General features: G+C 40.0%; 44 protein-coding genes and 2 tRNA genes. 7 read left to right on the top strand and 39 right to left on the bottom strand.

Annotated elements, in window-relative coordinates; translation table 11 throughout:
• Positions 1-181: 181 nt before the first annotated feature.
• From LQE94_RS15335 to LQE94_RS15315, 5 genes are all read right to left on the bottom strand, one after another.
• Positions 182-673, bottom strand: a complete 492-nt coding sequence (locus LQE94_RS15335) for a 4Fe-4S binding protein (protein WP_240578098.1) — start codon at positions 671-673, stop codon at positions 182-184.
• Positions 674-675: 2 nt separating this feature from the next.
• Positions 676-3,258: a selenium-dependent xanthine dehydrogenase gene (gene xdh / locus LQE94_RS15330; RefSeq protein ID WP_240578097.1), complete on the bottom strand. Its 2,583-nt coding sequence runs from the start codon at positions 3,256-3,258 to the stop codon at positions 676-678.
• Between the two features lie 334 nt (positions 3,259-3,592).
• Positions 3,593-6,079 carry a X2-like carbohydrate binding domain-containing protein gene (locus LQE94_RS15325; protein ID WP_240578096.1) on the bottom strand — a complete coding sequence of 829 codons (2,487 nt, stop codon included), beginning with the start codon at positions 6,077-6,079 and terminating at the stop codon, positions 3,593-3,595.
• 371 nt (positions 6,080-6,450) lie between these two features.
• The gene (locus LQE94_RS15320; RefSeq protein ID WP_240578095.1) at positions 6,451-7,869 is read right to left on the bottom strand and encodes a helix-turn-helix transcriptional regulator; all 1,419 of its coding nucleotides are present in this window, start codon (positions 7,867-7,869) and stop codon (positions 6,451-6,453) included.
• 22 nt (positions 7,870-7,891) lie between these two features.
• Entirely contained in the window at positions 7,892-9,265 is a 1,374-nt protein-coding gene (locus tag LQE94_RS15315; RefSeq protein WP_240578094.1) for a sodium-dependent transporter, read from the bottom strand.
• Positions 9,266-9,480: 215 nt separating this feature from the next.
• Here LQE94_RS15315 and LQE94_RS15310 point away from each other — a divergent pair, with 215 nt between their 5' ends.
• Both LQE94_RS15310 and LQE94_RS15305 read left to right on the top strand, forming a co-directional pair.
• Positions 9,481-10,551, top strand: coding sequence for an ABC transporter substrate-binding protein (locus LQE94_RS15310; RefSeq protein WP_240578093.1), 1,071 nt, complete (start codon positions 9,481-9,483; stop codon positions 10,549-10,551).
• A gap of 336 nt (positions 10,552-10,887) precedes the next feature.
• Positions 10,888-11,193 (top strand): hypothetical protein, encoded by a 306-nt coding sequence (locus LQE94_RS15305; RefSeq protein ID WP_118737759.1) that lies wholly within the window; start codon positions 10,888-10,890, stop codon positions 11,191-11,193.
• 216 nt (positions 11,194-11,409) lie between these two features.
• Here the strand turns inward: LQE94_RS15305 and LQE94_RS15300 are convergent, their stop codons facing one another.
• The 6 genes from LQE94_RS15300 to ssnA all read right to left on the bottom strand — a co-directional run bounded on the left by LQE94_RS15300 (position 11,410) and on the right by ssnA (position 20,152).
• Positions 11,410-12,111, bottom strand: coding sequence for a DUF975 family protein (locus LQE94_RS15300; RefSeq protein ID WP_118737760.1), 702 nt, complete (start codon positions 12,109-12,111; stop codon positions 11,410-11,412).
• Positions 12,112-12,197: 86 nt separating this feature from the next.
• The gene (gene yqeB, locus LQE94_RS15295; protein ID WP_240578092.1) at positions 12,198-13,553 is read right to left on the bottom strand and encodes a selenium-dependent molybdenum cofactor biosynthesis protein YqeB; all 1,356 of its coding nucleotides are present in this window, start codon (positions 13,551-13,553) and stop codon (positions 12,198-12,200) included.
• A gap of 11 nt (positions 13,554-13,564) precedes the next feature.
• Positions 13,565-14,353: a selenium cofactor biosynthesis protein YqeC gene (yqeC, locus tag LQE94_RS15290; RefSeq protein WP_240578091.1), complete on the bottom strand. Its 789-nt coding sequence runs from the start codon at positions 14,351-14,353 to the stop codon at positions 13,565-13,567.
• The gene (gene ygfK, locus LQE94_RS15285) at positions 14,350-17,334 is read right to left on the bottom strand and encodes a putative selenate reductase subunit YgfK (protein ID WP_240578090.1); all 2,985 of its coding nucleotides are present in this window, start codon (positions 17,332-17,334) and stop codon (positions 14,350-14,352) included. Before ygfK ends, yqeC begins: the two co-directional genes overlap by 4 nt.
• Positions 17,335-17,361: 27 nt before the next feature.
• Positions 17,362-18,792: a uracil-xanthine permease family protein gene (locus LQE94_RS15280; protein ID WP_118737764.1), complete on the bottom strand. Its 1,431-nt coding sequence runs from the start codon at positions 18,790-18,792 to the stop codon at positions 17,362-17,364.
• Positions 18,793-18,817: 25 nt separating this feature from the next.
• Positions 18,818-20,152 carry a putative aminohydrolase SsnA gene (gene ssnA / locus LQE94_RS15275; protein WP_240578089.1) on the bottom strand — a complete coding sequence of 445 codons (1,335 nt, stop codon included), beginning with the start codon at positions 20,150-20,152 and terminating at the stop codon, positions 18,818-18,820.
• Between the two features lie 273 nt (positions 20,153-20,425).
• On the opposite strand from ssnA, the gene LQE94_RS15270 reads away from it, so the two are divergent.
• The 5 genes from LQE94_RS15270 (at position 20,426) to arcC (ending at position 26,173) form a co-directional block, all read left to right on the top strand.
• On the top strand, positions 20,426-21,097 hold the full coding sequence (locus tag LQE94_RS15270) for a helix-turn-helix transcriptional regulator (protein WP_022074752.1): 672 nt from the start codon (positions 20,426-20,428) through the stop codon (positions 21,095-21,097).
• 50 nt (positions 21,098-21,147) lie between these two features.
• Positions 21,148-22,353 (top strand): diaminopropionate ammonia-lyase, encoded by a 1,206-nt coding sequence (dpaL, locus tag LQE94_RS15265; protein WP_022074753.1) that lies wholly within the window; start codon positions 21,148-21,150, stop codon positions 22,351-22,353.
• A 64-nt stretch (positions 22,354-22,417) separates the two neighbouring features.
• Entirely contained in the window at positions 22,418-23,728 is a 1,311-nt protein-coding gene (locus tag LQE94_RS15260) for a YgeY family selenium metabolism-linked hydrolase (RefSeq protein ID WP_117991639.1), read from the top strand.
• A 203-nt stretch (positions 23,729-23,931) separates the two neighbouring features.
• A complete protein-coding gene (gene ygeW / locus LQE94_RS15255) occupies positions 23,932-25,128 on the top strand; it encodes a knotted carbamoyltransferase YgeW (protein ID WP_118737766.1) in 1,197 nt (398 codons plus the stop codon).
• Positions 25,129-25,228: 100 nt separating this feature from the next.
• A complete protein-coding gene (gene arcC, locus LQE94_RS15250) occupies positions 25,229-26,173 on the top strand; it encodes a carbamate kinase (RefSeq protein WP_022074454.1) in 945 nt (314 codons plus the stop codon).
• A 128-nt stretch (positions 26,174-26,301) separates the two neighbouring features.
• Here the strand turns inward: arcC and LQE94_RS15245 are convergent, their stop codons facing one another.
• The 28 genes from LQE94_RS15245 to spoVT form a co-directional block, all read right to left on the bottom strand.
• A complete protein-coding gene (locus LQE94_RS15245; protein WP_240578088.1) occupies positions 26,302-28,227 on the bottom strand; it encodes an NAD(+) synthase in 1,926 nt (641 codons plus the stop codon).
• A 69-nt stretch (positions 28,228-28,296) separates the two neighbouring features.
• Entirely contained in the window at positions 28,297-29,175 is an 879-nt protein-coding gene (hslO, locus tag LQE94_RS15240) for an Hsp33 family molecular chaperone HslO (protein WP_240578087.1), read from the bottom strand.
• 15 nt (positions 29,176-29,190) lie between these two features.
• On the bottom strand, positions 29,191-29,964 hold the full coding sequence (locus LQE94_RS15235) for a class I SAM-dependent DNA methyltransferase (RefSeq protein WP_118724851.1): 774 nt from the start codon (positions 29,962-29,964) through the stop codon (positions 29,191-29,193).
• Between the two features lie 15 nt (positions 29,965-29,979).
• Positions 29,980-31,227, bottom strand: coding sequence for a hypothetical protein (locus tag LQE94_RS15230; RefSeq protein ID WP_240578086.1), 1,248 nt, complete (start codon positions 31,225-31,227; stop codon positions 29,980-29,982).
• A 186-nt stretch (positions 31,228-31,413) separates the two neighbouring features.
• Positions 31,414-32,454 (bottom strand): branched-chain amino acid aminotransferase, encoded by a 1,041-nt coding sequence (locus LQE94_RS15225; RefSeq protein ID WP_276312759.1) that lies wholly within the window; start codon positions 32,452-32,454, stop codon positions 31,414-31,416.
• Between the two features lie 85 nt (positions 32,455-32,539).
• Complete coding sequence (gene ilvN, locus LQE94_RS15220; protein ID WP_022074448.1) at positions 32,540-33,049, bottom strand: acetolactate synthase small subunit; 510 nt, start codon at positions 33,047-33,049, stop codon at positions 32,540-32,542.
• 13 nt (positions 33,050-33,062) lie between these two features.
• Entirely contained in the window at positions 33,063-34,781 is a 1,719-nt protein-coding gene (ilvB, locus tag LQE94_RS15215; protein WP_022074447.1) for a biosynthetic-type acetolactate synthase large subunit, read from the bottom strand.
• A 40-nt stretch (positions 34,782-34,821) separates the two neighbouring features.
• Positions 34,822-35,640, bottom strand: coding sequence for a metal ABC transporter permease (locus LQE94_RS15210; protein WP_117991614.1), 819 nt, complete (start codon positions 35,638-35,640; stop codon positions 34,822-34,824).
• Positions 35,637-36,404, bottom strand: coding sequence for a metal ABC transporter ATP-binding protein (locus LQE94_RS15205; protein ID WP_118724853.1), 768 nt, complete (start codon positions 36,402-36,404; stop codon positions 35,637-35,639). The genes LQE94_RS15210 and LQE94_RS15205 overlap by 4 nt, the downstream gene beginning before the upstream one ends.
• A complete protein-coding gene (locus LQE94_RS15200; RefSeq protein ID WP_442920074.1) occupies positions 36,404-37,495 on the bottom strand; it encodes a metal ABC transporter substrate-binding protein in 1,092 nt (363 codons plus the stop codon). Before LQE94_RS15200 ends, LQE94_RS15205 begins: the two co-directional genes overlap by 1 nt.
• Complete coding sequence (locus tag LQE94_RS15195; RefSeq protein WP_240578083.1) at positions 37,482-37,970, bottom strand: dihydrofolate reductase; 489 nt, start codon at positions 37,968-37,970, stop codon at positions 37,482-37,484. The genes LQE94_RS15200 and LQE94_RS15195 overlap by 14 nt, the downstream gene beginning before the upstream one ends.
• 13 nt (positions 37,971-37,983) lie before the next feature.
• A complete protein-coding gene (gene thyA, locus LQE94_RS15190) occupies positions 37,984-38,832 on the bottom strand; it encodes a thymidylate synthase (protein ID WP_022074442.1) in 849 nt (282 codons plus the stop codon).
• A gap of 234 nt (positions 38,833-39,066) precedes the next feature.
• Positions 39,067-40,350: a homoserine dehydrogenase gene (locus LQE94_RS15185; RefSeq protein ID WP_240578082.1), complete on the bottom strand. Its 1,284-nt coding sequence runs from the start codon at positions 40,348-40,350 to the stop codon at positions 39,067-39,069.
• Positions 40,351-40,601: 251 nt separating this feature from the next.
• Positions 40,602-40,674 (bottom strand) — tRNA-Gly (locus LQE94_RS15180).
• Positions 40,675-40,776: 102 nt separating this feature from the next.
• Entirely contained in the window at positions 40,777-41,439 is a 663-nt protein-coding gene (locus LQE94_RS15175; RefSeq protein WP_118724857.1) for an HAD family hydrolase, read from the bottom strand.
• Between the two features lies 1 nt (position 41,440).
• A complete protein-coding gene (locus LQE94_RS15170) occupies positions 41,441-42,385 on the bottom strand; it encodes a PD-(D/E)XK nuclease family transposase (protein ID WP_118724858.1) in 945 nt (314 codons plus the stop codon).
• Positions 42,386-42,619: 234 nt separating this feature from the next.
• Positions 42,620-42,692 (bottom strand) — tRNA-Gly (locus tag LQE94_RS15165).
• A 103-nt stretch (positions 42,693-42,795) separates the two neighbouring features.
• A complete protein-coding gene (gene aspS, locus LQE94_RS15160) occupies positions 42,796-44,595 on the bottom strand; it encodes an aspartate--tRNA ligase (RefSeq protein WP_240578081.1) in 1,800 nt (599 codons plus the stop codon).
• Positions 44,596-44,627: 32 nt separating this feature from the next.
• On the bottom strand, positions 44,628-45,878 hold the full coding sequence (gene hisS, locus LQE94_RS15155; RefSeq protein WP_118737774.1) for a histidine--tRNA ligase: 1,251 nt from the start codon (positions 45,876-45,878) through the stop codon (positions 44,628-44,630).
• Between the two features lie 149 nt (positions 45,879-46,027).
• Positions 46,028-47,464, bottom strand: coding sequence for a coproporphyrinogen dehydrogenase HemZ (hemZ, locus tag LQE94_RS15150; RefSeq protein ID WP_240578080.1), 1,437 nt, complete (start codon positions 47,462-47,464; stop codon positions 46,028-46,030).
• A 44-nt stretch (positions 47,465-47,508) separates the two neighbouring features.
• The gene (locus tag LQE94_RS15145; RefSeq protein ID WP_240578079.1) at positions 47,509-48,129 is read right to left on the bottom strand and encodes an MBL fold metallo-hydrolase; all 621 of its coding nucleotides are present in this window, start codon (positions 48,127-48,129) and stop codon (positions 47,509-47,511) included.
• A gap of 69 nt (positions 48,130-48,198) precedes the next feature.
• The gene (locus LQE94_RS15140; protein ID WP_240578078.1) at positions 48,199-50,502 is read right to left on the bottom strand and encodes a RelA/SpoT family protein; all 2,304 of its coding nucleotides are present in this window, start codon (positions 50,500-50,502) and stop codon (positions 48,199-48,201) included.
• A 119-nt stretch (positions 50,503-50,621) separates the two neighbouring features.
• The gene (gene recJ / locus LQE94_RS15135; protein ID WP_240578077.1) at positions 50,622-52,343 is read right to left on the bottom strand and encodes a single-stranded-DNA-specific exonuclease RecJ; all 1,722 of its coding nucleotides are present in this window, start codon (positions 52,341-52,343) and stop codon (positions 50,622-50,624) included.
• Between the two features lie 68 nt (positions 52,344-52,411).
• On the bottom strand, positions 52,412-54,676 hold the full coding sequence (secD, locus tag LQE94_RS15130; RefSeq protein WP_240578076.1) for a protein translocase subunit SecD: 2,265 nt from the start codon (positions 54,674-54,676) through the stop codon (positions 52,412-52,414).
• A complete protein-coding gene (scfB, locus tag LQE94_RS15125; protein ID WP_022075673.1) occupies positions 54,663-56,084 on the bottom strand; it encodes a thioether cross-link-forming SCIFF peptide maturase in 1,422 nt (473 codons plus the stop codon). Before scfB ends, secD begins: the two co-directional genes overlap by 14 nt.
• 131 nt (positions 56,085-56,215) lie before the next feature.
• Positions 56,216-56,359 carry a six-cysteine ranthipeptide SCIFF gene (scfA, locus tag LQE94_RS15120; RefSeq protein WP_008369659.1) on the bottom strand — a complete coding sequence of 48 codons (144 nt, stop codon included), beginning with the start codon at positions 56,357-56,359 and terminating at the stop codon, positions 56,216-56,218.
• 133 nt (positions 56,360-56,492) lie between these two features.
• Positions 56,493-56,879 (bottom strand): TIGR04086 family membrane protein, encoded by a 387-nt coding sequence (locus tag LQE94_RS15115; RefSeq protein WP_240578075.1) that lies wholly within the window; start codon positions 56,877-56,879, stop codon positions 56,493-56,495.
• 80 nt (positions 56,880-56,959) lie between these two features.
• Complete coding sequence (gene spoVT, locus LQE94_RS15110) at positions 56,960-57,505, bottom strand: stage V sporulation protein T (protein ID WP_022075675.1); 546 nt, start codon at positions 57,503-57,505, stop codon at positions 56,960-56,962.
• Positions 57,506-57,671: the final 166 nt, after the last annotated feature.

Below are 57,671 nucleotides of genomic sequence, written 5' to 3'. Positions count from 1 at the left end.
TTCCTCCTACAAGTCTGATTTCGTACTTATTTTCAGTATAGTCCGATTTCGTACTTGTGTCAAGTATGAACAAAAAATGCGCTGTTCTAATATATCAAAAAAAGACTTGTAAATCTGATATTTTTTGCCAGATTTACAAGTCTCTCATCTTCTCATAAACTTCAATATTTTCTTTTTAGCCTTATCTGACTTTTGTATAAATTCCCCTTAAGTCATAAATTGCATGTCTTGGACATTTCACTGCACACATGCCACAGCTCAAACATAATTCTTCGTTGATCACCGCACAATTATCTATTACTTTAATCGCTCCGGCTGTACAAGTTTTTTCACAGATACCACATCCAATACAGCTTACTTCACACTCTTTACGAGCATCGGCTCCCTTAGCATCATTTGAACATTTCACTACGATATAATTTGCACATTCATGAATATGGATAATTTCCTGTGGACAGGCTTTTACACATTTTCCACATGCAATACATTTTTCTTCGTCTACTTCTGCAACTCCATATTCATTGATTGAAATTGCACCAAATTTACAATTATTTACACATTCGCCACAACCGATACAACCTTTTGTACATGTTGGCTCTTCGCTGTTCGCTCTACATCCTCCATTACAGGCTACAACCGCTGAACGATATGGAAATTTCTTTTTTATTGCCATAATCAATCCTTCCTTTCATATGGTGTGTTACACAACGGAAGACTAAAACGTCTCTCTCCATCGTATCTACAATATGCATCTGCGATTGCCGGTGCTGTTGGAATCGATGTGATCTCTCCGATTCCAATTGCTCCGCATGCCACATTCAGTCCCGGTTTATCGATTACGATTGCCTCAATCTCTGGGATTTCATGTGAACGGAATAATCTCAGTGAACCATATTTATCAATTGGCTTGCAGTTTTCATCGATTGGATACTGCTCGCGAAGTGCGTATCCCATAGACATAACAACTCCGCCTTCAATCTGACCTTCACAAGATAATGGATTGACTGCTTTACCGACATCATGAGCTGCGATCAGTTTTTCAATCTTACCTGTCTTTTTATCAATGATACATACCTGTGTAGCATATCCATAAGCAACGTGGGAAACAGGATTCGGCACATCTGCTCCAAGCGGATCTGTCTTAGCAAGATATTCTCCATAATATACTTCCCCTATCATATCTTTCATGGATTTTCCTGCTTTTCTTTCTTCCATGAATTTCTCACAAGCTCTGCGGCATGCTTCACCTGTAACCAATGTCTGACGTGATCCGGATGTTGTTCCAGAATCAGGTGAAACCCATGTATTACTTCTCTCATATACGATATCATCACGTTTCAGATCTGTATTGGTTACGATCATCTGAACAAGTACTGTTCCCAATCCTTGTCCGATACAAGATGCACCTGTAAAAATGTGTAACTTTTCATCCTCTTCTACGATCAGTTTCACACGACCTGTATCCGGAATACCAACACCAACACCGGCATTCTTCATCGCACAGCCCAGTCCGACTGCTTTTCCTTCAGCCAATGCTGCATCATATTCCTCTTTCACTGCTTCCAGTGTTTCCACTAAACCTGTAGATTCATCTACAATCTGACCATTCGGTAATACTTCTCCCGGACGGATTGCATTACGATAACGAATTTCCCAAGGTGTAATGCCGACTTTATCTGCCATCATATTCAACAATGTCTCTGTTGCAAAACATGTCTGAGTAACACCAAATCCACGGAACGCTCCTGCCGGTGGATTGTTTGTATAATAAGCAGTTCCTTCAATCTCGAAGTTCTCATAATGATATGGACCTGCTGCATGTGTACATGCACGTTCCAATACCGGACCTCCAAGTGATGCAAATGCACCTGTGTCAGAAGTTACTTTCGCTTTTACTCCCTGGATCACTCCATTTTCATCACATCCCATTGTGAAATCCATATAAAATGGATGACGCTTCGGATGAACAAGAAGTGACTCTGCTCTTGTTAATCTCATCTTAACCGGTTTCTTTGTAACATATGTGAGTAAAGCACTAAGATGCTGTACTGTCATATCTTCTTTACCGCCAAATCCACCACCTACAAGAGCATTCTGTACTTTTACTTTATCTGTTCCAAGCAACATTCTACATTCTTTCAATGTCTGATGTGCGGACTGGTCTGTAGAATAAACGAAAATGTCTCCATCTTCATCATAGAAAGATACCGCACATTCCGGCTCAAGGAATGCATGCTCTGTCCATGGTGTCTCAAAATGATGTGAAAGCACATATTTTGAATTTTTAATTGCTTCATCTGCATTACCACGGCTGATATGCTTATAAGCACAAATGTTATTCTCTTCTTCATCATATACCTTTGGTGCATCTGGAGCTGCTGCCTCTTCAACTGTATGAACATGTGGAAGAACCTCATATTCTACTTTGATTAACTTTTTAGCCTTCTCGGCTGTCTCCAAATCTTCTGCTGCAATCAATGCAATTGCATCTCCAAGATAATGTGTCAGACCGCCTTCCGGAATCAGTGAATACTGGTCATGCTTTAAATGTCCAATCTTATTCTCACCAGGAATATCCTTCGCCGTCACTACTGAAACCACCTTTGGAAGTGCCTCTGCTTTCGATGTATCAATTGAAAGCACACGTGCACGAGGATATTTACTTCTCAGTGCAACACCGTATAACATACCTTCCAGACAATAGTCGTCCGGATATTTTCCTGTTCCAAGTACTTTTTCCTCTACATCTACTCTAGCTACGCTTGTTCCAAGTGTCCAGTCCTCTTCCCCATCATCCGGAACTACTCCCTCTCTCAGAATCTTAGCTGCCAGACGAACCGCATCCATGATTTTAACATATCCTGTACATCTGCAATAATTATTGCGAAGTGCATATTTAATCTCATCATCTGTCGGTTCTGGATTCACATCCAGCAATGCTTTTGTACACATTACCATACCTGGGATACAAAATCCACACTGTACTGCTCCCGCTTTTCCGTAAGCATATGTGTATACCTTTTTCTCCCACTCTGTCAGTCCTTCTACTGTGATTACACTTCTTCCCTCAAGTGAATCTGTATCCGGAACACATGATTTACAGGTCTGCCCATCAATAATAACTGTACAGGCTCCACAGGCGCCTTCACTACATCCATCTTTTGCTGATGTCAAATGTAATTCGTCGCGGAGGAATCTTAACAGCTTCTGATTTTTTGTTGGGGTAACCTCTCGTCCATTAACGATAAACGTTGCCATATCAGAATCTCCTTTCTCATTTCAACATATCATCCAAAACGAAGCCCTAAATTCATCTTGATTTTTTGTTAATTTTTCACTTATATGTTGTTCTATCTCTTTATATTTTATCACAATTCAACTAAAAAGCAATCTTTTTCTCAAAATATTTTTTACATTCTAAAATTTTTTTAGATTTTGGGTCACATGCACTTTTTTTTATTCATTATTTTCCACCCAAAAGAAAACATCCGGTTCCCTTTTAGGATAAAAAAGACATCCCTTGACAAATACTTTTTATAATTTGCCATGGGATGCCTTATTCAAGTCGAACGTCTGTTAATGATATAAAACATTATTTGTTTCTTTTTCTTCTGTAAATCATGTCTGCTGCCATGATAATAGCTGTTGCACCTAGCAGCATGATTAATCTGCCTTGCTCTGTTGTATCTCCTGTCTTTGGAACTAATGCACTATTATCGGTCTGTGTCGTATCTGCTTTACTGTCATCTTGTTTCTTGCCATCATCCTGTTTCTTTCCGTCATCTTGTTTCTTGCCATCATCTTGTTTCTGTGGCTTAGCTGCCTCTTTTACAGTAAAGTTTGTACTACACTCACCATCTGTATAGACAACTGTAAGTTTATGTATTCCATTTGATAATGTAGCAAGGTACTCTTTCATAAATGTAATGATTGTGGAGCCGGAAACTGCTGTGTAATTCTTTTGATCTACTAAAACACCATCTACTTTTACACTTGTAAATTTACTAAAATCTCCATTTGCACGGAAGGTAAGCGTTCCATCACTATTCTTTGTCCAAGAGCCGTTTGCTCCTTCGATAATCTCATAATCCGAAGCCTCTGCTGTAGTAGGCGTCATAGTAAGGTCGGTTTCGACCCAGAAACTCTGGGTGTCACTCTCATCGCCTATGCGAGTGTACTTCACTTCCCGGCCATTAATCTTTAACTTGGCATCAGGAGAGATGTCGGCAGTATAGGCAGTCACATACACACCGTAGTGATAGGTCTTTCCGGCTTCAAAAGCGGTGATCTTTTTACTATAAATGTCGCCGCCCCACTCCGGCTCTGTGGAAACAATACCGGTATTCTCATCTAAACTCCACCACTCGCAACGGAATGCATACTGATCGTTTTCAGGCACCATTCCGGTAAAGACAGGTTTATCGCCGTCCTTAAAGGTCAAGGTTGCGTTATTGATTTCAATAACGGAGATTTCCTTGGTTGCTTGCGGGCGAATTGTCGCAATATTCATAACAAACAAGCCGTCCACGGTTTTAACGACATTGGCACTTGCCGCTAACGGATTCCTGTTTATCTCAACAGAGCAATTATCCGCAAAGGTATATCCATTTTTCTCTCTCAGTTCGATGGAGTACATATAGGTTTTGCCTTCTTCAAACTGAGTAATCTTTTTCATGGAAGGCGTGTATTTGCTTTCATCGGAATACCAGAACGCAACCGGCTCTCCGTTCTCCATTTCCTCCCAGCATTCATAGGCAATCTCATATTGGTCTAATGGAGTGTCCGATACCTGTGCCGTTGCCTGCGGAGCGTCACCCGGACGATAATCGAATTTTACATTCTCGATGTAGGCGTTATTTATGGTTGTGTATTCCTGCGGGATTCCAGTAACAGCTGTCTCCTGAATCGTGTCAAATCTGATGGTAAGCTGTTTCTGATTGGCCGAGAGTGAGCCACTCCAATCTAAATTCGACGATCCAAAATCATGACCTTCGCATATAACGAGGCCTCCACCTTCACCATGATATGCAAACCCACCACTGAAAAAATAGCCGTCTTTTGCCGTTAAGGTAACGCCGTAGGTATATTGCTGCCCGGCAATCGGATAGCTGGGATTGGAGCTTGTAATCATGCCCGCATACGGATCATCGCTTTGTATCTTGTCCGTCTGCTGCCAAAATTCCTCTGTAAGCGTCATTTGATCTGCGCATTCCGAGTTTGGATTGACTTCGCCAGTAAAGGCAACGGGCTTTGTGGAATCAAGCACTTTCCAGATGTTTCCCACATCGACTTTGGTAATAACCTGCTTCTCTTCCAAATCGTTGTTTTCCTGCACAATCAGGTCATATGTTGTCTGATACACTTGATATTCGTGAACATCAAGATGCTTATTCACGCTTCCGGAAGCTGCGTTTTCGAGAGCATCCTGATCGCCGACGAGTATATCGCCATCTAGATTACTACTCTCAAAATGATCAAACACCATTGTGCTATTACGGTTTTCAGTGGTAATATTTCCTCGTGAAGAAAATTGTGCAATGATTTCGTCATCAATTCTTTTGATTTCTGCCTGCACCGCATCACTGCTAACATTGCCTTCAACGAAATCCCCTGATTTGCTTATTTCTGTTGTTTCTATCACATTGCCGTCTGCATCTTTAATGATGACCTGCGCAGTTGTCGTGACCTTTGTGTGATAGGTGAGGGTATAGGTGTTAGTGGTATTGCCTCCGGTCACATCTGTTACACCAGCCGGCACAACTGTAGCTTCATCTGCAGTTGTTTCTGGCTCTGCTGCCTCTGGTACAACCGCTTTAGGCTCTGTCACCTCCGGCTCTGCTGCCTCTGGTACAACCGCTTCAGGCTCTGTCACCTCCGGCTCTGTTACTTCCGGAACAACCATTTCCGGCTGTTCCTCTACTACCGGTGTTTCAACTCCCTCTTCTGATGTAGCCTGGGCTTCCACCACCGGTTCCGGCTCTCCCATATCTTCCGCTCTTACTGATACATTCGGCATCAATGTGAAAATCATACCAATTGCAAGCACAATCGCAAGAGCTCGTATTTTTCCTTTTCTCATCTTAATTCCTCCTTTAAAAGTATTTTTCACATCCAAAACAGATGCAATTTTTTTCCCCTTTCGCATATATTAAGACATAAGATAAGTAATCGTATATAAGGGAGTTCCGTCATTTTGCTTTTTCCGCATTATTTCGCTCTTGCCTTTTATTAATTTATTTCATAAGAAATTTATTAGTTTCTTTATTTCAAATCGAACGTCCGTGAGACTTGGCACGTGATTCTGGTCAGCGAAGCTGACATATTCCTATCAGAATCACTGCGCATCCTTAGCGGAGCGATTTTTATATATTCGGAAAGCACTTTCCTAATATATAAAAACAGCACCATCCCCACAAAATATAAGGATGGTGCTGTAAATTATAGACTATTCTATTGCTTATTATAAATATTAATCAATCCAACCCGGGATTTCATTCCTGTTTTTTCATATATAGATGAAATATGTCTTTCCAACGTTCTCTTGGAAATATATAATCTATCTGCTATTTTCTGGATGCTATCCTCTGTAAATACAAGCTGATAAAAAACTTCTTTCTCTCTCGGTGTCAGAGTATATTGTTCTGTAATAATCTTTATTTTTTCTTGAACACTTAATTCGGTTTTCTTTTCTTCTTTTATTTCATCTATAAGCTGCTGTCTTTGAAATGTATATAAAACAGCTACAATACTAACCGCAATAAACATTCCGATTAAAAATATAAATACAAACATGTTGGTACCCATGGATAATAATTTCAGAGAACCAATGGATATTACGGCCGCTGTTATATTATTGACCGCTCTTCCAAGTCCTGCCCACAAATCAGCTCTTTTCATATAAAGAGATAATTCCATAAAGCTTGTTGAAAAAAATACAACAAAGAATCCTGCCGTCAAATAAAAAACGATCAGACCAGCTAAAAATGGACCTGAAAATTTAAATATTGCGATGCATATCGTAGATACAAGCATCATACAATACATTGACAAGCTCATATATTTTCTGTCTTGCAAATCAAATAGAAATCCTGACACCAGCCCACTTACTGCCAGAAGAATTCTAGGTAATTGTCCTATATCAAATGCCCCTGCCGCATGTACCAGCGTCACTGCATTATCTAATGTACTAAAAATACAAGACATCAATATAATCAATAAAATCAGAATAATTCCCAACTTCTTTACTTTTACATAACTTGCCTCATTAACCTGCCTGCTTTTTATTCCTTCAAACGTGTGTTGAGGCTCCAGCTTTATAAGAAGCACGATTAAAATAAGTAAACTGATATCCAAAACAATCGCTTCCAGCATTTCTAGCAAAACCAGATTATTGTTTATGAATTGAAGTAAAATTCCAAGCACATATCCAAGTCCTGCGGTACGTGCTAAATACCTGTCATCTTTTATAAGATGGGCTGCTGTATAAAAAACACAACTGCCAAACATCCCCAACATCAATGATACAATGAAACCCGCTATTAATATCACCTTATATGTATCTGACTGACAGATTGCCAAAATTCCAAATAACGATACTACACTAATCGCTATAAGCCAAATCTTGCGATATCTTTTTTTACAATATCGATTTAAAACAGGATACAAAACAAATCCCAGTGCACTTACACCCAATGCATAATTTTGCACCAGGACGGTCTTATTCTCTGATATATTTCCTGATATTCTATTCACATACAAGTATTCTGTACATAAAAATATAAATGTAAAAACACCCATTATGACAATCGCCAGCATATAGCTGCGAATGTCAGTTTCTCTTGTATTTTCTTTGTTATGAATATCATTCATCTGCCTTGTTCACCCTCATTCTTTACATCGAAATCCAGCCAAATGCATTTGCAACAGAACTAAATAATATAATAACCGCAAAAATCGGACATAAATATTTAATCATCACAATAAATATTTTTCTTCTGCGGAATGAACTTTCTCCCTGCATAACTTCTTCTTCAATTCGCTGTATGCCAACAACTTTTGACACTAATAAACATGTCATCACTGCTGCGATTGGCATCATAACAGAGTTTGTCATAAAATCAAAGAAATCCAGAAATTGCATACCGATAATTTTCACAACCGCAAGTGGTCCATATCCCAGCGAGGATAAGCTTCCAAGGGCAACCATAATAATTCCCACTACAAGTGTCGATTTCTTTCTGTTCCATCTTAATTCATCTTCAAATGTAGACACTGCACTTTCTGTCAAAGCAATTGAACTTGTAATTGCTGCAAACAATACAAGTAAGAAGAACAAGATTCCGACTGCTGTTCCAAATCCCATATTCTGAAACACTTTTGGGATTGTAATAAACATCAATGAAGGTCCGGCCTGTAATGTGTCCGGGTCCCCGCCTGAAAATGCAAACACTGCCGGAATAATCATAAGACCTGCCATCATTGCAATTGCAGTATCGAATACTTCTACATTTCTTGTAGAATCCTCAAGTGAGACGTCTTTTTTCATATAAGAACCAAATGTGATCAAAATTCCCATCGCAATTGATAAAGAATAAAACATCTGTCCCATAGCTGCAACTACTGTCATCCATGAGAAATTCTTTACATTCGGGATAAGGAAATACTTTACACCTTCGATTGCTCCCGGTCTTGTAACGGAATAAATTGCAATAATCACAGACAACAAAATCAAAACCGGCATCATCATCTTTGACACTCTCTCAATACCATTGCGGACACCCGCATAAATGATAGCTAATGTAAAGAGACAAAATACAAGGAAACATAACTCTGTTGATACTCCATTTGAAATAAATTCAGAAAAGTATCCATCCGTTGCCAGGCTCTGACCGTTTCCTTTGATATACTCTACCAGATATTTGATTACCCATCCACCGATTACTGAATAATATGGTACGATTAAAATCGGGATGATCGCATTGATCCATCCTCCAAATGATAACCATTTTGCTTTTCCAAATGACTTAAATGCCCCAACAGGACTCTTTCTTGTCATACGTCCGATTGCTGATTCTGCAACGATCATTGTATAACCAAATGTCAGTGCAAGCAAAATATAAATCAGCAGAAATATACCCCCGCCATATTTTGCTGCCAAATATGGGAATCTCCATATGTTACCAAGACCTACCGATGCTCCGGCCGCTGATAATACATATCCCAGTTTTCCCGAAAAACTGCTTCTCTTATGTTCTTGTGTATTCATCTGTTTCTTCTATATCTATTCGCATTCATCACGAATAGAGGTTCCTTTCTTCTTTTTATAAATGTTTCCTTATGATTCTATCACGATTACATCTTAAAGTCACTATTGATTTTTCCCAAATTGTTTGTAATGATAACGTAAATCCAAATACTGATCACCTATTTTTTATACTCGCATATATTAAATAAGAAACTCTTTTTATTCCAGGAGGATTTATGAAAAAGAAATTTATTCCTATACTTCTCGCTTCTACCCTGGCTGTCAGTCTATTATCTGCCTGTGCCTCTGACCACGCAGATAGCAACACTAAGAATTCAAAAACAGACACGTCAGAAACGATCTCTGACACAACGAAAACAGATTCCAGTTCTTCACCTGTCTTAGTGACATTGAACGAAGTTGCTCACTCTATCTTTTACGCTCCAATGTATGTTGCTATTGAGAATGGCTACTTTGAAGATGAAGGCATAAAACTCACTCTTGTCACTGGTTTTGGAGCCGATAAGACTATGACCGCTGTACTTTCAGGTGAAGCAGATATTGGGTTTATGGGTTCAGAATCATCCATCTACACCTATAATGAAGGTGCGAATGATCATGTAGTAAACTTTGCCCAACTTACCCAACGTGCCGGAAATTTCCTCGTCGCACGTGAAGAAATGCCAGATTTTGATTGGGATGACTTAAAGGGTAAAAATGTGCTTGGCGGACGCAAAGGTGGCATGCCGGAAATGGTATTTGAATACATTCTAAAACAGCATGATATCGACCCAACCACAGATCTCACCATCAACCAAAGTATTGATTTTGGCTCAACTGCAGCCGCATTTTCTGAAGGATTAGGTGACTACACCATTGAATTTGAACCAAGCGCCACCATACTCGAAAGTGAAAACAAAGGTTATGTTGTAGCTTCACTCGGTAAGGACAGCGGATACGTTCCTTATACTGCTTACAGTGCAAAACAAAGCTATATTAATCAATATCCTGACACCATTCAAGGATTTACAAATGCTTTACAAAAAGGAATGGACTATGTACAGTCCCACTCTCCTTTTGAAATTGCAAAAGTAATTGAACCACAATTTCCGGAAACAGATTTGAATACCATTACTACAATTGTAACCCGATACTATGATCAGGACACTTGGAAAGATAATTTAGTTTTTGAAAAATCTAGCTTCGATCTGCTTCAAGATATCCTTGAAACTGCAGGTGAACTAGAAAAACGTACCCCTTATGAAGATTTAGTAACTACTGAATTTGCCAAAAAGGCTATAAAATAATACAAGATTTTCCTAAAAAATCGATTTTTTGTACTTTTTCGGAGTAAATACACATTTTTGTTCTGATTTGTTAACAATTCGTTCAAAAATGAATCATAGTTTCCTAATATCTTTTTCCTATACTGTAATTGTTCAAAAGAAAGAACACTTTTTCATAAACTTTTTCCCCCTTGAGTCACAGCGATGTGGCTCTTCCTTTTTGTCTAAAAATATTTTTCTGCTCTTTCTTTAATCCCAAAAACGCTCTTCACGTTATCTCTTGAATTTTCCCTTATATTTATTATATACTAATTTTATATTTCTATTTGATACTCTATAAAGATTGGATGTGTATTTATGATTGATAAAAGACTCGTTCCTGTAAATGGACTAAAAAAAGAACCGTTTTCCGGATGTCATCATGGCATGCGATATTATTTCCTTTGTGATGATAGTAAAGAAAGCTTTACAGCTTTTGTTTATCCTGAACCATGGTGTTTTGAGCAAACTCCCGATGTGGAAAAGACTTCTGCATCCTTCCCTGTTTCTGAGGAAGGCATGGACGATGCAATTGCCTGGCTGTTTGAACAATATGAATCAAATAAAACAAAATGGCATGCAGCCGATCGTGACTGCATGCACATAGTAAATGATAATTTCTAGTTCATACCAATTTAAGAATTTTAAGAAATTCTTTTTATTCATGACACCTTTCAGTCACAATTGTTTGATAAGATAATTTCATACGATAAAGGAACTTCGAATTGTTCGTTGTTTCAATAAGTTAGAGGAAAATGGCTGCACACAGCATGTGCTGTCCGCAGCCATTTACTTCGGCCAAATAAATCAATTCTTTGACGTATCCGTCTTACATATCCATTATCTGATATATCCATTCTGATATGCTATCGTACGATTATAAGCATACAATTCCGCTATTGTTGCCTGTATATAAGGTTCAACATAAAAGATTCCAAGAATACCAAATGTAATTGCCTCTAAACATCTCCAACCAAGAAATGATAAATCTAGCACAAATGCATTCCATTTTTGCCCCATCATCATCTTTTTACTTATAAGAAATGCTTCTTTTCTGTTCATAGCCGGATTCTCTGCCAGAATATATGGAACCATAAGGTATTCATAACTCTTAATAATTCCCGGTATTACAAATAACAATGACCACAAGAATGTGTACAAATCTCTCAAAAAGATAGTCAGGATTATATTTCCATAATTTCCTGATTTGAACGCATAGGCTAGTGTTCCTGCCTGTGCCTGTTCTGTCTGATTGGTAATAAAGAATCGACATCCACCAACTTCCAATGCATTCCCAACAAAGATAGACAATACAAGCAATACCAGCCCACTAAGTGCTGCTATGGCAGCCACTACCAATGAAAATGCAATTGCTTCTGCACTTCCTCCGGAATTATATCCGTCGGATATGCTCTTTGCCGCATTGCCTCCACTTCCAACTGCACCAAATATTGTCATAACAAATGCGACAAGCACTGCTGTCCAATAATTTCGTTTAAATGCAACTTTTGCTCTTGTTTTTAAATCTGCTCTCGTCCACATATAATTAGGCCTCCTTTATTGTGTCTAATACATAAACTGTTGCCATTTCTCGTCCATTATATCATGCACAATTCTGATTGTACAGATTATTCCAAATCTCTACGATAATCAATATCCTTTAATTCTGCTTCATCTATTTCTACTATAATAATATCCTGTAAATGATTCTGCATAACTTTCTTTCCGCCAACATCACCTGTAAGTTCCATCAACTCAGGAAAATATTTTTTATCCCAAAGTACCGGATTGCCCATTTCTTTGTCTTTTCCTGTGCAAATAATCTGCTGTGGGCGAAGCATAGCCTTACGGATCAATGTAAACATTGTAGAAAATGTAAGTTCCGGCTGATCACAAACACTGAACAAAATTCCTCTTATCTCAGGATGTTCTGCTAAGCATGCCTCCAGTCCAAGTTTTACCGAACGGGAAATTCCTTCTTCCGGTTTCTTATTCTCTACAATATTCATTCCATACTTTTTGGCTGCCTCTGCAATATCATCTGCTCCGGTTACAATATATGTTGGAAAACCTTTCAGTCCTTTCATCTTATCTAACATATATTGGTACATCGGTTTATCAGACTTTAATTCCTGCAATTTATTTCCACCAAATCGGCTTCCACTTCCGGCTGCAAGCACAACAACTGCATATTGCCCATAAATACGTTCAAACTGAGTAACTGCCTCCAATACGCCTCCGCCGATAGCTCTTGCCTTATCAGAAATAAGATAGCAGTTTTTTCTTTCACATCTTGCGTCAATATCACCGGCTTTTAGGTTTTTCTGCACAGTCACTCCTGGCTGAAGCATTCCGCGCACAATTCCAGACATCTTTGCATAGACCGGTTCCCCTCCTGTTATTGCTACAAGCTGTCCTTTTTCCACAATATCCCCAATCTGTACCTTTGGTTCAATCACTCCATCTGCCGTAGCTTTGATCAAACGTTCAAGCGTAAATCCTCCAACATTTCCAGGTACTCCGGTATTTGGAATCGGCTCTCCTTTCCAGATTACATCCCCCAATGTATGACCTCGCTTCGTCTCAACAACACAGTGACAATCTACTCCTGCTGTAAATCCAGGTCCTACACCTACAACAAACGGTGCCCAGGAAATTTCTGTACCCAGATTTCTTTTAGCAAGAATTGCATCCACAACAACATCCGGCTGATATTCTTTTAAAATCACTTCCGGTTCTTCGATAATAACAGGGATTTTTCCTATAGCTTGTACTTCCAGTGCTTCTTTTATTGAATGCACAAGCAACGCAGACATATCTTCCACTTCTGCATGCTGTTCATATACTGCTCTTGACAACGCTACTGTTCTTCGCACGGTCAAAGGCACCGGAAGCTCTGTCATCAAGAGTTGATGTCCACTTCTATATAATCTGGATGCGATTCCTGTTGCCAAATCCCCGGCACCTCTAATCCAAATCTTCATGACAATCTCCTTTACCTGCTTTCATATAAATCATATCCCGTAATAAGAATATTTTCGGGCTTTTCTGACATTGTATCTATTTTTTTACAAATTTGCAATGCATACGCAATACGCTCATCTGAATCTGCCTTGTTTAATAATAAATGTAATTTCTTGTTTCCTACAGACTTTCTCGATCCCAATTCAGATACAGCAAGACAAACAATATCATCTGTCGTCACTTTATCTTCTATTTTTTTATGCAGTAACTCTGCCGCTAATTCTGCCCGAAAACAAGTTTCTGCAAATGTTTTTCCAATCGCATCAAGTCCATATACAGCCACAACCTGTGTTGTTTGTTTCGGAATTACCGGTTCCCATTCTTCCGGAACCTTACATGGCAACTCCTTCGCTCCGTCTGCTTCTATAAGAACAATACCACCTCTTCGCTCCATTTCCTGACATATCTCTTCAAAAAATGATTCTGAAGTTGAACAAAATTTTGATGTTCCATCTGCTGTCTTCCTGTCTGTTGCATTTCCCACAACACATTTTCCATAAACATCTAATAATTCAATTAATTTTTCTATTGATTCCTCCAGCAGCATATATGGAACATCTTCATATCTCATATGCGTTGTCGTTGTCACGACTACCGGAATTCCCTCTTCCCAATATGTTTTTGCTAAACGGCGGATTGTGGTTGTTTTTCCTCCGCCCCCGACAAATGAAACAACCTGAGAAGGCATCCCAACAAGTTGGAATGCCTCTCGGTAGTTATTTACTTTTTGTAAATTACCTAAGTTATATTGTAAAATCATAAAATACCATCTGCAATTACAGCCTCAATTAATTTCTGCAGTCCTTCAGGAAGTTTTGTAGCTTCTCCTTTTGTCCAGATGAACTCGTCTCCAAGGAATCTTACCTTGCAGCTTACTTTCTCTCTGTCAAGAATTGCAAATCCCTGATTTGTACTGTCAGACATATCTTCTGGTTTCTCAAAGTATGTGAATTTATCTTTGTATGGTGCACTGCTGTATGGGCAGAAGCTCTTACAGTTACCACATTCATTACACATAGAATCCACATGGATAATCTGTGCTTTTTCCATTCCCGGTACATGTACTGCTACATTTGCACGGTTTGGACATACCTGAACACAGTTCTCACAAATTGTTGAACATCCAAGACAACGTGTTGACTCAGCCTGTCCTTTTTTCTCTGATTCTAAGATTCCCTGTCTTGCAAAGATTGTTTCACTTTCAAGTTTCTCATCAAAGTCTCTTGAAAGAGTTGTTCCGATAATCGCCTCTGCTGCTTTCTTACCATCGCGAATTCCTTCAACAACAGTTGCCGGTCCGCCGAGACCATCACCAACTACATAAACCCCCTCTACATTAGACTCTAATGTATCATCGTTTACAAGTGCTTTTCCTCTTTCACTTACATTGATTCTATTTGCTTCATAGAATTTTGTTGGAACTTTTTCTCCGACAGCTGCGATCACTGTATCTGCTGCAATCTCGCAAATCTCATCTGTCTCAACAACACTGCGTCTTCCTGACTCATCGATGTCACCAAGTTTCATCACTTTACATGTCAGTTTTCCATCAACTACTTTAACTGGTGAAAGAAGCTCTTTGAATTCTACACCATCTTCGATAGCCATCTCCAGCTCTTCTGCATCAGCAGGCATAAATCTCTTTGTTCTTCTGTATACAAGATATACATTCTCAACACCTGTTGTGCGTTTTGCTGCTCTTGCTGTATCCATAGCTGTGTTACCACCACCGATAACTACAACATTCTTACCAATGTTTAACTCACCATTGTTTGCCTTGAAATCAGCCAGGAACTCTAATGCATTTGTAGCATCTCCTTCTTCTAATCTCAATGTTCCAGGTTTTGATGCTCCTACTGCAAGGATTACTTTATCAAATCCTTCAGCTCTCAATTCATCTACACTCTTAACACGTGTATTAAGTTCAACGTGAACTCCAAGTGTATTTAAAATCTCTGCATCTTTATCGATTGCACTTGAAGCAATTCTAAATTCAGGAATCACATGTCTTACAACTCCACCGAGAGCATCGTTCTGCTCAAAGATTGTAACATCCATTCCAGCTCTTCTTAAGAAGTATGCTGCTGCCATACCAGCCGGTCCACCACCAACAACAGCTGCCTTGCCTTCTTTTGTCACTGCAGGTACGCCCTGTTTCTTCAGCCATGCTTCATATCCGTTCTCAGCTGCAAGCAGTTTCATGTTACGGATGTGTACAGGATCTTCGTAGAAGTTACGTGTACATTTGCTCATACAATTGTGTGCACAAATTGTACCTGTAATAAATGGAAGTGGGTTTTTCTCTGTGATAACTTCCATTGCCTCTTCATATTTTCCTTCGCTTACAAGCTCAAGATAAGTTGTGATATCCTGGTGAATAGGACATCCTGCTTTACATGGTGCTTCGAAACAATCCAACAGAGGAACACTTTCTTTCATCTTTCTTGATGGAAGTGGTTTTATAGCTTTTACATGATGTGGATCTTTCTTAGCTGCTTCTACTAATGCAGATACTGCCTCTGCATCAATTCCTGTAAATACGTCATTTTCTTTTTCAAGAATTTCTGCCATCTGTTTTACTCTCTGGTATCCACCTGGTTTCAACATTGTTGTTGCCATTGTTACAGGCCAGATTCCAGAATCAACGATTCCTTTAATATTGAAGTAATCAGCACCACCGGAGTAAGAAATACGAAGCTGTCCGTCAAAGTCTTTCGCAAGTTTCTCTGCTACAGACATAGACAATGCATACAGTGATTTACCTGACATATACATCTCTTCGCTTGGAAGTTCGTTCTGTTTTACATCGACCGGGAATGTGTTTGTAATTTTTACACCAAATTCCAGATTACGTTCTTTACATACAGCCATCAGTCTCTGAAGCATTGGAACTGCATCTTCATACTGAAGGTCATCTTTGAAATGGAAATCACCGAATGCAACATAGTCATATCCCATATCATCCATTGTTTTTCTTGCATACTCATATCCGAGAAGTGTTGGATTACATTTAATAAATGTGTTGTATCCTTTTTCTGTGATCAAGTGCATTGCAATTCTTTCAATCTCCTGCGGAGGGCATCCGTGCAATGTAGAAATTGTAGCTGAATTACAGATTTCCGGCTGAATAGCTTCGATATCTTCTTTTGTTACATTCTCAAAGAGATCAACATGATCTAACAGATACTGTTTGCAGTTTTTAAATACTTCACAATCTGCTGCATTCTGCATTGTATTTAAGAATGTATCAATCTTCTCACTCTTAATTCCTTCCAGATCGTATCCAACACTGATGTTGAACTGGAATCCATCTGGATCGCCAAGCTTGTATTCTTTTGCCAATACTTTCAATAAGAACCATGCTTTGATATATTCTTCCATTGCCTGTGGTACATATAACTCTGTAGACCACTCACAGTTATAGCACTCATCATCAGCGACGATACATGGTTTGTTTACGCATGCTGCAAGCTCTGCTCCATCCATTTTCTGAACTGTTTTCAGCTCAAAGAAACGGCTTCCTGTATAGTATGCCGCAACGATATTCTGTGTCAGCTGTGTATGAGGACCAGCTGCCGGTCCGATTGGAGTTTCCAGCGCACGGCCGAAAATCTCACGATTGTTTTTGCTATCTGCAACATATGGATCATGTTCCCCAAAAACTGTTCCATACTGTTTATGTTCTTTTAAAATCCAGTTTAAAAGATGTTCGAACGACATAGGTGTCATTAATTCGCTCATATCAAAACCTCCCTGAGTATACTTTACTTAATTTTTCTTTGCTTCATCTTTTGGAAGTACAAGATTCAAAATTACAGCGAAGATTGTTGCCAATACTACCGGTGATGATGCAAATGTATTGTTAATAATTGACTGGAAATTCTCCAGACCCATTGTCATGCCAAGACCATTGTAAATGCTCTGTGTCATCTGGTTTAAGCATCCGCTACTCTGTGATACACCCATTCCTACTGCAATTGCGATACCTGCAACTGTTGTATTTCTCGCTGACATACCTTCACTTACGAGAAGCTTAATACCTGTCATCGCGATGGATGCAAATACAGAAGCTACTGCTCCACCAAGTACACACTGTGGAATTGTACGAAGTAATGCAGAAAACTTAGGAATCAAACCTGCAACGAGCAAAATCCCTGCTGAAGTTGCAAATACTTTTCTTGCTACTACTTTTGTAGAACCTACAATACCTACATTCTGACTGAATGTTGCTGTCGGAGGACATCCAAAGAATGAACTTACGATATTACTGATACCATATCCGATGATACCGCCGTTTAACTCTTTGTCTGTAGGTAATCTGTCCATACCACCAGTTGTTGTTGCTGAGAAATCTCCCATTGCCTGAATAGAATTAACCAGGAATAACAATGCAAGTGGTATAATTGCTGAAACATCAAAACTCATACCAAATGCCATTGGTTTTGGAAGCTGAAACCATCCTGCTGAATGCAATGCTGAGAAATCAACCATTCCAAAGCAAAGAGCAAGAACGTATCCACAAAGTAAACCAATCAAAATAGAAGCAAGTTTAAATAAGCCTTTTCCATAGTGATTCAATCCTATTACAATTGCAAGTGTAATGATTGAAATCAGCCAGTTCTGCCAAGAACCATATACTAATGCAGCAGTTTTACCCTGCTGTTCTACTATCAACTCATATGTGTTTGCTGAGTTACCAGCCATATAGTTGATTGCTGTCTTATATAAAGAAAGTCCGATTGCGAAAATAACTGTTCCGATAACAAGTGGCGGGAATACTTTTCGAATCTGTTTAATAAATAATCCTACTAAAATTGCTACTATACCGCCAATTACCATCGCTCCCAGGATCGTATCGACTCCCTTTGCCTGAGAAGCAATTGCTGTCATTGTTGGCACATAAGCAAAGCTGACTCCGATAATAACCGGGAGACCTGATCCGATATGGATCTTATTTCCATACAACTGTAACAGCGTTGACAATGCTGCAAATACCAGAGACATCTGAATCAATAATCCAGTGTCTACGCTTCCTCCAGCATTGTTAGCAGCATTCGCAACCAGAATCGCAGGTGTTACACATCCTACTACCGCTGCCAATACATGCTGAATCGCCAGTGGCGCAATCTGTCCAGGTGTCGGATTGCCGTCCCATCTAAAAAGTTCATCGCTTCCAGTTTTATCTTTACTTTTGCCCATTGTATTTCCTCCTATATTCCCAGTATTATCTTGAGTTAATTCTATCAGCAAGCGCTCCGGCTGCCTGTCTGCAATCAGCAAGTACTTTTTCTGCATCGATATTCAACAATTCACGATCTTTCATTAATACTTTACCATTCGCTACCGTTGTAACAACATCTCTTCCTGTCATACCAAACAGAACATGACTGTTTACATTACCTGCATGTAATGGTGTTGGTGGAATATAGTCTACAACGATCACATCTGCTGCTGCACCTTCTTTTAACACGCCCAGCTTCTGTGGGAAGTAACGCTCTGCAATCTGTACGTTTCCTTCAAAAAGCATCTGTGGTACTTCTGACCAGGCTGCATTTGCATCACATAAATGATGTTTATGTAACACATTCGCTACCTTATAAGATTCTGTCATATCATGTGTGTATCCATCTGTTCCAAGACCTGTCAGAATACCTTTGTGTACGATATGCATTGTCGGAGGGCATCCACATGCATTACCCATGTTAGATTCCGGATTGTGAACTACCATTGTATTTGTATCTTTGATCAGGTCCATCTCATGCTCATTTACATAAATACAATGTCCAAGAAGAGTTTTCTCTCCCAGGATGCCATGATCCATAAGACGATCTACAATACGTTTACCATAATGCTTCAGACAATGATGTAAATCTTCAATACCTTCTGCAACGTGAATGTGATATCCAACTCCATCCGGTTTGTTAGCAGCAGCCAGCTCCATTGTCTCATCAGAGATTGTAAACTGTGCATGCATACCCATCATACCTGCGATCATGCCTGTATCATCTTTTAATGCGTGGCGGATAAAATCAGCATTCTCTTTAACAGATGCTCTTGCCTTATCCATACCATCTCTGTCAGAAATCTCATAGCAAAGACATGAACGGACTCCTGTTTCTTTTGCTGCTTTCTCGATTTCAAATAAAGAACCTTCGATAGAGCCAAAACTTGCATGATGATCAAAAATTGTAGTAACACCATTCTTAATACAATCAATATAAGTAGCCATCGCACTTAAATAAGTATCATTTAATGTAAGGTTTCTGTCGATTGTCCACCACATACCATCTAAAATATCTAAAAATCCCTTCGGATCATATCCGTTGACTGACATACCTCTTGCAAATGCACTATAAATATGTTCATGTGCATTAACAAATGCCGGCATGATAATCTTTCCTTTCGCATCAATAAACTCTGCATCCGGGAATTCTTTCTTAAGAGTCTCAAGATCTCCTACCTTCTTAATCTGTGTCCCCTCAATTGCTACGGCTCCACTTTCAATATAAGGATTAGCGGAATCTCTTGTGACTACTCTACCATTACCAATAATCAACATATGCATCTCTCCTTTTCTTTTTTTCAGTTTTTTCAACTATTTAATTTGTCTGATTTTTTTGTAATTTTCGCACAACAAATTACATTTCTGAACCACTTTCTTTGTAATATGATACCATAACACCCCCTTAAATGCAACAAAATTCTTAAAAAAATTAAGATATCTAAAAAATTTTTAGAAAAGTATTGATTTTCATTTTTTTTATGCTATGATGGATTCAGAAGCAAATAAACGATAAGACATTTTCGTGCTAAAGAAAGGGGTTACAGATTCATGGGCAAAAGGCTTGACTTATTAAAACAGATTAGTCATGGACTTGCGGTTCACTTCGGTAGTAATTGTGAAATTGTCATCCACGACTTAACCAAACGTGAGATTGAACATTCTATTGTATATGTAGAGAATGGTTCTATCTCAGGCCGCCAGGTTGGCGACGGACCTTCACGCATTGTTCTTGAGACACTAAAAAGGGATCCATCTAAGATTCACGACAGACTTTCTTATCTAACTAAGACAGAAAGCGGACAGATTTTAAAGTCCAGTACAATGTATGTTCGTGGTGACGATAACAATATCGAATATATCTTTGCTTTAAACTACGATATTACTTCTTTATTAACAGTAGAAAATGCTCTTCACTCTCTAATCACAACAGAATCTGAATTGGAGTTGGAAGGAGGGGACGGAACTTCTGATGGCGGACTCGCACAGCCGCAGAAAATCACCCACAATGTGAATGAACTACTTGATTCTTTAATTGAGCAGGCTCTTGCGCTTGTCGGCAAACCTGTCGCAGCAATGAACAAAGACGACAAAGTTAAGGTTGTACAATTTTTAAATAATGCGGGTGCTTTTCTTATCACAAAATCCGGAGACAAAGTTGCTTCCCTATTAGGCATTTCAAAGTTTACCCTCTATAATTATATGGATGCGGCTAACAAATAACAATAGGAACCTAAAAATAAAATTAAAAATATAAAAGGAGGTTATTCCAAATGGAATCAATCAAATGGGCAGTCAATAAGATGCCAAAGACAAACGATGAAAACCTGAAAATCATGAGTCTGGACGAAGTCAAAAAAGCTCGTGCTTTCCATGAAAGTTTTCCACAGTACACAGTAACACCACTTACTAAATTAGATAAGATGGCTGACATGCTCGGTCTTGGCGAAGTGTACATCAAAGATGAATCTTATCGTTTTGGACTGAACGCTTTCAAAGTACTCGGAGGTTCATTTGCAATGGCTCGTTACATTGCACAGCAGACAGGCAAAGATGTTTCAGAACTTCCTTATAATGTACTTACTTCTGATGCTCTTAAAGAAGAGTTCGGACAAGCTACATTCTTTACAGCTACAGATGGTAACCATGGACGTGGAGTTGCATGGGCTGCAAACAAGCTTGGACAGAAAGCAGTTGTCTTAATGCCAAAGGGAACAACACAGACACGACTGAACAACATTCTTGCTGAGGGTGCTACAGCTACTATCGAAGAATACAACTACGATGAATGTGTTCGTATGGCAAATGACATGGCTATGAAGACAGAGAACGGAATCATGGTTCAGGATACAGCTTGGGACGGATACGAAGAAATTCCAGCTTGGATCATGCAGGGATATGGAACAATGGCTATGGAGGCTTATGATCAGCTTCAGGATTATGGATGCGAGCGTCCTACACATGTATTTATCCAGGCTGGTGTTGGATCACTTGCCGGTGCTGTTCAGGGTTACTTTGCTAACAGATATCCAGAGAACCCACCGAAAGTTGTTGTTGTAGAAGCTGAAGCTGCTGCATGTCTTTACAAAGGTGCTTCTGTCGGTGACGGAAGTATCCAGATTGTAGACGGCGATATGGTTACTATCATGGCTGGTCTTGCTTGTGGTGAGCCAAACACAATTTCATGGGATATTTTGAAAAACCATGTAGATACATTCATTGCTACTCCTGACTGGGTTGCTGCTAAAGGTATGCGTATGCTTGCTGCTCCTATCAAAGGAGACAAACCGGTCACATCTGGTGAATCAGGAGCTGCTCCATTCGGAACACTTGCTTGCATCATGATGATGGATGAGTACAAAGAATTAAGAGAACATCTTGGATTAGATGAAAACTCAAAAGTATTACTCTTCTCTACAGAAGGTAACACAGACCCTGAACGTTATGAATCAATCGTTTGGGATGGAAATGAAAAATAAGTCTAATAAGACTTATATAATAGGAAAACATTAATTTATATTTTAAAAAGGAGGATTTTTAACAATGGATTTAAACAAAATCAAAGAGGCTGCACAGGGATATGAGAAAGAAATGACTGCATTCTTACGTGCAATCGTAAAAAACCCAGGAGAAAGCTGTGATGAGAAAGCTCATATCGACACTATCGCTGCTGAGATGAAAAAAGTAGGATTTGATGAAGTTCAGATCGATCCTCAGGGAAATGTAATCGGATATATGGGAACAGGCGACAAGATCATCGCATTTGATGCTCATATTGATACAGTAGGTATCGGTAACATCGACAACTGGACATTCGATCCATATGAAGGATATGAGACAGAGACAGAGATCGGTGGACGTGGAGTATCTGATCAGTGTGGCGGTATCGTATCAGCTGTTTATGGTGCTAAGATCATGAAAGAACAGGATCTTATTCCAGAAGGATACAAAGTAATGGTTGTTGGTACAGTTCAGGAAGAAGACTGTGATGGTCTTTGCTGGCAGTACATCATCAACGAAGACAAAGTTCGTCCTGAATTTGTAGTTTCTACAGAGCCTACAGATGGTGGTATCTATCGTGGACAGCGTGGACGTATGGAAATCCGCGTTGACGTTAAAGGTGTTTCTTGCCATGGTTCTGCTCCAGAGCGTGGAGACAATGCTATTTACAAAATGGCTGACATTCTCCAGGATATCCGTGCTTTGAACGAGAACGACGCTGAAGACGGAACAGAAATCAAAGGTCTTGTTAAAATGCTTGATCCTAAATACAACAAAGATTACGAAGAAGCTCGTTTCCTTGGACGTGGTACAGTTACAACATCTCAGATTTTCTACACATCTCCAAGCCGTTGTGCAGTAGCTGACTCTTGCTCAGTATCTCTTGACCGTCGTATGACATTCGGAGAGACATGGGAAAGCTGCTTAGATGAGATCCGTGCTTTACCTAGCGTACAGAAATACGGTGATGACGTAACAGTTTCTATGTACAACTATGACCGTCCTTCTTACACAGGATGTGTATATGAAATCGAGTGCTACTTCCCAACATGGGCTATTCCAAAAGACCATGCTGTAACAAAAGCTCTTGAAGAAGCTTATACAGGACTTTACGGAGATGCACGTATCGGTGCTGAAGAGACACTTGAGATGAGACAGGCTCGTCCATTAACAGATAAATGGACATTTTCTACAAACGGTGTATCTATCATGGGACGTAACGGAATCCCTTGTATCGGATTCGGACCTGGAGCAGAGGCTCAGGCTCACGCACCAAACGAGAAGACATGGAAACAGGATCTTGTTACATGTGCTGCAGTTTACGCTGCTCTTCCAAAATCATATGTGAAATAATGCACTAATCGCTTAGCGAAATTGCATTGAGCTTAGCGATTGTGTACACTTCGGCATCAGACGAGGTCCTTCCGAGTCGATGTTCGAATGTGTTACCTCATTGAGCTTAGCATTATATACTCAAAACCAATTCAGGCGTCTGGTCTGCCGGACGCCATCCATTAAAACAAGTATTAAAAAACAATTATTAGGAGGATTTTATAATGGACGCAAAATTACAGGGATATATTGACAAATTAAACGCATTAAACTTCAAAGAGATGTACAATGGTGATTTCTTCTTAACATGGGAGAAAACAGACGACGAAATCGAAGCTGTATTTACAGTAGCTGACGCTCTTCGTTACATGAGAGAAAACAACATCTCTACAAAAGTATTTGAAAGTGGACTTGGAATCTCTTTATTCCGTGATAACTCTACACGTACACGTTTCTCTTTCGCTTCTGCTTGTAACCTGTTAGGTCTTGAAGTTCAGGATCTTGACGAAGGAAAATCTCAGGTTGCTCACGGTGAAACAGTTCGTGAAACAGCTAACATGATTTCTTTCATGGCTGATGTAATCGGTATCCGTGATGATATGTACATCGGAAAAGGTAACAAATATATGCACGAAGTTGTTGACGCTGTAACACAGGGAAACAAAGACGGTATCTTAGAGCAGAAACCTACACTTGTTAACCTTCAGTGCGATATCGACCACCCAACACAGGCAATGGCTGATATGCTTCACATCATCCACGAGTTCGGCGGAGTTGAGAATTTGAAAGGTAAAAAACTTGCTATGACATGGGCTTACTCTCCATCTTATGGTAAACCACTTTCAGTTCCACAGGGAATCATCGGACTTATGACACGTTTCGGAATGGATGTTGTTCTTGCTCATCCAGAAGGATACGAAGTATTTGAAGATGTAGAAAAAGTTGCTGAAGAAAACGCTAAAAAATCAGGCGGATCATTCACAAAAACAAACAACATGGCAGAAGCTTTCAAAGATGCTGATATCGTATATCCAAAGAGCTGGGCTCCATTCGCAGCTATGGAAAAACGTACAGAACTGTACGGAAATGGTGATACAGAAGGTATCAAAGAACTTGAGAAAGAACTTCTTGCTCAGAACGCAGAGCACAAAGATTGGGCTTGTACAGAAGAGCTTATGGCTACAACAAAAGACGGAAAAGCTCTTTACATGCACTGTCTGCCAGCTGATATCTCAGGCGTAAGCTGTGAAGAAGGTGAAGTAGATGCTTCTGTATTCGATCGTTACAGAGATCCACTTTACAAAGAAGCTAGCTTCAAACCATATATCATCGCAGCTATGATCTTCCTTGCTAAATTCGAGAATCCAACAGAGATCTTGAAAAAACTGGAAGAAAGAGGATGCCCTAGAATTTTCGAATAAGATTTTGAGCACAAATTAAACATAGTCTTATAACGAACCAGAAGCGAACCTGTTTCGCTTCTGGTTTTAAAAACAAAAATTTCATTTGGAGGAATATAAAATGTCTAAAAAGAAGAGAATTGTCATTGCTCTCGGGGGAAATGCTCTTGGCAATACACTTCCAGAGCAGATGGCAGCAGTTAAAATTACAGCTCGTGCAATCGTTGATCTGATTGAAGAAGGCTGTGAAGTTGTTGTTGCACATGGCAACGGACCACAGGTTGGTATGATTAATAATGCTATGCTCGCTTTAACTCATGAAGATGAAAAACAGCCTAACACACCACTTTCTGTTTGTGTTGCGATGAGCCAGGCTTACATCGGTTATGACTTGCAGAATGCATTACGTGAAGAATTGTTAAATCGTGGAATCACAGATATTCCGGTTGCTACAATGATCACACAGGTTCGTGTAGATGAAAATGATCCGGCTTTCGAAAATCCATCAAAACCAATCGGACGTTTCTTAACAAAAGAACAGGCTGATGAGATGGCTGAGAAATATAACTATATCATGAAAGAGGATGCAGGACGTGGATATCGCCGTGTTGTTGCTTCTCCAAAGCCACAGGAAATCGTTGAAATTGGAACAATCCGTAACATGGTTAATGCAGGTGAACTTGTTATCGCTTGTGGTGGTGGCGGTATTCCTGTTACATTGCAGGGAAATCACTTAAAAGGTGCCAGCGCAGTTATCGATAAAGACTTCGCAAGCTGTCTGATGGCTAAAAATCTGGACGCTGACTTCCTCATCATCCTTACAGCTGTAGAAAAAGTTGCTGTAAACTATGGAAAACCAGATGAAAAATGGATTGATCATATGACAGTTGAGGAAGCAAAACAGTACATGGAAGAAGGTCACTTCGCTCCTGGTTCTATGCTTCCAAAAGTTCAGGCTGCGGTTGACTTTGCAGAATCAAAACCTGGTCGTCAGGCACTGATCACATTACTTGAAAAAGCAAAAGATGGTATCAATGGAGTAACTGGTACACGTATTTCACTTTAATTTTTTAGCTATACTTATTTCAACACCTAAAGAGAAAAGAGGCAGGTTGTCCGTTCAACGGATATCCTGCCTCTTTTCTTTATTATCTGTCTGCGAAGATTTTTCTTCACAGCTAGCAACTTATTCTTTTAAATATCTGACAACGAAATATTCTCTAAATCCTTCAACCACACTGCTACGCAGGCATCACTCGGCATTCTCCAGTCTCCTCTCGGAGATAATGCTACACTACCTACTTTTGGTCCATCCGGAAGGCATGAACGTTTAAACTGCTGTGCAAAAAATCTTTTACAGAATGTCTCCAGCCATTTCAAAATTGTAACATCATCATATGTATCTTCAAATGTATATTTTGCAAGACGGAAAATCTTGCTTGGTTCAAACCCAAAACGAAGTAAATAATACAAATAAAAATCATGTAACTCATATGGTCCGACCAAGTCTTCTGTCTTCTGTGCGATATTCCCGTCTTTCGGAGGCAATAATTCCGGACTTACCGGTGTATCCAGCACATCATAAAGTACTTGCTTTAACTCTTTATCTACTGTCGTATCCGCCGCATACTGTACAAGATGTCTTACCAGTGTCTTTGGAATTGAAGCATTTACCCCATACATAGACATATGATCACCATTGTATGTTGCCCATCCAAGCGCCAGCTCTGACAAATCACCTGTACCGATAACCATACCGCCATCTTTATTTGCAATATCCATCAAGACCTGTGTACGCTCTCTCGCCTGTCCATTTTCATATGTTACACTGTGATCCTTCGGATCGTGCCCGATATCACGGAAATGAATATTCACTGCCTCTGCGATTGGCACTTCTATAAGCGTTGCTCCAAGTTGTTTCGACATCTTGCAGGCATTCTGATAGGTGCGGTCTGTTGTTCCAAAACAAGGCATTGTAACCGCTATAATCTGCTTTTTATCTTTCTTTAGCATATCAAATGCTCTTGCCGTTACAATCAATGCAAGCGTAGAATCCAAGCCGCCTGATATTCCAACTACCGCTGTCTTCGCATGTGTATGTGCAAGACGTTTTTTCAATCCCATTGCCTGGATATTTAAAATTTCCTCACATCTTCTTGCCTTCTCACGCTCGTTATATGGCACAAATGGATGTTTCGAAAACTTTCTTGTAAGATAGGTCTTTTCCATCTCAAGATAAAAAGGAACACGTATCAGCCCTGGTACATCATTTACCTGAAATGTTGTATTCTTACGTCTCTCACCGACCAGACGATTGATATCAATCTCCGAATAAATTGCTCTATTCACAAATCTTCTTGATTCTCTCAATATAGAACCATTCTCGGCAATAATATTATGTCCGCCAAACACAAGATCTGTTGTTGACTCGCCCTCTCCCGCATTGGCATAAATATATCCGGCAAGCAGACGTGCTGACTGTCCTTTGATCAGCTCTCTTCTATAACTGCTCTTACCAATCGTCTCATCACTGGCTGAACAGTTCACTATAAGTGTTGCTCCTCCTAATGCAGCCTGAATACTAGGCGGCATAGGAGCCCATACATCTTCACATATTTCAGCTGAAACTACAAGATTTGGCATCGTTGTACATTCAAACAAAATCTGCGGACCAAACGGAACTTTATTTCCCTCAAATAAAATCCATCTGGCTTCTTTTGGTCCCGGTGTAAATTGACGCATTTCATAAAATTCACCATAATTTGGAAGAAATGTTTTTGTAGTAAATCCTAAAATATCTCCCTTATTTAAGGCTGCTGCCACATTGTAGAGCTTTCCATCCTGCATAAGCGGCATTCCGACAAAAATCAGCATATCCTTGTCTCTTGTATATTTTGCTATTTTTAATAATGCCTTTTTTGACTCTTCCAACAATATATCCTGCAAAAACAGATCACTACACGTATACCCTGTAATACACAGCTCCGGAAAAACAACCACTTTCGCTCTGTTCTCGTAAGCTACATCAATTGCCTCACAAATTTTTCCTGTATTGTACTCTACATCTGCAACCTGAAGATTTGGTGTTACGGCTGCAACCTTTACAAATCCCTGTTTCATCTTTCATCACTCCTGTTTCTTATCCGGTTCTTTTCACTTAGAACTTTCATTGTCATGATATTAATCGTGTTATCTCGTTGCCTTCTTAAGCAGCTTTTTTAACTCTTCCACTTCAAATTTATACGCTGTATTACAGAAATGACACTTCACTTCAATCGGTTTATCATCATCGATCATAGCCTGTATTTCCTTTTTACCAATGCTGATAATTGCTTTTTCAATTCTATCCTTTGAGCAATTACAGCTAAATTTAGCAGGAAGCGTATCTGTAATCTCTACATCCAGCCCTTCCAAAACCTGATTTAGCATCTCTTCCGGAGTATGTCCATTATCAAGCATCGCTGTTACAGATTGAATCTTCTGGATATTGGCCTCTAATTTATCAAGAACCTCATCCTCTACAAATGGCATTACCTGTACAATAAATCCACCGGCGCAGCGCACTGTATTGTCTTTCTCCATCAAAACACCCAAACCGACAGATGATGGTACCTGCTCTGATGTTGCAAAATAATATGTCAGATCTTCTGCAATCTCACCTGTCTGAAGCATAGTCTGTCCTGAATATGGCTCTTTTAGTCCCATATCTTTGATTACATTCAAAAATCCAGGTCCCAATGCGCCTCCAACATCCAGCTTGCCATTCTTTGGCGGCAGCATAACATCCGGATTATTCACATATCCTTTTACATCTCCGTGACTGTCTGCAGTCACCGTCATTCCTCCGATCTCACCGCCACACTGAATCTGTAATGTCAATACATCACTGTCATTCTTCATCATACTTCCCATCATGACACCGGCTGTAAGCAGACGTCCCAGCGCTGCTGTCGCAACCGGACTTGTCTGATGACGCTTGCGTGCCTCCTCTACCAATTCTGTTGTTGATGCAGCAAATGCACGAATCTGTGTATTTGCCGCTGTTGCTCTTACTATATAATCTGACATATCTATTCTCCTCTCTTACTTTCCCTGTTCTCTCGCAATGATATACATACGCTCACTTTCCTGATGCACCGGATTCCTTGTAAATGCATCGTAAGCCGCAATAAACTCCATCCCTGCCACTTCCAATGCTGCCTTTACTTCTGCGAGACTGTATGCTCTCTGATAGTGCATCTCTTGAAATTTTCTGCAAATATCCTGTCCCGTCTTTTCACTTAAAACCGGGTCTTCCACAAACAAAGATAACTGATATTCATTGATCTTTTCTTCCTCGTAATAATAGTTGTCCCAAATAAAACTACAATTCTCACGTTCTTCTGCGATTGTCTGATCCCCCAGCATTTCGCGATATTTATATTCTGTATTCATATCAAAAATAAATAATCCGCCCGGATCCAGATAATTATTGGCAAGTCTGAACACCTGCTCCAAATCACCATCTTCTGTAAGATAATTCATAGAATCACAAACGCTTACAATGGCTCTGACTGTTCCATATAATTCAAATTCCCGCATATCCTGCATCAGATATAATATATCATGTCCACTCTTCGTGCGTTTCTGCATTGCAATATCTAACATTTCTTCCGAAAAATCTACTCCGGTCATATCATAGCCCTTTGAAGCTAAAATTTCAGTCATTGTTCCGGTTCCGCATCCAAGGTCCAAAACCAGCCCGTCTTCCACCCCATATTCCAATAACAATCCATGTAAATATTCTCCCCATTCTTCATAAGGCACATTATCCATGAACGTATCATACACTACTGCAAAACTTGTATATGCTTCCATCTTCTACCTCGTTTATCAATATATTCTTCTTTCTTTGTCCTCGTATTTCTCTCTGATTGCTTTTCGCTCTCTTCTTGCCTTTTCCAGCTTGCGCTGACGTTCTCGTCTGATGGCAATAAGCCGCATATAAAATGCAAGGAATATAACAATTGCAACTACAAGCAATAATACAACCTTCAAAACCTGTTTTACTGATGGCAGCTTGATCTTGCTCTTTAACTTCACAAGGCTTGATATCTTTTGCTTTACAGGTGTTGAGATAACATGCTGATCTTCTTGTTTTTCACTTGCCACTATTTCCGGTGTACTCACATCTTCACTTATCGGCTCTGTACTCTTTTGTATATCTGCTGCTGGAAAATTATAAGGAACCATCGTCTTATAGACCGCCACAGTTCTTCTTCCGTCTGCATATGACTGCGTCACTGTTACCGCAAATAATCCAGGTTCTAATTCACAGATACTTTCCGGTTCATCTGCACTTACTCCTTCAAAATTGAAATTCATCTGTGTATCCGACACCATCACTCTTCTGGAGATAGAATACATGTTAATATAATCACCGATTCCCATATTTAAGGTCAAGGGTAAATTAATGATATAATCTCCGCTTACACAAAGATCCTGAAAATTTGTTCCCTTAGAATAGCCTTCCATCGTTCCGTAATCATCTATAATCTGAAACTGACTGTCCAGCTTTTTAAATGTATATCCACCATCTGCATTTGTCTGAATATAATAACAATCATCCGTTTGATCATAACCGATTCCGAGTATATTATAATCATCTGAAATCTTCATCCGGCCTTTGAATTCCAATGTATCCGCATCCAGCAAAAAAACACAGCCTCGGTTTTCCGCATTATAGCTTGTGTACAACGCAACCACGATTTCCCGCGTATTTGGGTTAAATGCCATTCCGTTACAATGTTCATAACACATATCCTGCACACGTTTTGCAAGGGAATACCGTTCAACAGGCTGTCCATTCTCGTCATGGTCATACCGGTAATATGCTTTTATAATATCCGGTGTCGTTCCATCCTCTGCAACATTCTCCATCATAATGATGTAATAATCTGTCACACACATAGATTGTACGACGCCCTCTGCCGCCTCTGTATCATCCTCTATAATCTTCTCCCACACTGCTCCATCAAACGCCCGGTCTGATGCAATCTCCGCATGCACCGTCAAGGGATTCAACATCCATCCAAAACAAAGCATACAGAAAAAAGCAAGGGTATATATACACCTTTTCATTACTGCTTTACTTCCATTCTAAAATTCCATTTCATTTTATCATATCATTCTGTAAAATGCTTGTAAACATCCTTGTCAAAAAAAGAAGATGCAATTCACATTTTTTGTGAATGCACCCTCTTTTATCCACTTTACAAATACTTTACAGGCTATTTTTTTCAAATTATATCTGAAATATTATCCAAATTATTCGATTACTTTCAGCCATCCTTCCGGAGCTTCGATACGTCCCATCTGGATACCTGTCAATGTATCATACAATTTCTGAGTGATTGGTCCCATCTTCTCCATTCCGCTTGGGAAACAGATCTCTTTTCCGTGATCAACAACTTTACCTACCGGTGAGATAACGGCTGCTGTTCCACACAGACCACACTCTGCAAAATCTTTCAGTTCTTCTACATATACATCTCTTTCTTCTACTTCAAGTCCAAGATAATGCTCTGCAATATACATCAGAGAACGTCTTGTAATAGATGGAAGAATTGTATTTGAATGAGGAGTTACAACTTTATTATCTTTTGTTACAAAAATGAAGTTTGCTCCACCTGTCTCTTCTACTTTTGTTCTTGTAGCAGAATCAAGATACATGTTCTCATCAAATCCATTTGCATGAGCTGTTACAATTGCATGCAGGCTCATAGCATAGTTCAATCCAGCCTTGATATGTCCTGTTCCATGCGGTGCAGCACGGTCAAAATCTGAAATACAGATTGTTACAGGTTTTGCTCCACCTTTGAAGTATGGTCCTACCGGTGTGGCAAAAATACGGAACTGGTACTCATTGGCAGGTTTTACTCCGATAACCGGATTACTTCCAAACATATAAGGTCTTAAATACAGAGTTGCTCCTGAACCGTATGGCGGTACATATTCAGCATTTGCCTTAACAACCTTTTCAATCGCATCTACAAATCTCTCTTCTGGGAACGGAGGCATCTCGAGTCTCTTCGCAGAATCAACCATACGTTTTGCATTCAAATCAGGGCGGAATACAACAATTCGTCCATCTTCTGTTGTATATGCTTTCATACCTTCAAATACTGTCTGTGCATACTGAAGTACTCCTGCACATTCATTCAGAACGATGTTCGCGTCTTCTGTCAGGACTCCATCATCCCATTTTCCATCTTTGAAGTTTGAAACATAACGCTTTTCTGTCTGAACATATCCAAATCCAAGGTTCTCCCAATCAATATTTCTCTTATCCATCTGTGATTCCTCCATTCCAATATCAAGCTTTCTATCTTTAGTCGATTATAATACGATTAAAAAGAAAATTCAAGAGTGCACTCTGTTTTTTTATATTTTTTTATCTTTCCATCATGCTAATCGACTCAATTCCAACACTTCCGCCACGTACAACCTCAATATTCTGGAACTCTTCCTTCATCAGTTTGATAACCGCATCATTCTTTGTTGCAGTCTGAACGAATTCAATCAGAAGACTGTCTCTTCCGATATCCATCGGTTTTGCTTTATATGTCTCTGCAATTCGAAACAGCTCTGCCTTATCTTCTCTGCTGCATTTCTTAACCTTTACATATAAAATTTCTTTCATGCGGACAAATAAATCTGTAAAGTCGATTACTTTAATCACTTCTACCATTCGATTCAATTGTTTTTTTATCTGTTCAAATGTTTCATCATCACTGACTGTTGCGATCGTCATTCGTGATACTGTAGGATCTTCTGTTGTTCCTACTGTCAGACTATCCAGGTTATATGCTTTTCCAGAAAAGAGTCCTGAAATTTTCGAAAGAACACCCACCTGATTTTCTACATACAATGAAATCCATCTTTTCTTTATACTATTCTCCATTTTTTCAGTCCTCCTAACACTCTATGATCATTTCTTCCAATGTTCCGCCCGGCTTAATCATTGGGAATACCATTTCTTCCGGATCAATGATAAATTCAATCAATGTCGGAACTTTTGTATTTTTCTTAGCCTCTTCAAATGCTGCTGCAATCTCATCTGTTTTTGTAACACGTATACCCTTTGCTCCATAACTCTCTGCCAGCTTAATGAAGTCCGGTGTATACTCCGGCTTTTCTTCTCCATTTGTTCTTCTTGTCAAAGCACCCGCGCGCAAATCTGTCATTCCATAACGTTTTCCATAGAATAATTTCTGCCACTGACGTACCATTCCAAGATATGTATTGTTAAATACACATAAGATAACAGGAAGTTCTTCCAATACTGCAGTTGCAAATTCCTGAATGTTCATCTGCATACCGCCATCTCCTGAGATCATAATGACCGGCTTATCCGGATTGCCCAGTTTTGCTCCGATTGCTCCCGGGAATCCATATCCCATCGTTCCAAGTCCGCCTGACATAATAATTTGCTTCTTCTCTGTAATCTCTGTAAACTGTGCCGCAAACATCTGATGCTGACCTACATCCGTTACAATGATTGCCTCATCAAACTGTCTGTTAATCTCCCCGATAATATCCATCGGTCCCATTTCTGCATGCTTTTTCATCGTCAACGGGTGTACATGCTGCCACTCATCGATTTCATCCAGCCATTTCTTCGTCTTGCATGGAACAACATATTCATTCATTTTTGTAATGGCATCCTTCGCATCTGCAACAATCGGCACGTCAACATGGATATTTCGCGAAATGGCCGCTGTATCAATATCTATGTGGACAATTTGTGCATGTGGGGCAAACTCATGTAATTTTCCTGTAATACGATCGTTAAATCTCGTTCCGATAGAAAATAACAGATCACACTCGCTGACTGCCATATTGGCCGCATACGCACCGTGCATACCAAGGTTTCCAATAAACAATGGATGGTTCGTCGGAATCGCACCACGTCCCATAATAGTTGTAACAACCGGTACGTTTGTCTTCTCTACAACTTCTTTAAATGCCTCTTTTGCATCTGCAATAATCACTCCGCCACCTGCAAGAAATAACGGACGTTCTGCTTTTCCAAGCATTTTCAAAGCTCGTTTCAACTGTCCGATATGAACAGCCGTAGTTGGTTTGTATCCACGGATATTTACAGATTTCGGGTACTCTGCACTTCCAAGCTCTGCCATAACATCTTTTGGAAGGTCAATCAGTACCGGACCCGGTTTCCCTGTTCTTGCTATATAAAAGGCTTCTTTGATAATACGACCCAGGTCCTCACGTTTATGAACAGTAACACCGTACTTCGTAATACTTCTTGTAATACCTACGATGTCTACTTCCTGAAAAGCATCGTTTCCGATTAAATGTCTTGAAACCTGACCAGTAAAACATACCAATGGCACACTGTCATAGTTTGCTGTTGCAAGACCTGTTACAAGGTTCGTCGCTCCCGGTCCGCTTGTTACAAGACAGACTCCGACTTTACCTGTCGTACGGGCATATGCATCGGCAGCATGAACCAAAGCCTGCTCATGTCGAGGCAGAATCACACGTATATCATCCTGTTTATAAAGCTCATCACTAATATCGATCGTACAAGCCCCCGGATAACCAAATAATGTGTCTACCCCTTCTTCTTTCAATGCTTTTACTAATAACTTATTACCTGAAATCTGTTTCATAGAAAAACCTCCCTTTATAAAAACGTCCTATTTGCAAACGTTATTTTCGCTGTCTGATAAATCCGATTATTGTATAAATACCGAGAAATGCCAGATTTACAACAACCACACTGGCTCCTGCCGGAGTTGCAAAAAAGTATGACACCGAAATACCAATGCAGAAGCACACAACAGAAATAATCGCTGAATTTACAATCACTCCTCGAAATGTCTTGCAGACTCGCATAGATGTAAGTGCCGGAAATATAATTAAACTGGAAATCAGCAATGTTCCCATCATTCTCATTCCGAGCACGATTGTCACAGCTGTCAGGACTGCGATCAATGTATTATATAAATCAGCTTTCACACCTGTTGCTTTTGCAAATATTTCATCAAATGTAATCGCAAATATTTTATTATAGAAAAATATATACAACAATAATACGACTACCGATAAAATCACACTCATGCGGACATCCTCTGCACTCATTGCCAGAATACTTCCAAACATGTAATTGTAAACATCTGTATTCATTCCTGTTGTCATGGATATTACCATAACACCGATTGCAAGTGCACTGGTAGAAATCAGTGCAATCGCCGAATCACCTTTGAGCACACTGCTACTGTTCACCCTAAGAAGAAGTATCGCCGCAATGATCACGACCGGAATTGCGACCGCCAGCGGTGCTACATTTAACGCTGCTGCAACTGCAAGTGCGCCAAATCCCACATGCGACAAGCCATCACCTATCATCGAATACCTCTTTAATACCAGGCTCACACCCAAAAGTGCGGAACATAAAGAGACCAGAATTCCTACTGTAAACGCCCTCACCATAAATGGATAGGAGAGCATCTCAATCATTGTATTCATGACTTATCTCCCCCTTCCATCTGTTTCAGACGTTCCTCTACTACCGCTTCCTGAACATCAATCTGTCCACTTTTAATATATTGTCTGCCGACAGCACTCTTCTTATAATCCTCTGTCGTCCCGAAAAACCTTGCATTTTCCTGCAAATGTAAAATGTGTGTTGCATCTCGAAGTGCACTTTCAATATCATGAGAGACCATCACAACAGCAATCCCTGACTTCTGATTTATCTCTTTGATCAGTTGATAAAACTCTGCTGTCACGATTGGATCAAGCCCTGTCACCGGCTCATCCAGAAGAAGAAGCTTCTTTGTCGCACACAAAGCTCTTGCGAGCAGAACTCTCTGCTTCTGTCCGCCGGACAAATCTCGAAAACAACTTCTTGCAAGGTCATCGATTCCTAAAAGCTGCATATTTTCTTTTGCCCGCCTCTTATCCTCTGCTTTGTAAAATGGATGAAAACCACGTCCATTTAACCGTCCTGACAATACTACTTCATACACACTTGCCGGAAAATCCTTCTGCACATCATTTTGCTGTGGAAGGTACCCAATCTCTCTTTGAAGCAATCCATCTCCGAAAATAATTTTCCCCTTCGACGGACTCTTTAACCCCAAAAGACTCTTGACTAAAGTACTCTTTCCGGAACCATTCTCCCCGACAATACAAAGATAATCCCCTTGATCCATCTGAAATGATAAATCCTCAATGACTGTCTGACCTTCGTATGCAATTGATATATTTTCACATTGAATCAAAGCCATTATCTCAAAGCCTCCTTTAACGTTTCTACATTTTCTTTCATTAAATCCAAATAAGTTACTCCCGCTTCAAACTGCTTAGCACTAATATTATGACTGCTGTAAAATACTCTCACCGGAACATCACACGCCTCCGCAATCGCATTTGCAATATTATCATTACTAAGCTCCATCTTCAGCACGACCGGGATATGTTCTTCTTTCACCTTATTAATCAGAAATGCCATCGTTGCCGCACTTGGTTCTGTATCTGATGCACAACCCGAAAATGCTGCATAATAATCCAGTCCATACTCTGCCGCAAAATATCGAAATGGGAAACGGTCTCCAAACAAGAGTGTATGATTCTTCGCATTTTCCACTACATCGCGAAACGCTGTATCCAGCTCCTTTAACTGTGTCTCATACGCTTCTGCATTATCTTTGTATGTCTGTCCATGCTCTGAATCCAAAGAACATAATTCCTCTGTGATATGCTCTACAATGTCAATCGCATTGCCCGGTGATGTCCAGACATGCTCATCCATCGTGTGTACATGCTCATTATGCTCTTCTTCCGTTTCTTCGGCAGAATGAAGAAAATGTTCCTCTTCATCGTGGCTCTCCTCTTCCTCATCTTCATGAGAATGCCCACGCTCTTCTTTCATTCCTTCCACATGCTCTTCTGCAAGAATATTTCCAACACAATCTACCAGACGAAGTCTCTTCACATCTTCCATCTCCGGTGATTCCAAAATATCTTCCACCCACTCGTCATTCTCTCCGCCGACATAAATAAACAAGTCTGCATTCTGGATTGCAATGATATCCTGTGGTGTTGGTTCGTAAGAATGTGTTTCCTCTCCTGGTTTCAAAAGCATGGTAAGTGACACATTGTCTCCCGCTATCTGCCGTACAAAATCGTACTGCGGGAAAATAGTTGTCACAACCCGAAGTTTCTTCTGGTCTTTTTGAAGATTTTCTTCTCTATTACCACCTGCTGTGCAGCCACATAATCCACTGACCAGAAATACGATTGTACAGAGTATACTCACACCTCTGAATATAAAATTTCTTTTCTTCTTTTTATTTCTTTTTTGATTATTTACGTTCATATTTTGCGAATACATATTCCAAATCAAAACAAGTCTGCTCCTCACTGACCTCCGTCATCTCCCAATCATCCATCTGATCCAGATTTGGGAAATACGTATCTGCTGCATATACATGATCGATCTTTGTGATATACGCTGTATCACAATATGGGATCAGCATCTCGTAAATGCTTCCTCCTCCGATTACATACAGCTCATTTGAATCATATTTTTTTAATTCTTCCAACAATTCTTCTTTTGTATGCACAATAATCGCATCTTTTACCTTATAAGAACGGTTCTCTGTCAACACGATATTAACTCTGTTCTTAAGAGGCAGCCCGTTTGGGAAGCTTTCCAAAGTTTTTCTTCCCATTACAACAACATGTCCCATTGTCTTCTCTCTGAAAAACTTCATATCCGCCGGAATACTTGTTAAAAGTCTGTTTTTATTTCCTATTGCCCAGTTTGCATCTACTGCTGCTATTGCATTCATTATCTAAAACCTCCTACACTGCTATCGGAATATTTTTTATCTGTGGATGCGTTTCATAATTATCCAGTCTTACATCATCCGGTGTGAAATCGTAAAAATCTTTTACTTCCGGATTTAACCAGAATGTCGGTGCCGGAAGCGGCTCTCTTGATATCAGTTCCTTAATAAGCGGCACGTGTCTGTCATAAATATGTGCATCTGCAATGACATGTACAAATTCTCCTACCTTCATATCACAAACCTGTGCCAGCATGTGTAAAAGAACTGCATACTGACAAACGTTCCAGTTATTTGCTGCCAGAACATCCTGAGAACGCTGGTTGAGGATTCCATTCAAAGTAAGCTTATCGCTTCCCGCTTCCTTTGTCACATTGAATGTCATACTGTATGCACATGGATAAAGATTCATCTCATGCAGATCCTGATGTACATAAATATTAGTCATAATACGACGACTGTACGGATTGTTCTTCAAATCATAGATCACGCGGTCCACCTGATCCATCATTCCTTCTTTATACTGATGTTTCACCTGCATCTGATATCCGTATGCTTTTCCGATTGAGCCGTCCTCATCCGCCCAACTGTCCCAGATATGACTGTTCAAATCATGGATATTGTTCGACTTTTTCTGCCAGATCCAGAGAAGCTCATCTGTACAACTCTTAATTCCTGTTCTTCTCAGTGTCAGCGCCGGAAATTCTTTCGATAAATCATATCGATTTACCACACCAAACTTTTTAATCGTATAAGCAGATGTGCCGTCCTCCCACACCGGACGCACTTTCTCGCCTTCTGTACTTGTCCCGTTCTCTATAATATCCTTACACATATCGATAAATACTTTATCTGCATAACTCATTATAAACTTCCTCCTTTGGCCTCTTCACATGAATAAGGCTCACAGAAAAACATCTACTTGCTATGGTGTTTTTCTGTGAGCGCAGCTTTTTGTTGCTATACATTCGCTAGCTTGCTATATTAAGTTATAACACAGTTTTTTCTTTTTGTAAATAAATCTCACGAAGAAGTTTGTTTTAACTAACCATTTTTACCCAAAAGCAAATTCTTTATTTATCTTAAGTTTTATAATCTCCTAATATTCTCGGATCACACTGCTGATTTCAAAAATATTTTCAATATCTCTCAACTGTTCCAGTGCATTTTTCAAATAATCTTCTCTCACCTTATCTGTCACGATAACAAGCTCGGCCTGATTGCCTTTTATATGCTTCTGAACAACTCTTGCAATACTTACGCCATGACTTCCAAATACAGTTGCAATACTTGCCAGCACACCCGGCTGGTTCTTCACCTGCATACGAAGGAAAAACTTATTTTCTACCTCATCAAACTTTTTGATCGGCGTTTCTCTATAACATGTACAACTGATTCGGCCATTGCATCCATACTCAATATTTCTGGCAACATCAATGATATCTCCCATAACTGCACTTGCTGTAGGAAGCTCTCCTGCTCCACGTCCGTAGAACATTGCATCATCTACTGCATCTCCATGTACAAATACCGCATTAAAAGAATCTCTTACGGATGCCAGAGGATGCTCTTTATTCAACAGCATCGGATAGACCCCGACTTCAATTCCGCCCTCAGTATTATGTGCAACACCAAGTAATTTGATCACGCTGTCAAATTCTTTTGCATATGCAATATCATCTGCAGTAATCTTTGTGATTCCTTCTGTATAGACATCGTCAAATACAACCCTTGAATGAAATGCGATCGACGCCATGATCGCAACCTTACGTCCTGCATCCAGACCTTCTACATCTGCTGTCGGATCAGCCTCCGCATATCCAAGCTCCGTAGCCTTAGCCAGTGCTTCTTCAAAGCTCATGTTCTCTTCAAACATCTTTGTTAAAATATAATTTGTCGTACCATTTACAATACCGATCACTTCATCGATCTCATTTCCCGCAAGACATTGCTTCAATGGTCGGATAATCGGAATTCCGCCTGCCACTGCCGCCTCAAACAACAAATCGCAATGCTTTTCTTCCGCAGCATCCAACAACTCTTTTCCATATGCAGCTAAGAGATCCTTATTTGCCGTCACAACATGCTTTCCTGCATGCAATGCTTCAAGTATCATCGTTCTCGCCGGTTCAATCCCACCCATCACTTCTACGACAATCTGAATTTCCGGATCATTTATAATCTCCTGCCAATTGTCTGTCAAAAGCGAAGCATCGATACCTTCACGTTGCTTGTTCAGATTATGGACAAGGATCTTGCTTACTTCCATCTCTGCTCCAATTGTCCGTACCATCACATCCGCACGACGCTGAATTAATTTATAAACACCAGTACCAACTGTACCAACTCCTAATAGTGCTACTTTTATCTTTTTTGTATTCATGTTTTCCTCTCCTGACTACTATAAATACTTTGCAAGGTCTTGTAAAACCGTTAATACTTTAATACTTTACTCTAATGCATTTTGTGTATTGTAACACAGGTATTTTAAAAATACTAGTACAATTTTTAAAAAGTTGTTATAGAAAGCCGGTTAGGGACGGGGTTTTCTGGCTCTTTTACAGCAACTGTGACCAGCTGCAATGTTCCAGATAAAACAAAAGAGCAATGCTTTTGCATTGCTCTTAATAAGAGAGCGACAGACGGGGTTCGAACCCGCGACCCCGACCTTGGCAAGGTCGTACTCTACCAGCTGAGCCACTGTCGCATATGTTAGTTGTTCTACATCAGAACAATAACTACTATACACGATACAGACTCTGTTGTCAACTCTTTTTTTCATTTTGTATATCTGAATTTTTCTTTATTTTTATGACAATTTCTTCAATTCATCTAAATACCGGATTACATCATACAAAGACTCCAATGTTTGTGTACAAACTGCCTTTGTTTCTTCGGTCGGCTCGTCCATATCCGGAACCATAACAACCTGACATCCCGCTGCATTTGCAGCACGTATCCCATTATAGCTGTCTTCAATTACAAGACATTCTCCCGGCTCAAGGCCAAGCAATTCTGCCGCCTTCAAAAATACATCCGGAGCAGGCTTACCATTCTTAACCTCGCGTCCACATACTGTCGCATCAAATTGCAGTGGCAGATTTCCTTTTTCAAAATATATTTCCACTCGCTCCCTCTGTGTTGATGTTGCAAGTGCTGTTTTTATATGATTTTCTTTTAAGTAGCTAAAAATTTCTCTGACACCAGGCTTTAATGGTGTTCCATGCTCGTCCAAATGCTGCATCAGCATTTCTAATCTCGCACCTCTTGCTTCATCATAATCCACCTCGTCTCCAAACCATTCGTGAAATAAATTTCTCGCCACGTCCGCAGTTCTTCCTCGAAGCATTCCGATTCGTTCATCTGTCAAAGCGATTTGATATCTCGCTGCTACCTTCTTCCATCCTTTTGCGTTGATACGCTCTGTATCAAAAATCACGCCATCCATATCAAATAATACTGCTTTTATCATTCTATTCTCCAATAACCTTATCTACAGTTTCAACTGATATATGAAGTTCTTCCGATATTTGTTCATTACTTAATCCTTGATTTTTTAATCTAAATACATTACGTGCTAATTCAATCCCTGCTTCTCTTCCAATCTCCATCGCTCTTTCTTCTATCCCTTCACTCAAATTACACATTATCTTCACATCCTCCTCTAATGATTTTTCCATGGGAATATGATACTCATTTTCTAAAATATCAATTTTTTCATACACGCCTAACTTTTCCGACAATAATGTTCCTAAAAATCGATGCAATTCATGATTCTCATCTTTTTTTGGCAGTTTTTCAGCAATTCCAATCATAATGATATTTAATAATTCAATCTTTCCTTTCCAGTTGTGTTGTCCAATAATCACATCATTCATCAGATGAATATGATTCATACTATCTTCTTTCATATTCATGCACACCCAAATAGAGTATACCTTCTTAATATTATTATAATTGCTACCTTTAAAATCTCGATTCTTTTGCGATGAAATCATTCTACTAACATAAAAGATTGCTCGATTTAAGATATCATAATCTGTAGGTTCTTTTTTCTGAGCTTCAATGTTTATAATTATCTGTGAAATTTCGTCTCGGATATGCACATAAAAAATAATATCAAATCGTACATATCCTGCATAAATTTCTGAATTTTCCGTGTTCATTCCTACAATTTCATTTTCATTCGCCCCAACACTCTTATTTGTAAGCCCTGACTCTATCGGAACCTTACTAATAAGCGGCTCTCCTTCAATTAGATGTACTACCTCTTCAGGTCGCATTCCCTGAAATTCTTCTACTGACTTTACCAAAATATTTGCAAGTACAATTTTATGTCCTAATAATTTCTTAGCACACTCGTCATACTGTGCTTTAATATCGGTTGACAATACAGTATTTTTCAACTCTGTATTCATTTTTTCTCCTCCTTTTTGCAGGAGGTACTTTTCTATCTTCCATCTTCGTACTCTCCTGGCTTTACATTTGTTTTGGTATTAAAGCATAGATTTCCGAAATGTGATTAGAATATAGATGGTGCATCGCACCTTAGAATTCAAATAGAAATATGCTTTTTGACATTTTAACATATTCAATCACAAAATTGCAATAAAAAAGAAGCAGCACCTTCGCACCACTCCTCCTCAAAAGAGAGCGACAGACGGGGTTCGAACCCGCGACCCCGACCTTGGCAAGGTCGTACTCTACCAGCTGAGCCACTGTCGCATATACAGTTCTTTGTCAGAACAAAATATACTATACACGACTTTTCTCCGTCTGTCAACACTATTTTTCTATTTTTTTATATTTTTCGAAATTTTTCTATTATTTATTCTTCAACACTTTCTTCCGGTCTCAACTCCAGCCCCAACTCAGCAAGCTGTTTATCATCAGCCTGACTAGGTGCATTTGTCATAAGACATGAAGCATCTTTTACTTTCGGGAATGCCATTACGTCACGAATGCTGTCTACTTTTGCCATCAGCATAACCAGACGGTCCAGACCATAAGCAAGTCCGGCGTGAGGCGGTACTCCGTATTTGAATGCATCTAACAAGAATGAGAACTGACGATAAGCCTCTTCTTTTGTAAATCCAAGCACTTCAAACATCTTCTCCTGAATATCGTTCTGATGGATTCGGATACTTCCTCCACCAATCTCATTACCATTCAATGTAATATCATATGCTTTCGCACGAACGCGTCCCGGATCTGTGTCGATATACTGCCAGTCTTCTTCCATTGGCATTGTAAATGGATGATGCATTGCTGTATAACGATTCTGCTCCTCGCTCCACTCAAGAAGTGGAAATTCTGTAATCCACAGGAATTTGTATTCATTTTTATCCAAAAGTTCTAACTGACGGGCAAGTTCCAGACGTAATGCCCCTAAAACATCCCATACAACCTTATTCTTGTCTGCTGCGAAAAGAAGAAGGTCTCCGTTTTCTCCGTCCATTGCTTTGATCAGATTCTGCATCTCTTCTTCGCTCATAAATTTAGCAAATGAAGATTTTACAGTTCCGTCTTCCTGGATTGCGATATAAGCAAGTCCTTTTGCGCCATAATCTTTTGCAAAGCTTACAAGCTTATCAATCTTCTTACGAGGCATTGAGCCCTGACCTTTGGCATTGATACCGCGAACAGTTCCGCCATTCTCAATAGCACCTTTAAATACAACAAATTCACTGTCTTTTACTGTCTCTGTCACATTTACAAGTTCCATACCAAAACGGATATCCGGTTTATCAGAACCGAAACGGTCCATCGCTTCCTGCCATGTCATTCTCTGAATCGGAAGCTCTACATCAATATCAAGAACCTCTTTAAACAATTTAGCAAGAAGTCTTTCATTGATATCCATAACATCTTCTTCATCTACAAAAGAAAGCTCCATATCGATCTGTGTAAATTCAGGCTGTCTGTCTGCACGTAAATCCTCGTCACGGAAACATTTTGCAATCTGGAAATAACGATCATATCCAGAACACATCAAAAGCTGTTTGTACAGCTGAGGTGACTGTGGAAGTCCATAGAAGCTTCCCGGATGAATACGGCTAGGTACAAGATAATCTCTTGCTCCTTCCGGTGTAGTCTTACCAAGGATTGGTGTTTCAATCTCAAGGAATCCCTCATCTGCAAGGAACTGACGAGTCAGTGTTGCAATCTTACTTCTCATCATTAAATTGCGCTGAAGATCCGGTCTTCTCAAATCCAGATAACGATATTTCAAACGTAACTCCTCTTTTGTTTTAGAGTTCTCCTCAATTTGGAACGGAGGTGTCTCGGACTCAGATAAAATTCTCATCTGTTCCGGAATCACTTCGATTTCTCCTGTTGCAAGATTCTCATTCACTGCACCTGAACGTTTTTCAACCTTACCTACGATTGCTACTACATATTCAGAACGAAGACTTGCTGCTCTTGCGATTAAATCCGCATCACATGAACCATCTTCAAATACCACCTGAATAATTCCTGAACGGTCACGTACATCAACGAATACAAGGCCTCCTTTATTACGATTCTTCTGAACCCATCCCATAATTGTAACTGTCTCTCCGACATTAGCCGCGGAAAGCTCGCCACAACGATGTGTACGATGTAATCCCTGCATTGATTCTGCCATTACTTTGTTCCTCTTTTCTTCTTGTTTTTATATTATCTGTTGAAAACTTCTACGATTTCTTCATATCCCTGCTGCTGCAGCTGCTCTTTCTGGAATTTCTTATTCTTCTTCATATTCAGAAGCATGATCTGTTTTCCTGCAGCACGCTCAGCTTTTGCAGCCTCTAATACTTCCAGGATTTTTTCCTGTGGAAGCTTTTTCTCAAGCAAATATGCTTTTTTCACCTTCGTTGTCGGGATCTTGTATCCACGTTCCAAAAGCAGCATAACAATACGCTCAAATCCAATTGAAAATCCAACCGCCGGTGTATCCTGACCAGTAAACTTACCGATCATCTCATCATAACGTCCGCCGCCTCCGACAGAGCCGCCGAACTCGTCCATTGAAATCTCAAAAATTGTTCCTGTATAATAAGACATACCTCTTACAAGTGTTGGATCAAAGCTCATCTTAAACTCAGCCTCTTTCGCACTTTCTACACTTGTAATGATCATCTCCAGCGACTGTGCCGCTTCTTCCGGGAGATACCCAGCCAGTTTCTCTTTACACCAGCGTACGCCCTCGACATCGTTCGTAATCTCTTTAAAAATCTGGAGATATTTTTCGACTGATTCTTTCGCATAGCCATTTTCCTCTAACTCCTTCTGAACTCCATCCAGACCAATCTTGTCCATCTTATCCAGAGTAATGAATACGCTGTCATAATCCTTCTCTTCAAATCCGCTGTATGCAGCCATTGCTTTTAAGAATCGGCGGTCATTGATACGGATTGTAAAGTTATGAAAATCAAGTTTTCCAAGCAATGTAGATGTTGCCAGGATCAACTCAATCTCAGCCAGATTAGACGGCTCGCCCAAAATATCAATATCGCACTGCATAAACTGACGGAAACGACCTCTTTGTGGACGGTCAGCTCTCCATACATTCCCCATCTGAAGTGCCTTAAATGGTGCCGGCAATTCATTTGCATTATTGGAATAATATCTTGAAAGCGGAACAGTTAAGTCATAACGAAGCCCGCCATCTACCAAGTCAATTTCCTCTTTTGCCTGATCGATCTTCAGTTTCTCACCACGTTTTAAAATCTTGAAGATCAATTTTTCATTGTCTCCTCCCTGCTTACTGCAAAGATTCTCAATATGTTCTACACATGGTGTCTCAATTCTGGAAAATCCAAATGACTTGTAAGTCTCCTGGATCAATCCAATTACATAATCCCGGATTTCCATCTCTTCCGGCATCATGTCCTTCATACCTGTAACTGGTTTCTTCTTTAATGCCATGTATTTATTCTCCTTTTTATCAAAATCTATATCATGAAGAGTCTGTCTGCAGAAGGACAAGACTTTCAACTTTTCTCTTCATCTCGCCTTTACTGCCGGTATTCCCCTACTTTCACCTCTCACTATTATAGTTTTTGTGTTATAGTATGTCAATTGCTTTTCCGTTTGATCATCTCATCAATACGAGCAATATACTCTTCAATATTCTTTACATTTTCTATACGGATCAGATTTGTTTCTTTTCCATTTTCTGTCTTAATTTTTTCAGGTAACACAATCTTTGTTGTTGCGCCTGCCCCGGCTGCATAAATAGTTTGTTTTTCTTCCATAATCAGTATATTGTAAATTCCTGCTTTATCGGCTTTTGCATAACCGACATTTTCGAAATTACCCGCAATATTTTTCTGTCTATATAAATAATACGGAACTAATCCAAGCTTTTCTGCCGTTTTTGCCGCGTCCTCTACCATCTCTGTGATTTCTGTGTGCAAATCTCTCACCGGCTGTTCCTGTGCCATTCTGGCAGCACGTTTAATTGCCAAAGAATGTACTGTCAGACTATCCGGAGATAATTCTTCAATCTGACGAAGTGTATCTCTCATATCTTCTGCATTTTCTCCCGGAAGCCCTGCAATAAGGTCCATATTAATGTTGTCAAATCCCAGTTCTCTTGCGAGATGGAAAATATCCTTCACGGCCTGAACGGTATGTTTTCTTCCCACAAGATCCAACGTTTTCTGCTGCATTGTCTGCGGATTGACCGAAATACGTGTCACCGGATGGCTGCATATCACTTCCAGTTTTTCTTTCGTAATACTGTCAGGCCTTCCCGCTTCCACCGTATATTCCAAAAGCTCTGCGCCACGTTCTTCATTTAAGAATAACTCGTCAACCACATTTAACAATTTTTCCAATTGCTTGGCTGTAAGAGTTGTCGGCGTTCCTCCTCCGATATAAATCGTATTGAGCGTCTTTCCTTCTGTCTCTTTTGCGATATGGTGAAGCTCTATACAAAGTGCCTTCAGATAATCATCCATACGTGGACTCCACACATCGATTGGTGAAGAACTAAATGAACAATAAGAGCAGATGCTTGGGCAAAATGGAATCCCGACATACAAACTGAAGCCATTTAGATAATCCAGTTTGCTAAGCAATGCCTTCTCTCTGCATGCAATATCAACAGCCAGCCCTGCTTTCTTCTCTGACACGCAATACACTTCCTGTAAAAATGCTTTTGCCTGTGCTTCGTTCATTCCATTTTCCATCTGGTGCATTGCAAGTTTTGTCGGGCGAACTCCTGTAAGCATTCCCCACGCCATCTCCTGCCCTGTCTTTTCAGATAAAAACCGGTACACCATTTTCGTTACTATTTTTTTCTTTTCCTGTGCATCTTCCTTCTTTTGATTCTCCTCAAACTCCTTCGCATCCAGCAAAAAACAAGAGCCGTCATCCAGCTCAATCCGGACCAACGGTTCTTGCTCTGCATCGACACATTGTTTGATTTCCGCATTTGGGAAAAATGCTTTCGTTATATGATATAAGTTATAAGTATATAATGTTTCTTTACATTGAATTTGAATCATTCTGTTAATCAATGCCCCCTGTTAAACAATTCGTATCTTAGCATTTAAATGAACGGATTATGTTTCCGCTCATATCCAATTGTCGTTTCTTCCATATGTCCAGGATAAACCATCGTATCTTCCGGTAGCACGATCAGTTTATCTCTCACCGCTCTTACAAGCTGTGAGCTACTTCCGGTTGGAAAATCGGTTCTCCCGATTGATGCGCAGAACAAACTGTCACCGCTAAAAAGCACCTCTTCTTCTGCAATATAATAACAGCATCCGCCAGCTGTATGTCCCGGCGTCTCGATTACTTTTATCTTCATGCCGGCAATCTCCAGTTCCTCTCCATCACGCACATATGTTGCATCAGAAAATGTATATCCTCCGCCATATGCCGCAGACAAATTCAGCCTTGCATCCTGTAATATCTCTTGTTCCTTCTCAGACGCATACACCGGCACCTTAAAATTCTCACGCACACCGTCAATTCCCATAATATGGTCAAAATGTCCATGTGTCAGAAGGATTGCTTTCAAGCTCAATCCTTCTGTTTCTATATAAGATATAACATTCTTGTCACAAACTGCCGGGTCTACAATAAAACACTCTTTTGTATTCTCATTGCTTACCACATAGCAGTTCGTCCCAATCATGCCTATCACAAATTTCTTAATTCTCATGTCTTCCTCCTACACAAACTACCCCTCATTTTTCCCAATGATTCGCATTCATGCGTTTACACCTTTCTATTAGCTGGCTGTCCTCTCGATGTCCAGTACGCCTTCCACCTGACGAAGCTTATCGATCACTCTGTTCAGCTCATCTCTTCCATGTACGATAAATCCCATATCTAATGTAGCTGTTCCTTTTTTACTTGTACGCACATTCATGGATTTTACATCCAGCTTTGCTTCTGTAAATATCTTTGAAATATCCATCAAAAGACCCTGTCTGTCATGTGCATACATCTTCAGCTCCGCAAGATACTGACCGCCATTATCACCTGCGCCTTCCCATTCAGCATCGATCAGACGCTCACGCTCTGCCGCAGACAAATGAAGCATATTCACACAATCTGTACGATGGATAGACATACCACGACCACGGGTCACAAAACCAACAATCTCATCTCCCGGAACCGGATTGCAGCATTTCGAAAAACGCACTGCCATATCATCGATTCCTTTGACAATAATCCCACTCTTCGATTTTGCAATATGAACCTTCTGAGATGGCACTCCTGATAATGTCTCCAAAATCGTCTCGTCTGTAATCTCTTTTTTGTGATCCTTCTGATATTCTTCCATCAAACGGTTCACAACCTGACCCTCTTTGAGTCCTCCATGGCCGATTGCCGCCAGCACAGACTCCCAGTCACGGAATCCATATTTTTGCTGCACGATCTGTAAATATTTTGGTTTGCTGATATCTGCCAGATTGATTGCTTTTGCCTTACAGTATGCTGCGATCAGCTCTCGTCCACGAACAATATTCTCTTCCTTAAACTCTTTCTTAAACCATTGGTTGATTTTGCTCTTTGCCTGTGTACTCTTTACAATATTCAGCCAATCCCTGCTTGGCCCCTTCGAATTCTGTGACGTCAATATCTCAATACGGTCACCATTCTGAATCTTATAATCAATGTTTACAAGCTTTCCATTCACTCGTGCTCCGACCATCTTATTGCCGACTGCACTATGGATTGCATACGCAAAATCCACAGGTGTAGAACCATTCGGCAGATTCTTCACATCTCCATTCGGAGTGAAGCAGTACACATCTTCTGTAAAGAGATCCAAATCACCTTTCAACAGGCTTAAAAATTCTCTGTTATCTGACATATCACGCTGCCACTCCAGAATCTGACGCAGCCAGCTCAACTTCTCTTCTTCCTGATTCTTTGCTACACCCTTCGTTCCGTCTCCGCTCTCTTTATATTTCCAATGAGCAGCAATACCATACTCAGCAGTTTTATGCATCTCTTCTGTACGGATCTGAATCTCAAACGGCTGTCCGGATGGTCCGATCAAAGTCGTATGAAGAGACTGATACATGTTTGCCTTCGGCATCGCAATATAATCCTTAAATCTTCCCGGAACCGGTGTATACATTTCATGGATCACACCCAGAGCTGCATAACAGTCCTTTACCGTATCAACAATAATACGGACCGCAAACAAATCGTAAATCTGATCCAATGTCTTGTTCTGATTTACCATCTTCTTATAAATACTGAAGAAATGCTTTACTCTTCCGTACACCTTCGCTTTGATGTTTGCATTCTCCATATGCTTTGACACTTCCGCAACAATCTGTTGCACAAACTCTTCGCGCTTTGTCTTACGTTCATTGAGATCTCTTACCAGCTGATAATACACTTCCGGATTCGAATACTTCAATGAAAGGTCATCCAACTCAATCTTAATCTTTGAAATACCAAGACGCTGTGCGATCGGTGCATAAATATCCATCGTCTCACGCGCCTTCTCCTGCTGCTTGGCCGGTGTCATAAATTCCAATGTACGCATATTATGCAGACGGTCTGCTAGTTTGATAATAATGACACGAATATCCTTCGCCATAGCCAGAAACATCTTACGCAGGTTCTCTGCCTGGACTTCCAGCTTATCTTTTGAATAAGACAATTGTCCCAGTTTTGTAACACCATCTACAAGAAGAGCCACCTCTGAGCCGAATTCTCTCGTAATATCATCCAGTGTCATCACGGTATCTTCCACGACATCATGAAGCATTCCTGCAACGATCGTCTCTTTATCCATCTCAAGGTCTGCCAGGATAATCCCTACCCACAAAGGATGAATGATGTATGGTTCACCTGACTTTCTAAACTGCTCCTTATGTGCTTCACTTGCAATCTTATAAGCCTTTTCAATCAATGAAATATCTGCAGACGGATGATATTTCGTCACTCTGGCAATCAATGCCTGATATAACTTTTCCGGGTCTTGATAATCTTCCGGATTTTTGACGGCATGACCATCAACAATCTCCAAATTTTTATTCAACAATTGATATTCTAATGTCCCTGCCATCAAAATTCCCCCTTTTGTTCTCATTTGTAATATGCATATATGTAAATAGTATAGCATTTTTTTCAAAATTGTAAATAATCTGTTTTTTCCAGCTTATCAAGTATTTTTTAAGCCAAAGCTTACTTTGAAGGATTATAATTCTGAACTACCATTTGAATCGTTCTTTCACCTCGAAATTCATTAATTGACGGATAATAAGTAAATGCCATCGTTTCACTTTGCTCAATTGTTTCCAGACATGCTTCTACATCACCAAAACAAATCGCATCCATTTCATACCCGTCTTTGTCCTGCACCTTGAACTTTAATACGTTTTTATTCTTTCCGATAATGCGAGGATCGATCACCTTCAGATTTTTCTCTGCAAATAAGGGTTTTGGATTTCCCTTGCCAAATGGTTCCAAAAGCTCCAGTTCCTGAATCAGACTTTCATTCACATATCGAAGTGGAAGCTGCATATCAATCGAAATTTTTTCTGTCAGATCATCCTCTGTCAGATTTGCACATTCATTGATCGACTCTCGGAAGCGTTCCACATTTTCTTCTTTCAAAGATAATCCGGCTGCCAGCTTATGTCCTCCGAATTTTGTAAACAATGCCCTGCATTTATTCATTTCTTCAAACATATTATAAGCCTCAATTGAGCGACCGGACCCCTTCACATCCTCTTCGCCCTGTGTCAGCACAAATACCGGACGATAATATTTCTCACGGATACGCCCCGCAATGATACCGGCTATACTTTCATGACAGTCCGGCAAATAGACAACCAGCACCTTATCTTCTTTTAATGAAGTATTTTCAATCAAATCAACAGCCTGTTCCACTCCTTTTTCTGTCATTTCCTTTCGGCTGTCATTGAGTGCTTTCAAATCTTCCGCAAGCATCACCGCTTCTCTTCTTGTCTTTGCATTTAACAAATTCAAAGCTCTCTTCGCTGTATCCAGACGTCCGCCTGCGTTGATGCACGGTCCAATCACAAATCCGATGTGATATGCATTCAAAGAATCCACCGGCACACCGGTACATTCCATCAATGCTTTCAAGCCTTCATTGCTCGTTCTCTTAAGCATTTCTAATCCCTGCTTTACGAAAATGCGATTTTCTCCGGTCAAATCCATCACATCACCAATCGTCGCAATCGCAACATTTTCCATCAAATAATCAACATCTTCCGCATCCTTTTGCATCACACCATAAAGAGCTTCTATCAGCTTATAAGAAACCGCAGCCCCGCACAGTCCTTTAAATGGATACGGACAATCTTCCCTGTGCGGGTCTATCACCGCATCTGCATGTGGTAATAAATACTCTTTTCCGTCCCCGACATCTATATAAGGTACTTCATGATGATCCGTCACAATGATCGTTAAGCCTTGCTGCTTGCCATATTCGATTTCATCCATCGCCGCAATGCCATTGTCGCAAGTTATGATTGTGTCAATCCCATCTTCAATTGCACGATCGATCAACGTTTTATTCAGCCCATATCCATCCTTGATTCTGTCCGGGATATCCGTATCGACATCCCCGCCAAGATTCGAGATCCCTTCCTGTAAAATATATGTCGCATTGACACCATCAATATCATAGTCTCCTATTACACGGATTGGATCATTTGCCTGGATTTTTTCTTTTAATATTGTGACTGCCTTATCCATATCTTTCATTAACATCCCATCATACAGATCGGCTATCGTTCCATTTAGATAAAACTCAATTTCATCCTTTGTTACCATCTCACGATTTCGGATCAGGCGTGCAAGAATCGGAGAAATCTGAAACATTTCACCAATCTGATAAAAATCCGCCTTCTTCATCGTCACAAACCATTTCTCCATCTTCCGTCCCCTTTTCATTTTCAAAAAAGGACAGACATGAAACTCATGCCTATCCCTTTTATCATTTTCTATTTTCTTCCGGCCTTCTTAACACCGATTTTTGTCTTCATTACATACCAGAGTGCACCTGTAATACATACAGAAGAATAAGCACCACAAATAATACCAACCATCAGAGGAAGGGCAAATTCACGAATAGAGCTTACACCCATGATATATAAAACAGCTACCATAACAAATGTAGTAAGTGATGTATAAACACTTCGTGTCAATGTCAAAGTAATACATTTATTTACCAGCTCATCCAGCTGTGTTCCACGTTTCTTTGTTTTCAGTTCCTCACGGATACGGTCGAAAATAACAATTGTCGCATTGATTGAATATCCGACAATTGTCAGCATACATGCGATAAATGTATTACCTACCGATACTCTTGCAATCGCATAGAAACCTAATACGATCAGCACATCATGGAGCAATGCCAACACTGCACTTGTTGCGAAACGTACATCTTTAAATCTAAACCAGATATAAAGCAGCATACAGATTGTTGCAATGATAACTGCTACAATGGCATCTCTTCTCATCTCTGAGCTTACTGTAGAACTGATATTCTCTGTTGCGATCTCATTCTCATCCACTCCAAAGTTATCAGCCATTACTTTATTAAATGCCTCACGTTTTTCCAGATTCAGTGTCTGTGTCTTAAAGATTACCTGATTAGAATCCTGTACCTTCTGAACCTGAACATTCTTATCTCCGACAGCATCTTCAATCAACGGAACGATATTCTGGTCGATTTCTTCCAATGTATAATCCTTATCAAATGTCACTGTAGATGATGTACCACCCATAAACTCAAGACTGTAGTTGAGCGCACCATTTCCTTTTCCTTCGTTTACACCGATTGCAACAAATCCAAGCACGATAAGTGCAATTGAAATTGTAAAGAAAATCTTTTTCTTCCCGAGGAAGTTGATTGGTTTTCTCTCTTCCTTTACACGTCCGTATACTTTTGGATTACGGATTCCGATTGCATAGAATGAATATACAATTACTTTTGTAATTACCAAAGCAGTAAACATAGACAGCACGATACCAAGTGCCAATGTCTGTGCAAATCCTTTTACAGTACCGCTACCTCTAAGCCATAATACGGCAGCAGCGATCAGGGTTGTAATATTACCATCCAGAATTGCAGACATTGCTTTCTGGAATCCGGCATTTAACGAAACTTTTACAGATTTTCCTGATGAAAGTTCTTCCTTCACACGTGCGAAAATAATAACGTTCGCATCTACCGCCATACCGATACCAAGGATGATACCTGCGATACCAGGCAATGTCAAAGTAATGTCAAATGCATTCAGTGCCACCAGTACCAGACCTGTATAGATCAACAGTGCAAGACCTGCGGCAAAACCCGGAAGCAGATATACCCAGCACATAAATACAAATACGATTGCCAGACCGATCGCACCGGCCTTCAAGCTTGAGCTGATTGCTTCTTCACCAAGCTGTGCTCCTACAACGTTAGAACGCAGCTCTTCCAGTTCCAGATTCAATCCACCGATACGGATTGTAGAGGCAAGCTGGTCAGCTTCTTCATAAGACATGCTTCCTGAAATCTGGGCACGTCCATCAGAAATAACTGCTTTTACATTCGGCACACTAACAAATGCTCCATCATAATAAATACCGATGCTCTGTCCTGCCTCTTTTGCAACTTTCGTAGCTGCTGCAAATTTCTCTGTACCTTCTTTTGTAAACTCAAGGTCGACAACATTTTCCTTTGAACCTGTTGTACTGTCTGTATATGCACCTGCCGTAGCTGTTTTCACATCAGAACCTGTCAACACGATAGAACCATCTTCCTGCAACTCTTCAATTGTCTTGTTAAGCTGGAAATCTGTTCCTGCATCACCTGTAGTGCCCACTCTAGTATAGTTTTCTGAACCATCGCTTCCTGTCTGTGCGATAAAATACAGAGAACCCGGCTGTCCAAGTTCATCTAAAATCTTATTAGCATCTGTCACCCCAGGAATCTCGATACTGATTCGGTTATCGCCTTCCTGGTAAACACTTGCCTCTGTACTATACTGCTCCACACGCTTCTGAAGTTTATAAATCGTATCCGCCATATCTTCATCTGACGGAGTATCACCTTTTACCTGATAAGTGATGCTGACACCACCTTCCAGATCAAGACCAAGATTAATATTCTTAGCTGCTCCGGAATGTCCTTTTCCAAGACCAATCGTTGTAGTCACACCGAGAAGTGCCATCAATGCTACGATTGCGATCAGACTCAGGATCCCTTTACGCTTCTTCATGTCCTTCCATCCTTTCTTCATCTGCCAATGCAGCCTTAATCATGATTGCACATTCGACTCTCTTTCTCTCCATCTCACAGCTCACTTCATATGTATCATTGATTGTGTTATGGAACTTGTATGAATTTGCCATACATCCGCCACTGCAATAGAATCTTGCAAAACAATTCTTACAGCTTTCCTTAGAATAAACACTACATCCGCGGAACTCATCTGCAATCTCAGGTTTTGTAATGCCCTCGTCAACATTTCCCATCAGGAACTCTTCCTGACCTACAAACTGATGACATGGGTAAAGGTCTCCCCAAGGAGTAACTGCCAGATATTCTGTTCCTGAACCACAGCCCGACAAACGTTTTGCCACACAAGGACCGCCTTCCAGATCAAGCATAAAGTGGAAGAAATTAAACCCTTTTCCTGAACGCTCTCTTTCTACCATCATCTTCGCCAGCTTATCATACTCGTCAAAAATCTGTGGCAGATCCTCTTTCTGGATTGCGTAATCTTCTGTATCGTCGCCAACTACAGGCTCGATAGAAATCTGTTTGAATCCTAAATCAGCAAAATGCATTACATCTTCTGAGAAGTCCAGATTATTTCTTGTAAATGTTCCTCTTATATAATACTTCTCCTGATTTCTGCTGTCTGCTAACTTCTGGTACTTCGGAACGACCAGATCGTAGCTTCCCTTTCCATTTCTAAACGGACGCATATGATCATGGATTTCTTTTCTTCCATCCAGACTCATTACAACGTTATCCATCTCTTTGTTAACAAATTCCTGAACCTCATCGTTGAGCAGGACACCGTTTGTTGTCAAAGTAAAACGGAAATGCTTATCATACTGTTTCTCAAGCTCTCTTCCGTAAGCAACCAGGTCTTTTACAACCTGCCAGTTCATAAGAGGCTCTCCACCAAAGAAATCGACTTCCAGATTTCTTCTGCTTCCCGAATTCGCAATCAGGAAATCTAATGCCTTCTTACCTACTTCGTAAGACATCAGCGCTCTTCTTCCATGATATTCGCCTTCTTCTGCAAAACAATACTTACAAGCCAGATTACAGTCATGTGCAATATGAAGGCACAATGCTTTTACTACTGTCTTTCTCTTCTTAACTTCCCCAATGTAAGATTCGTAAATATCTCTTGTAAATAACTGACCTGCTTCTGTCAGTTCAATAACTGCTTCCAGAATCTCCTTCAGCTCGTCTTCTGAATACTTGCTTCCAAGTTCTTCTTTCAAATGTGCAAATGTCTCTTCGCTTTTCAGCGTATCCGGAGTGTGAAATGTATTCTCCGCCTCCAGACAGGCAATGACATCATACGCTTCCTGATCCACAACATGAACAGAACCACTATTCACATCAAGAACAATGTTATATCCATTATTTTGGTACTGATGTATCACAATGATACCTCGCTTTCTATTATTATCCTAACATATTAAAGGCAGCGACCTAAGGCCGCTGCCTAGCCATCCCGCGCATCACCTACGCTGCAAATGTGTATCTCACACATCTTTCTCTCAATGGATTCGAATTATTTGCTGTGCTCACATGTCTGGTTTCCTACTGTACAAGAAGTCTTGCAAGCAGACTGACATGATGTCTGGCATTCTCCACATCCACCTTTTTTCACTGTATTGTTCAATGTCTGAGTATTCAATGTTTTGATATGTTTCATCGTTATCTCCTCCTACTATTTCTGCTCTTTGGCAGTTATACTTTCACTTCATAGGATTATACCACAATGACGTTGGATTTAAAAGAGTTTTTTCATAATTTCTTATGCTTCATAATTTCTTATGGTTTTCCATTTACGCCAGCATTCCTCCAAGCAATCCCCCTCCAAGACACAAAAACATCACAGTAACTACATTTCCCCCACCGTTTTTCAACGAATGATATATGCCTAAAGAGACGATCAATAGTAACATAAAATAACCTGCTCCAACGAGCATTCCCCACCAAAACTTTCGTACCCGATTCCATTTTCCAATCATAAATCCACCTACAAATGTTGATAGCAAATAAATTGTCATCACCGCAATCGTCACCTGCTTCTCTTCCAGATTCAATTTGTAGGCAAACAACGCCAAAAGAAGCAGCAGGATTCCCGTCACTACATATGCACACAAAAGTGACTTCAATATCCACACTGCTTCTTTTTGTATATCTGGTTTTTGATCCTTACGATTCTCCATTCCCCACACCTCCACACCTGCAATTCTATGCTATGCATTCTTATACATTATATGTCGGCCGGTAATGTTCCATTACATTTTTACTGCTCCATCTGCCTTCCCAAAAATCCGGCAGCACACTCTATCAGTTTCTGTTCCATTTCCCCAAATTTACGTTTTTTATCGCGATTTAGAAACACAATACCTCCGATTACATCTCCGTTACATAATATCGGACAGATTGCTTCCCCTTCATACTCGCCCATTTTATCCACTACCATAATAAATTGCTTTTCCCCCGGCACAGCCAGAAGCACTTCCCTTCTTTGAAGCTGCTCTCCCAACATCTTACTAATATATTGTTCCTCAAACTCCTTCTTTCCATTTCCCGCTGCCGCCACAACCTGGTCATGATCTGTGATACATACTATACAATTCAAAACATTTGACAGACTTTCCGCATATTGCTTCGCCACAATTCCCAGCTCCCCAACCGGAGAGTATTTCTTCAATATCACTTCTCCCTCTCTATCCGTAAATATTTCCAGCGGGTCTCCTTCCCTGATTCTAAGTGTTCTCCTTATCTCTTTCGGAATCACAATTCTTCCAAGATCATCAATTCTCCGTACAATTCCTGTTGCTTTCATACATCTATCAACCTCCTGTATTATACCTATATTTCCATATTCTGCGTTGTATGGATAGTATGTGGAAATATTGGAGGTTTTATACACAAGTCAAAAAGGTGTCAGTTAGGGAGGAGTGCCAGTTGGGGACGGAGTTTAGTGGCTTTTTTGCTCGCAAAAAAGCCAC

The organism is Mediterraneibacter sp. NSJ-151 (genome assembly GCF_022487435.1).
In the GTDB taxonomy this organism is placed as follows: domain Bacteria; phylum Bacillota; class Clostridia; order Lachnospirales; family Lachnospiraceae; genus Schaedlerella; species Schaedlerella hominis.
Note: the sequence above shows the minus strand (reverse complement) of the source record. Positions and strands in the feature narration are given on the sequence as shown.

Bases quoted from the DNA above. Each gene is read 5' to 3' on its own strand.
- LQE94_RS15320 (WP_240578095.1), bottom strand. From the start codon at position 7,869: ATGAATGATATTCATAACAAAGAAAATACAAGAGAAACTGACATTCGC.
- spoVT (WP_022075675.1), bottom strand. From the start codon at position 57,505: ATGAAAGCAACAGGAATTGTACGGAGAATTGATGATCTTGGAAGAATT.
- LQE94_RS15315 (WP_240578094.1), bottom strand. From the start codon at position 9,265: ATGAATACACAAGAACATAAGAGAAGCAGTTTTTCGGGAAAACTGGGA.
- LQE94_RS15280 (WP_118737764.1), bottom strand. From the start codon at position 18,792: ATGGGCAAAAGTAAAGATAAAACTGGAAGCGATGAACTTTTTAGATGG.
- LQE94_RS15270 (WP_022074752.1), top strand. From the start codon at position 20,426: ATGGGCAAAAGGCTTGACTTATTAAAACAGATTAGTCATGGACTTGCG.
- LQE94_RS15235 (WP_118724851.1), bottom strand. From the start codon at position 29,964: ATGGAAGCATATACAAGTTTTGCAGTAGTGTATGATACGTTCATGGAT.
- ygfK (WP_240578090.1), bottom strand. From the start codon at position 17,334: ATGAGCGAATTAATGACACCTATGTCGTTCGAACATCTTTTAAACTGG.
- LQE94_RS15115 (WP_240578075.1), bottom strand. From the start codon at position 56,879: ATGGAGAATCGTAAGGATCAAAAACCAGATATACAAAAAGAAGCAGTG.
- LQE94_RS15325 (WP_240578096.1), bottom strand. From the start codon at position 6,079: ATGAGAAAAGGAAAAATACGAGCTCTTGCGATTGTGCTTGCAATTGGT.
- LQE94_RS15305 (WP_118737759.1), top strand. From the start codon at position 10,888: ATGATTGATAAAAGACTCGTTCCTGTAAATGGACTAAAAAAAGAACCG.
- LQE94_RS15185 (WP_240578082.1), bottom strand. From the start codon at position 40,350: ATGAATACAAAAAAGATAAAAGTAGCACTATTAGGAGTTGGTACAGTT.
- ygeW (WP_118737766.1), top strand. From the start codon at position 23,932: ATGGACGCAAAATTACAGGGATATATTGACAAATTAAACGCATTAAAC.
- recJ (WP_240578077.1), bottom strand. From the start codon at position 52,343: ATGGAGAAATGGTTTGTGACGATGAAGAAGGCGGATTTTTATCAGATT.
- ilvN (WP_022074448.1), bottom strand. From the start codon at position 33,049: ATGGAGAATAGTATAAAGAAAAGATGGATTTCATTGTATGTAGAAAAT.
- LQE94_RS15175 (WP_118724857.1), bottom strand. From the start codon at position 41,439: ATGATAAAAGCAGTATTATTTGATATGGATGGCGTGATTTTTGATACA.
- LQE94_RS15245 (WP_240578088.1), bottom strand. From the start codon at position 28,227: ATGAAACAGGGATTTGTAAAGGTTGCAGCCGTAACACCAAATCTTCAG.
- LQE94_RS15310 (WP_240578093.1), top strand. From the start codon at position 9,481: ATGAAAAAGAAATTTATTCCTATACTTCTCGCTTCTACCCTGGCTGTC.
- LQE94_RS15170 (WP_118724858.1), bottom strand. From the start codon at position 42,385: ATGAATACAGAGTTGAAAAATACTGTATTGTCAACCGATATTAAAGCA.
- LQE94_RS15335 (WP_240578098.1), bottom strand. From the start codon at position 673: ATGGCAATAAAAAAGAAATTTCCATATCGTTCAGCGGTTGTAGCCTGT.
- ilvB (WP_022074447.1), bottom strand. From the start codon at position 34,781: ATGAAACAGATTTCAGGTAATAAGTTATTAGTAAAAGCATTGAAAGAA.
- aspS (WP_240578081.1), bottom strand. From the start codon at position 44,595: ATGGCAGAATCAATGCAGGGATTACATCGTACACATCGTTGTGGCGAG.
- hemZ (WP_240578080.1), bottom strand. From the start codon at position 47,464: ATGATTCAAATTCAATGTAAAGAAACATTATATACTTATAACTTATAT.
- LQE94_RS15300 (WP_118737760.1), bottom strand. From the start codon at position 12,111: ATGTGGACGAGAGCAGATTTAAAAACAAGAGCAAAAGTTGCATTTAAA.
- LQE94_RS15205 (WP_118724853.1), bottom strand. From the start codon at position 36,404: ATGGCTTTGATTCAATGTGAAAATATATCAATTGCATACGAAGGTCAG.
- arcC (WP_022074454.1), top strand. From the start codon at position 25,229: ATGTCTAAAAAGAAGAGAATTGTCATTGCTCTCGGGGGAAATGCTCTT.
- yqeB (WP_240578092.1), bottom strand. From the start codon at position 13,553: ATGAAGATTTGGATTAGAGGTGCCGGGGATTTGGCAACAGGAATCGCA.
- dpaL (WP_022074753.1), top strand. From the start codon at position 21,148: ATGGAATCAATCAAATGGGCAGTCAATAAGATGCCAAAGACAAACGAT.
- LQE94_RS15225 (WP_276312759.1), bottom strand. From the start codon at position 32,454: ATGGAGGAATCACAGATGGATAAGAGAAATATTGATTGGGAGAACCTT.
- LQE94_RS15140 (WP_240578078.1), bottom strand. From the start codon at position 50,502: ATGGCAGGGACATTAGAATATCAATTGTTGAATAAAAATTTGGAGATT.
- scfA (WP_008369659.1), bottom strand. From the start codon at position 56,359: ATGAAACATATCAAAACATTGAATACTCAGACATTGAACAATACAGTG.
- LQE94_RS15200 (WP_442920074.1), bottom strand. From the start codon at position 37,495: ATGAACGTAAATAATCAAAAAAGAAATAAAAAGAAGAAAAGAAATTTT.
- secD (WP_240578076.1), bottom strand. From the start codon at position 54,676: ATGAAGAAGCGTAAAGGGATCCTGAGTCTGATCGCAATCGTAGCATTG.
- LQE94_RS15260 (WP_117991639.1), top strand. From the start codon at position 22,418: ATGGATTTAAACAAAATCAAAGAGGCTGCACAGGGATATGAGAAAGAA.
- LQE94_RS15230 (WP_240578086.1), bottom strand. From the start codon at position 31,227: ATGAAAAGGTGTATATATACCCTTGCTTTTTTCTGTATGCTTTGTTTT.
- LQE94_RS15145 (WP_240578079.1), bottom strand. From the start codon at position 48,129: ATGAGAATTAAGAAATTTGTGATAGGCATGATTGGGACGAACTGCTAT.
- xdh (WP_240578097.1), bottom strand. From the start codon at position 3,258: ATGGCAACGTTTATCGTTAATGGACGAGAGGTTACCCCAACAAAAAAT.
- ssnA (WP_240578089.1), bottom strand. From the start codon at position 20,152: ATGTTGATTATTGGTAATGGTAGAGTAGTCACAAGAGATTCCGCTAAT.
- hslO (WP_240578087.1), bottom strand. From the start codon at position 29,175: ATGTCAGATTATATAGTAAGAGCAACAGCGGCAAATACACAGATTCGT.
- LQE94_RS15210 (WP_117991614.1), bottom strand. From the start codon at position 35,640: ATGAATACAATGATTGAGATGCTCTCCTATCCATTTATGGTGAGGGCG.
- yqeC (WP_240578091.1), bottom strand. From the start codon at position 14,353: ATGATTTTACAATATAACTTAGGTAATTTACAAAAAGTAAATAACTAC.
- hisS (WP_118737774.1), bottom strand. From the start codon at position 45,878: ATGGCATTAAAGAAGAAACCAGTTACAGGTATGAAGGACATGATGCCG.
- LQE94_RS15195 (WP_240578083.1), bottom strand. From the start codon at position 37,970: ATGAATGCAATAGCAGCAGTAGATGCAAACTGGGCAATAGGAAATAAA.
- thyA (WP_022074442.1), bottom strand. From the start codon at position 38,832: ATGAGTTATGCAGATAAAGTATTTATCGATATGTGTAAGGATATTATA.